At 62.8% G+C, this 56,088-nt stretch carries 51 protein-coding genes and 2 tRNA genes (2 of these 53 only partly in view); 19 read left to right on the top strand and 34 right to left on the bottom strand.

Going from position 1 to position 56,088, the window contains the following annotated elements:
• Positions 1-204, bottom strand: partial view of a GatB/YqeY domain-containing protein gene (locus tag C2R25_RS14290; RefSeq protein WP_103729843.1) — the 5' portion only. The gene continues 249 nt to the left of window position 1, outside the view; the window shows 204 of its 453 coding nt (coding positions 1-204); its start codon is at positions 202-204; its stop codon lies off the left edge, out of view.
• Between the two features lie 161 nt (positions 205-365).
• On the opposite strand from C2R25_RS14290, the gene carA reads away from it, so the two are divergent.
• From carA to greA, 4 genes are all read left to right on the top strand, one after another.
• Positions 366-1,532: a glutamine-hydrolyzing carbamoyl-phosphate synthase small subunit gene (gene carA, locus C2R25_RS14285; RefSeq protein WP_103729842.1), complete on the top strand. Its 1,167-nt coding sequence runs from the start codon at positions 366-368 to the stop codon at positions 1,530-1,532.
• Between the two features lie 148 nt (positions 1,533-1,680).
• Complete coding sequence (locus tag C2R25_RS14280; protein WP_103729841.1) at positions 1,681-2,055, top strand: hypothetical protein; 375 nt, start codon at positions 1,681-1,683, stop codon at positions 2,053-2,055.
• A 45-nt stretch (positions 2,056-2,100) separates the two neighbouring features.
• On the top strand, positions 2,101-5,424 hold the full coding sequence (gene carB / locus C2R25_RS14275; RefSeq protein ID WP_103729840.1) for a carbamoyl-phosphate synthase large subunit: 3,324 nt from the start codon (positions 2,101-2,103) through the stop codon (positions 5,422-5,424).
• A 117-nt stretch (positions 5,425-5,541) separates the two neighbouring features.
• Complete coding sequence (greA, locus tag C2R25_RS14270; RefSeq protein ID WP_103729839.1) at positions 5,542-6,018, top strand: transcription elongation factor GreA; 477 nt, start codon at positions 5,542-5,544, stop codon at positions 6,016-6,018.
• A gap of 66 nt (positions 6,019-6,084) precedes the next feature.
• Here greA and C2R25_RS14265 read toward each other — a convergent pair whose 3' ends face one another.
• The 5 genes from C2R25_RS14265 to C2R25_RS14245 all read right to left on the bottom strand — a co-directional run bounded on the left by C2R25_RS14265 (position 6,085) and on the right by C2R25_RS14245 (position 8,193).
• Complete coding sequence (locus C2R25_RS14265; RefSeq protein WP_103729838.1) at positions 6,085-6,306, bottom strand: DUF4170 domain-containing protein; 222 nt, start codon at positions 6,304-6,306, stop codon at positions 6,085-6,087.
• A 132-nt stretch (positions 6,307-6,438) separates the two neighbouring features.
• A complete protein-coding gene (locus tag C2R25_RS14260) occupies positions 6,439-6,987 on the bottom strand; it encodes a hypothetical protein (RefSeq protein ID WP_103729837.1) in 549 nt (182 codons plus the stop codon).
• An 11-nt stretch (positions 6,988-6,998) separates the two neighbouring features.
• Positions 6,999-7,292 carry a hypothetical protein gene (locus tag C2R25_RS14255; RefSeq protein ID WP_103729836.1) on the bottom strand — a complete coding sequence of 98 codons (294 nt, stop codon included), beginning with the start codon at positions 7,290-7,292 and terminating at the stop codon, positions 6,999-7,001.
• A 16-nt stretch (positions 7,293-7,308) separates the two neighbouring features.
• Positions 7,309-7,686, bottom strand: coding sequence for a phage holin family protein (locus C2R25_RS14250; protein WP_103729888.1), 378 nt, complete (start codon positions 7,684-7,686; stop codon positions 7,309-7,311).
• Between the two features lie 27 nt (positions 7,687-7,713).
• Positions 7,714-8,193 (bottom strand): hypothetical protein, encoded by a 480-nt coding sequence (locus tag C2R25_RS14245; protein ID WP_103729835.1) that lies wholly within the window; start codon positions 8,191-8,193, stop codon positions 7,714-7,716.
• Between the two features lie 189 nt (positions 8,194-8,382).
• Here C2R25_RS14245 and eno point away from each other — a divergent pair, with 189 nt between their 5' ends.
• Complete coding sequence (gene eno / locus C2R25_RS14240) at positions 8,383-9,669, top strand: phosphopyruvate hydratase (RefSeq protein WP_103729834.1); 1,287 nt, start codon at positions 8,383-8,385, stop codon at positions 9,667-9,669.
• 55 nt (positions 9,670-9,724) lie between these two features.
• On the opposite strand, the gene C2R25_RS14235 is transcribed toward eno, so the two are convergent.
• From C2R25_RS14235 to C2R25_RS14210, 7 genes are all read right to left on the bottom strand, one after another.
• The gene (locus C2R25_RS14235; protein ID WP_103729833.1) at positions 9,725-10,291 is read right to left on the bottom strand and encodes a winged helix DNA-binding protein; all 567 of its coding nucleotides are present in this window, start codon (positions 10,289-10,291) and stop codon (positions 9,725-9,727) included.
• 177 nt (positions 10,292-10,468) lie between these two features.
• Positions 10,469-10,633 carry a hypothetical protein gene (locus C2R25_RS20485; protein ID WP_158250674.1) on the bottom strand — a complete coding sequence of 55 codons (165 nt, stop codon included), beginning with the start codon at positions 10,631-10,633 and terminating at the stop codon, positions 10,469-10,471.
• 338 nt (positions 10,634-10,971) lie between these two features.
• Positions 10,972-11,394 carry a 6,7-dimethyl-8-ribityllumazine synthase gene (ribH, locus tag C2R25_RS14230; RefSeq protein ID WP_103729832.1) on the bottom strand — a complete coding sequence of 141 codons (423 nt, stop codon included), beginning with the start codon at positions 11,392-11,394 and terminating at the stop codon, positions 10,972-10,974.
• A complete protein-coding gene (ribB, locus tag C2R25_RS14225) occupies positions 11,395-12,708 on the bottom strand; it encodes a 3,4-dihydroxy-2-butanone-4-phosphate synthase (RefSeq protein WP_103729887.1) in 1,314 nt (437 codons plus the stop codon).
• Positions 12,709-12,765: 57 nt separating this feature from the next.
• Positions 12,766-13,569 carry a crotonase/enoyl-CoA hydratase family protein gene (locus tag C2R25_RS14220; RefSeq protein WP_103729831.1) on the bottom strand — a complete coding sequence of 268 codons (804 nt, stop codon included), beginning with the start codon at positions 13,567-13,569 and terminating at the stop codon, positions 12,766-12,768.
• Between the two features lie 109 nt (positions 13,570-13,678).
• A complete protein-coding gene (locus C2R25_RS14215; protein WP_103729830.1) occupies positions 13,679-14,512 on the bottom strand; it encodes a coniferyl-alcohol dehydrogenase in 834 nt (277 codons plus the stop codon).
• Between the two features lie 157 nt (positions 14,513-14,669).
• A complete protein-coding gene (locus C2R25_RS14210) occupies positions 14,670-15,656 on the bottom strand; it encodes a YihY/virulence factor BrkB family protein (RefSeq protein WP_233203995.1) in 987 nt (328 codons plus the stop codon).
• A gap of 185 nt (positions 15,657-15,841) precedes the next feature.
• On the opposite strand from C2R25_RS14210, the gene C2R25_RS14205 reads away from it, so the two are divergent.
• The 4 genes from C2R25_RS14205 to C2R25_RS14190 are packed head-to-tail and all read left to right on the top strand — an operon-like array spanning position 15,842 to position 22,986.
• Positions 15,842-18,154, top strand: a complete 2,313-nt coding sequence (locus tag C2R25_RS14205; protein ID WP_199183838.1) for an autotransporter assembly complex family protein — start codon at positions 15,842-15,844, stop codon at positions 18,152-18,154.
• Positions 18,154-22,416 (top strand): translocation/assembly module TamB domain-containing protein, encoded by a 4,263-nt coding sequence (locus C2R25_RS14200; RefSeq protein ID WP_233203994.1) that lies wholly within the window; start codon positions 18,154-18,156, stop codon positions 22,414-22,416. The genes C2R25_RS14205 and C2R25_RS14200 overlap by 1 nt, the downstream gene beginning before the upstream one ends.
• Entirely contained in the window at positions 22,416-22,616 is a 201-nt protein-coding gene (locus C2R25_RS14195) for a hypothetical protein (RefSeq protein ID WP_103729827.1), read from the top strand. The genes C2R25_RS14200 and C2R25_RS14195 overlap by 1 nt, the downstream gene beginning before the upstream one ends.
• Positions 22,617-22,671: 55 nt before the next feature.
• Positions 22,672-22,986, top strand: coding sequence for a PilZ domain-containing protein (locus C2R25_RS14190; protein ID WP_103729826.1), 315 nt, complete (start codon positions 22,672-22,674; stop codon positions 22,984-22,986).
• A 29-nt stretch (positions 22,987-23,015) separates the two neighbouring features.
• Here the strand turns inward: C2R25_RS14190 and C2R25_RS14185 are convergent, their stop codons facing one another.
• The 8 genes from C2R25_RS14185 to C2R25_RS14150 form a co-directional block, all read right to left on the bottom strand.
• Complete coding sequence (locus C2R25_RS14185; RefSeq protein ID WP_103729825.1) at positions 23,016-24,023, bottom strand: alcohol dehydrogenase catalytic domain-containing protein; 1,008 nt, start codon at positions 24,021-24,023, stop codon at positions 23,016-23,018.
• A gap of 418 nt (positions 24,024-24,441) precedes the next feature.
• Positions 24,442-24,517, bottom strand: a tRNA-Lys gene (locus C2R25_RS14180).
• A gap of 287 nt (positions 24,518-24,804) precedes the next feature.
• A tRNA-Lys gene (locus C2R25_RS14175) sits at positions 24,805-24,880 on the bottom strand.
• Positions 24,881-24,984: 104 nt separating this feature from the next.
• The gene (gene rodA, locus C2R25_RS14170; RefSeq protein ID WP_103729824.1) at positions 24,985-26,097 is read right to left on the bottom strand and encodes a rod shape-determining protein RodA; all 1,113 of its coding nucleotides are present in this window, start codon (positions 26,095-26,097) and stop codon (positions 24,985-24,987) included.
• Positions 26,094-28,184, bottom strand: a complete 2,091-nt coding sequence (gene mrdA, locus C2R25_RS14165) for a penicillin-binding protein 2 (protein ID WP_103729823.1) — start codon at positions 28,182-28,184, stop codon at positions 26,094-26,096. Before mrdA ends, rodA begins: the two co-directional genes overlap by 4 nt.
• Positions 28,181-28,729 carry a rod shape-determining protein MreD gene (mreD, locus tag C2R25_RS14160; RefSeq protein WP_103729822.1) on the bottom strand — a complete coding sequence of 183 codons (549 nt, stop codon included), beginning with the start codon at positions 28,727-28,729 and terminating at the stop codon, positions 28,181-28,183. The genes mrdA and mreD overlap by 4 nt, the downstream gene beginning before the upstream one ends.
• 2 nt (positions 28,730-28,731) lie before the next feature.
• Positions 28,732-29,616 (bottom strand): rod shape-determining protein MreC, encoded by an 885-nt coding sequence (gene mreC / locus C2R25_RS14155; protein ID WP_103729821.1) that lies wholly within the window; start codon positions 29,614-29,616, stop codon positions 28,732-28,734.
• Between the two features lie 107 nt (positions 29,617-29,723).
• Positions 29,724-30,770, bottom strand: a complete 1,047-nt coding sequence (locus C2R25_RS14150) for a rod shape-determining protein (protein WP_103094580.1) — start codon at positions 30,768-30,770, stop codon at positions 29,724-29,726.
• A gap of 237 nt (positions 30,771-31,007) precedes the next feature.
• On the opposite strand from C2R25_RS14150, the gene mutL reads away from it, so the two are divergent.
• The 3 genes from mutL (at position 31,008) to C2R25_RS21020 (ending at position 34,990) form a co-directional block, all read left to right on the top strand.
• Positions 31,008-32,828 carry a DNA mismatch repair endonuclease MutL gene (mutL, locus tag C2R25_RS14145; protein ID WP_103729820.1) on the top strand — a complete coding sequence of 607 codons (1,821 nt, stop codon included), beginning with the start codon at positions 31,008-31,010 and terminating at the stop codon, positions 32,826-32,828.
• A 146-nt stretch (positions 32,829-32,974) separates the two neighbouring features.
• Complete coding sequence (locus C2R25_RS14140; RefSeq protein WP_158250673.1) at positions 32,975-34,426, top strand: S41 family peptidase; 1,452 nt, start codon at positions 32,975-32,977, stop codon at positions 34,424-34,426.
• 279 nt (positions 34,427-34,705) lie between these two features.
• A complete protein-coding gene (locus C2R25_RS21020) occupies positions 34,706-34,990 on the top strand; it encodes a hypothetical protein (protein WP_233203993.1) in 285 nt (94 codons plus the stop codon).
• Positions 34,991-35,058: 68 nt separating this feature from the next.
• Here C2R25_RS21020 and C2R25_RS20475 read toward each other — a convergent pair whose 3' ends face one another.
• Positions 35,059-35,469, bottom strand: a complete 411-nt coding sequence (locus tag C2R25_RS20475; RefSeq protein ID WP_158250672.1) for a hypothetical protein — start codon at positions 35,467-35,469, stop codon at positions 35,059-35,061.
• Between the two features lie 213 nt (positions 35,470-35,682).
• On the opposite strand from C2R25_RS20475, the gene C2R25_RS14130 reads away from it, so the two are divergent.
• Complete coding sequence (locus C2R25_RS14130; RefSeq protein WP_233203991.1) at positions 35,683-36,177, top strand: hypothetical protein; 495 nt, start codon at positions 35,683-35,685, stop codon at positions 36,175-36,177.
• A gap of 48 nt (positions 36,178-36,225) precedes the next feature.
• Here the strand turns inward: C2R25_RS14130 and C2R25_RS14125 are convergent, their stop codons facing one another.
• Positions 36,226-37,386, bottom strand: a complete 1,161-nt coding sequence (locus tag C2R25_RS14125; protein ID WP_233203989.1) for a hypothetical protein — start codon at positions 37,384-37,386, stop codon at positions 36,226-36,228.
• A gap of 189 nt (positions 37,387-37,575) precedes the next feature.
• Positions 37,576-38,676, bottom strand: coding sequence for a redox-regulated ATPase YchF (gene ychF / locus C2R25_RS14120; protein ID WP_103729815.1), 1,101 nt, complete (start codon positions 38,674-38,676; stop codon positions 37,576-37,578).
• 133 nt (positions 38,677-38,809) lie between these two features.
• Between ychF and C2R25_RS14115 the strand changes: the two genes are divergently transcribed.
• Positions 38,810-40,327 carry a tetratricopeptide repeat protein gene (locus tag C2R25_RS14115; protein ID WP_103729814.1) on the top strand — a complete coding sequence of 506 codons (1,518 nt, stop codon included), beginning with the start codon at positions 38,810-38,812 and terminating at the stop codon, positions 40,325-40,327.
• A 72-nt stretch (positions 40,328-40,399) separates the two neighbouring features.
• On the opposite strand, the gene C2R25_RS14110 is transcribed toward C2R25_RS14115, so the two are convergent.
• The 5 genes from C2R25_RS14110 to C2R25_RS14090 form a co-directional block, all read right to left on the bottom strand.
• Entirely contained in the window at positions 40,400-40,807 is a 408-nt protein-coding gene (locus C2R25_RS14110) for a PEP-CTERM sorting domain-containing protein (RefSeq protein WP_103729813.1), read from the bottom strand.
• 129 nt (positions 40,808-40,936) lie between these two features.
• Positions 40,937-41,512, bottom strand: a complete 576-nt coding sequence (gene pth / locus C2R25_RS14105) for an aminoacyl-tRNA hydrolase (protein WP_103729812.1) — start codon at positions 41,510-41,512, stop codon at positions 40,937-40,939.
• A gap of 145 nt (positions 41,513-41,657) precedes the next feature.
• Positions 41,658-42,269: a 50S ribosomal protein L25/general stress protein Ctc gene (locus tag C2R25_RS14100; RefSeq protein WP_103729811.1), complete on the bottom strand. Its 612-nt coding sequence runs from the start codon at positions 42,267-42,269 to the stop codon at positions 41,658-41,660.
• 168 nt (positions 42,270-42,437) lie between these two features.
• Positions 42,438-43,298 carry a TraB/GumN family protein gene (locus C2R25_RS14095; RefSeq protein WP_103729810.1) on the bottom strand — a complete coding sequence of 287 codons (861 nt, stop codon included), beginning with the start codon at positions 43,296-43,298 and terminating at the stop codon, positions 42,438-42,440.
• A complete protein-coding gene (locus C2R25_RS14090; RefSeq protein ID WP_233203987.1) occupies positions 43,295-44,203 on the bottom strand; it encodes a TraB/GumN family protein in 909 nt (302 codons plus the stop codon). Before C2R25_RS14090 ends, C2R25_RS14095 begins: the two co-directional genes overlap by 4 nt.
• A 139-nt stretch (positions 44,204-44,342) precedes the next feature.
• On the opposite strand from C2R25_RS14090, the gene C2R25_RS14085 reads away from it, so the two are divergent.
• The 3 genes from C2R25_RS14085 to ppdK are packed head-to-tail and all read left to right on the top strand — an operon-like array spanning position 44,343 to position 50,077.
• The gene (locus C2R25_RS14085) at positions 44,343-45,245 is read left to right on the top strand and encodes a glycine--tRNA ligase subunit alpha (RefSeq protein ID WP_199183837.1); all 903 of its coding nucleotides are present in this window, start codon (positions 44,343-44,345) and stop codon (positions 45,243-45,245) included.
• Entirely contained in the window at positions 45,242-47,359 is a 2,118-nt protein-coding gene (gene glyS / locus C2R25_RS14080; protein ID WP_103729809.1) for a glycine--tRNA ligase subunit beta, read from the top strand. Before C2R25_RS14085 ends, glyS begins: the two co-directional genes overlap by 4 nt.
• A gap of 54 nt (positions 47,360-47,413) precedes the next feature.
• Positions 47,414-50,077 carry a pyruvate, phosphate dikinase gene (gene ppdK, locus C2R25_RS14075; protein WP_103729808.1) on the top strand — a complete coding sequence of 888 codons (2,664 nt, stop codon included), beginning with the start codon at positions 47,414-47,416 and terminating at the stop codon, positions 50,075-50,077.
• Positions 50,078-50,143: 66 nt separating this feature from the next.
• Here the strand turns inward: ppdK and C2R25_RS14070 are convergent, their stop codons facing one another.
• Positions 50,144-50,902 carry a methyltransferase gene (locus C2R25_RS14070; RefSeq protein WP_103729807.1) on the bottom strand — a complete coding sequence of 253 codons (759 nt, stop codon included), beginning with the start codon at positions 50,900-50,902 and terminating at the stop codon, positions 50,144-50,146.
• Positions 50,903-50,988: 86 nt separating this feature from the next.
• Between C2R25_RS14070 and C2R25_RS14065 the strand changes: the two genes are divergently transcribed.
• Both C2R25_RS14065 and hisI read left to right on the top strand, forming a co-directional pair.
• Positions 50,989-51,726 (top strand): ComF family protein, encoded by a 738-nt coding sequence (locus tag C2R25_RS14065; RefSeq protein WP_103729806.1) that lies wholly within the window; start codon positions 50,989-50,991, stop codon positions 51,724-51,726.
• 353 nt (positions 51,727-52,079) lie between these two features.
• Entirely contained in the window at positions 52,080-52,457 is a 378-nt protein-coding gene (hisI, locus tag C2R25_RS14060; RefSeq protein WP_103729805.1) for a phosphoribosyl-AMP cyclohydrolase, read from the top strand.
• A gap of 21 nt (positions 52,458-52,478) precedes the next feature.
• Here hisI and C2R25_RS14055 read toward each other — a convergent pair whose 3' ends face one another.
• The 4 genes in view from C2R25_RS14055 to C2R25_RS14040 are tightly spaced (at most 55 nt apart) and all read right to left on the bottom strand, a layout consistent with a single transcriptional unit that may run on beyond the window.
• Positions 52,479-53,201, bottom strand: a complete 723-nt coding sequence (locus C2R25_RS14055; protein ID WP_103729804.1) for a dienelactone hydrolase family protein — start codon at positions 53,199-53,201, stop codon at positions 52,479-52,481.
• A 34-nt stretch (positions 53,202-53,235) separates the two neighbouring features.
• Positions 53,236-54,153 (bottom strand): cysteine synthase A, encoded by a 918-nt coding sequence (gene cysK, locus C2R25_RS14050; protein ID WP_103729803.1) that lies wholly within the window; start codon positions 54,151-54,153, stop codon positions 53,236-53,238.
• Positions 54,150-55,418 (bottom strand): MFS transporter, encoded by a 1,269-nt coding sequence (locus C2R25_RS14045; RefSeq protein ID WP_103729802.1) that lies wholly within the window; start codon positions 55,416-55,418, stop codon positions 54,150-54,152. Before C2R25_RS14045 ends, cysK begins: the two co-directional genes overlap by 4 nt.
• Before the next feature lie 55 nt (positions 55,419-55,473).
• Positions 55,474-56,088, bottom strand: partial view of a TonB-dependent receptor gene (locus C2R25_RS14040; protein ID WP_103729801.1) — the final stretch only. The gene runs 1,572 nt beyond the window's last position; the window shows 615 of its 2,187 coding nt (coding positions 1,573-2,187); the start codon falls outside the window, past its right edge; the stop codon is at positions 55,474-55,476.

The raw sequence follows: 56,088 nt of genomic DNA, 5'->3' as shown, positions 1-56,088 counted from the left end.
CTGGATCGATTCGCGGCGTTGCTTCACCATCTTCTGCAGCACGTCGATGACAAGTTCATCGTCGTCGGGCTGGGTGTCGGCTGTGCGCAGCTCGATGTCGCGGTCCTTGATCTTGGCGAGGATGAGGCGGACGGTGGCGAGGCGCTGCTTTTCGCCGGCCTTCATGGCCGAGATCTGTGCGGCCTTGATCGAATCACGAAGCATTGGTTTCCTGCAGGTCTGGAGTGGATGGAAAGCGTGTTGCATTGAAACTAGCAACCTGCGCTCCATTTTGCACGGGTGTGCCTTGACGCGATGCACAACCGTCTCTAGCGGCAGCGTCTTAGCACACAACGTCAGAAACGCCGTCAACGGAGCGACCCACCATGGCCGACGCCGCATCTTCGCTTGCGCCCAGACCCGAAGGGGCAACGGGCGTTCTCGTTCTCAGTGACGGACACGTAGTCTGGGGTCGCGGCTTTGGCGCCGTGGGCGAAGCCGTGGGTGAAGTCTGCTTCAACACGAGCATGACCGGCTACCAGGAAGTCATGACCGATCCCTCCTATGCGGGCCAGATCGTCACGTTCACCTTCCCGCATATCGGTAATGTCGGGGTGAACGACGAGGATCTGGAATCGATGGTCGATGGTGCCGTCGGCTGCGTCGTCCGTGAGGACGTGACGCTTTCCTCGAACTTCCGCGCCGCCGGCGAATATGGGGAGTGGCTGGCAGGCAAGGGCAAGATCGGCCTTTCGGGCGTCGATACCCGCGCGCTGACCCGTCGCATCCGCATGGCCGGTGCTCCCAACGCCGTGATCGCGCACAACCCGGAAGGCAACTTCGACATCCCCGCGCTCGTAAAGCGTGCGCAGGAATGGCCAGGCCTCGAAGGCATGGACCTTGCCAAGATCGTCAGCCGCGAAATCCAGGAGGGCTGGGAAGGCTCGGTCTGGAAGCTCGGTGCCGGGTTTGGCTCCGGCGACGGCGACGAGCGGCCGCATGTGGTTGCGATCGATTACGGCGCGAAGGACAACATTTTCCGCAACCTCGTGAAGGCAGGCGCTCGCGTAACGGTGGTTCCGGCCGAGACGTCGCTCGAAACGATCCTGTCTCTGGAACCAGCAGGCGTGTTCCTGTCTAACGGCCCCGGCGATCCGGCCGCAACCGGCGTCTATGCTGTTCCTGTCATCAAGGCTCTGCTCGAACGCGACATTCCCGTGTTTGGCATCTGTCTGGGGCATCAGATGCTCGGCCTCGCGGCTGGTGCAAAGACAAGCAAGATGTTCCAGGGGCATCGCGGCGCCAACCATCCGGTGAAGCGCCATGCCGATGGTGTGGTGGAGATCACTTCGATGAACCACGGGTTCGCGGTGGATAATACCTGTCTGCCCGACAACGTGGAAGAAACGCATGTCTCGCTCTTCGACGGAACGAACTGCGGCATTTCGATCCGCGGCAAGCGCGCGTTCGGTGTTCAATACCACCCCGAAGCGAGCCCCGGCCCGCAGGACAGCTTCTACCTGTTCGAGAAGTTCGTGGGCATGCTGCGCTGATGGTCACTGCGGGCCGAACTCCCCGCACGGCCTTCGGGCGGTGCCCCGCATCGGCGATCATTGCCGGTGCGGCCAAGGGAGCTTTCGACCCGGCGGGGCGGATTGCTTATGGAAACAGCCTTCTCATAACCAGGAAGGTACCTGAGCAATGACCGCAATCATCGACCATATGATCGCCTACTATGTCGCTGGTCCCGCCAACGACCTCGACATCGCGACGCGGTGGTATCCTTATGGCGAACTCGGCCTCATCATGGAGGACAAGTTCTCCATCGCGAGCCGCAAGTTCGGCCCGAAGGTCCGTAAGCACGCGAAGGAAGCCGGCAAGACATTCCTCGACACCATGATCGCCAAGGGCGCGTGGGAGACGAAGGAAAACGAGTACGGCGGCCGAATGCACCAGTTCCAGTCCGGCACGTTCAAGGACGCCCTCCGCGAGCAGCAGGAAAAAGACCCCATCATTCAAAAGGCGAAGGCAGATCCCGGCTATTGGGATAAAGCCTTCGCCGATCTGTCAGCCTAGGCTGGTAGATCTATACCAAGACACTCAGGACACCCAGGACAGCCAATGCCAAAGCGCACAGACATTTCCTCGATCCTCGTTATCGGTGCCGGCCCGATCATCATCGGACAGGCCTGCGAGTTTGACTACTCGGGGACTCAGGCGATCAAGGCGCTCAAGGAAGAGGGCTACCGGGTTGTCCTGGTGAACTCCAACCCCGCGACGATCATGACCGATCCGGACATGGCGGACGCGACCTACGTCGAGCCGATCACGCCCGAAGTCGTGGCGCGCATCATCGAGAAGGAGCGCCCGGATGCGGTACTCCCCACGATGGGCGGGCAGACGGCGCTGAACTGCGCGTTGGCGCTCTTCAATGACGGCACGCTCGACAAGTTCGGGGTGAAGATGATCGGCGCCGACGCCGACGCCATCGACAAGGCGGAGGACCGTCAGCGCTTCCGCGATGCGATGGACAAGATCGGCCTGGAAAGCGCGCGTTCCGGTGTGGCCCACAGCCTTGATGAGGCTTTCGAGGTACTGGAGCGTACCGGCCTTCCTTCCATCATCCGTCCGAGCTTCACACTCGGCGGAACCGGTGGCGGCATCGCATACAACAAGGCCGAGTTCGAGGCGATCGTACGCTCGGGCCTCGACGCTTCTCCCACCACAGAGGTTCTCATCGAGGAGTCTCTGCTCGGCTGGAAGGAGTACGAGATGGAGGTGGTGCGCGACAAGCACGACAACTGCATCATCATCTGCTCCATCGAGAACGTCGATCCGATGGGTGTCCACACGGGCGACTCCATCACCGTAGCCCCTGCGCTGACGCTGACGGACAAGGAATACCAGATCATGCGCACGGCCTCGATCGAGGTCCTGCGAGAGATCGGCGTCGAGACGGGTGGTTCGAACGTGCAGTTCGCCGTCAATCCCCAGGACGGCCGCCTGATCGTGATCGAGATGAACCCGCGCGTGTCGCGTTCCTCGGCCCTCGCGTCGAAGGCAACGGGCTTCCCGATCGCCCGCGTGGCGGCCAAGCTGGCAGTGGGTTACACGCTCGACGAGATCATGAACGAGATCACCGGGGCCACTCCGGCAGCGTTCGAGCCGACCATTGACTACGTCGTGACGAAGATCCCGCGCTTCGCCTTCGAGAAGTTCAAGGGCGCCAAGAATGAACTGAGCACGGCGATGAAGTCGGTCGGCGAAGTCATGGCCATCGGGCGCAATATCAAGGAGTCGATGCAGAAGGCTCTGCGCGGGCTTGAGACCGGTCTCGACGGGTTCAACCGCGTAACCGCTCTGGAAGGCGCAGGCCGGGACATGATCACGGCCGCCCTGTCCAAGCGGACGCCCGAGCGGCTGCTCAATGTCGCGCAGGCCATGCGCGAGGGCTTCACCGTGGACGAGGTCCACGCGATCACGCACTATGACAAGTGGTTCCTGCGCCACATCGAAGAGATCATTGCCGAGGAATCGAAGATCCTGGAAGCCGGTCTGCCCAATGACGCGCAGGGGCTCCGCAGGCTCAAGGCCATGGGCTTCTCGGACAAGCGTCTGGCGACGCTGGCGGTCCGCTCGGTGGGTGTGGCCGGAGGTCTAGGCGAAACTCAGGCCAAACGGTCAGGGCTTCTTCATGACGCTCTTCGCGCGATGGCGGGTGCAACCAGCGAGAAGGAAGTCCGCCAACTGCGCCGCAAGCTCGGTGTAACGCCCGTGTTCAAGCGGATCGACTCCTGTGCGGCCGAATTCGAGGCGGTCACCCCGTACATGTACTCGACGTACGAGAGCCCGATCTTCGGCGAGCCGGAAGACGAGGCGATGCCGTCGGACCGGAAGAAGATCGTCATCCTCGGCGGTGGCCCCAACCGCATCGGTCAGGGCATTGAGTTCGACTACTGCTGCGTACACGCCTGCTTCGCTCTTGCCGAAGCCGGCTACGAAACCATCATGGTCAACTGCAACCCGGAGACGGTGTCCACCGACTATGACACGTCCGACCGTCTCTACTTCGAGCCGCTGACGGCCGAAGACGTGCTCGAAATCCTGCGTGTTGAGCAGCAGAAGGGTGAACTCGTCGGCGTCATCGTGCAGTTTGGTGGCCAGACTCCGCTGAAGCTTGCGCAGGCCCTTGAGGATGAGGGCATCCCCATCCTCGGCACCTCTCCGGACGCGATTGACCTTGCAGAGGACCGCGAGCGTTTCTCCGCCCTCGTAGACAAGCTCGGTCTCAAGCAACCGGCCAACGGTATCGCGCGCAGCCGCGACGAGGCCGTCGCTGTCGCCAACCGGATCGGTTATCCCGTGCTTATGCGCCCCAGCTACGTGCTGGGCGGCCGCGCAATGGAAATCGTCGATAGCGAGCAGCAACTCGATGACTACATCACGACGGCGGTGCAGGTCTCGGGCGACAGTCCAGTCCTCATCGACCAGTACCTGCGTGACGCCATCGAGTGCGACGTCGATGCGCTTTGCGACGGTGAGCGCGTGGTCGTGGCCGGCGTCATGCAGCACATCGAAGAGGCGGGGATTCACTCGGGCGACAGCGCCTGTACCCTTCCTCCGTACAGCCTTTCGGCAGAAGTCATAGCCGCGATGGAACGTCAGGCGGAAGCGCTCGCCTTTGGACTGGGCGTCCGTGGTTTGATGAACATCCAGTTCGCGTTGAAAGATGGGGAGGTGTACCTCATCGAAGTCAATCCTCGTGCGTCACGCACGGTGCCCTTTGTCGCCAAGGCGATCGGCCAGCCGGTGGCGAAGATCGCCGCGAGAGTTATGGCGGGCGAGAAGCTGGATGCCTTCCCGCCGTTCAAGCGGGATCTTCCCTACATGGCGGTCAAGGAGGCAGTATTCCCCTTCGCCCGGTTCCCGGGCGTCGATCCGGTCCTCAGCCCGGAAATGAAATCCACGGGCGAAGTCATGGGTATCGATGCCAATTTCCCGTTCGCCTTCGCCAAGGCGCAGCTCGGGGCCAGCATGAAATTGCCGGTGGAAGGGACGGCCTTCGTCTCCGTAAAGGACAGCGACAAGGCAATCATACTCCCTGCCGTTCGCACGCTGGTGGAGCAGGGCTTCCGGATTGTAGCCACGGCAGGCACGCAGAAGTATCTGGCAGAGGCCGGGTTGCCCGTCGATCTGGTCAACAAGGTTGCAGAAGGACGCCCGCACATCGTGGACAAGATCGTGGATGGCGAGATCGCGTTGATCTTCAATACCACCGAAGGCTGGCAGAGCCTGGTGGACTCCCAGTCGATCCGGGCCTCGGCGCTCACCGGCAAAGTGCCGATCTTCACCACGGCGGCGGCAAGCGCGGCGGCGGCGGAAGCAATTGCGGCTATCCGCGGGAGCAAACTTGAAGTGCGCTCGTTGCAGGACTACTATAGCTGAGTTCGATCTTGCCTCCCTACATCGCTGCAGATCGCTCCGGCCGAAAGGTCGGAACAGGAGACTAGTCGCAAGACAGGTCCGGCGGCAGGGGGAGGCAACAGGAGGAAGTAGATAAGAATGGCAAGTGTCGAAAAGCTGCCGATGCTCGCGGAAGGCTACGAGAGGCTGACCGCCGATCTGAAGGCGCTGCGCGAAGAACGTCCCAAGGTCGTGGATGCGATCGAGGAAGCGCGTGCCCACGGTGATCTTTCCGAAAATGCCGAATACCACGCGGCCAAGGAACGTCAGGGCCAGATCGAAGCCACGATAGCCGATCTTGAAGACAAGATCACCCGCGCCCAGATCATCGACCCGACGTCGCTGTCCGGTGATAAGGTGATCTTCGGCGCTACCGTCACTCTGCTGGATGATGACGAGAAGCCGGTGAAGTATCAGATCGTCGGTCCCTACGAGGCTGACGCGAAGGTTGGGCGCATCAGCTATAATTCGCCGCTCGGCAAGGCCCTCATCGGGCGCAAGGTTGATGAGGAAGTCGAAGTTACCGTGCCTTCGGGGGACAAATTTTACCTGGTTCAGAAGATCGAATTTGTCTGATTTTTTACAGGTCAGATTAAGAAAAAGGCCGGCTTTCGCCGGCCTTTTTTGTTTCTGAAAGCTCGATCAAGCGTCCGGCAGATCCGGTTCCAGAAGACGGTGCAGATGCACGATCACGTACTTCATTTCGGCATCGTCAACAGTGCGCTGAGCCGCCGACTTCCACGCGTCCTGGGCCGATGCGTAGTCAGGAAAAACGCCGACGAGGTCGAGCTCCTTGAGGTCCACAAACTCCAGGCTGCGCGGGTCCTTGACCCGGCCGCCCATGACGAGATGAAGCTTCTGCATGTGAAAGAGCCGCTTTCTTTATAGGGAGGATGGCGGCGATATAATTTTAGCAGGAGCAGGGGGCAAGTGCGCAACATGCATCCTGTCCGCAGAATAAGAGAACCTCGGCACCTGCCGCATCCCTTTTCAGGCCTACGTGCGCTTTTTCAAATCCTCGACGAAGTGCAGAACCTTTGCAGATCGATCGGCAGCTACGTCGCCAACGCGATGCGCGGCATCCGCAGCCGCATCACCGAAACGACTGGCACGCTTTGCCGTTGCACGGCCAAGGGTTCCGGCTGTGGCGGCCGCAGCAAGACCATACTTCTCAAGGTTATGAACGGCAACGTCGCCCGCCTTCTCGGCCGCTTCGGCGAATCTTGCCGCCTGCCGGCGGGTATCCACTCCCAGATCGTGCGCGTGCGAGCCCATTTGCCGGCCCAGCGCCACGCTCGCGGTTGCTGCTGTTTCCGCCAACCCCGTAGCCTTGTTCACAATGCGTCGGCGAACCCGACGCGGGAGGAGCGCGCTCACGGCGACACCAAGAGCTATGCCGCCGGCGACCGTCAACGCGGGGTGCTTCCTCACGAAAGCGGCAACCTTCTCGGAAGGGCGCTGCTCGGTCGGCCGTGGAGCAAGGGCTACAACGTTAGAGCCGGGAAGGGCCTCTGCACCTTCACCTGCGGGATCGGTGTTGCTCATGGAACCTCTCCTTACTTTGAGACGCGGTTCACAAGATCATGAACCAGACGCATTACGGGATCACGCACAAACCAGATCACGATAGCGACCAAGGTTCCCCCCACTGCGGCAGGGTGTTCCTCAACGACGGCGACGGCCTCATCGAAGACCGCCTGCGCCTGCTCCATCGCCTCGTCAGCGATACGGCCGCCAACGCCGCGATCGGCCAAATCCGCTTTGAAGGCCTGATAGTGGCCTTCAAACTGTGCCTTTGCCGCGTCGCGCGCGACGCGGTCTGCCATGACTTGCGCTGCCAGATTCGGCATTACCCTCGTCCCTCGTTCAGTTCCTGGTGCCGATGATGGCCATCATCCGCTTCAATCGTGCGCGCGCGTTGAAAGCACTGATGATCGCAATCGCCAGAAGCAGGCCGGTCACTACCGCCATGGCGCCCCAGGGGCCGATCACCGGACCGAGTGCTATCACGGTTCCTACGATAAAGGCCATCATCGCAAAGAACGCCACTACAGCCGCAACCACCAGCAGAAGCGCGATTGTCCGGCTTTCCGTGCCGGCATAGGCGGCACGGGATTTCTGATAGGCAAGTTCAGCCTGAGCCAGTGTTTTCGCTTCGTCTGCCAGTTGACGCAGATCCTGCGCCAACGACAGGTTATGGTGGTCTTCCGCCACGGCGGCGAGCGAGGGTACGGGCTCGTGCACGGGGTGTGTCAGGCCAGCCAATTGACGTTACTTGCCCTTGAACAGGCGAGCCAGCACGAAGCCGGTCGCCACCGCCATGCCCACTGCAAGGCCCGGGCTCTTGCGAACGAACTCGCGCGCTTCCTCACTCAGTTCGTCGAGCGACTTCTCGTCCAGCCGGGTGCCAGCATCAGCGAGTGTTTTCGAGGCGCTGCGGACGTACTCACCGTACTTGGCGCCCACCTTCTCATCGATCAGACCGGCGTTCTCATCGATCAGCCGGGACAGGCCGACGATTGCCTGGCTTGCCTTGGCCTTGCCGTCTTCCGCATAGCCGGTCGCCTTGACCTTCGCGTCGGACGCGAAAGCATTGGCCTTGTCCCGGGCATCACCGCTGCGGGTCTTGCATTCGCTGGTGAGTTCGCCGGCAAGAGCCTGTGCTCCAGCCTTGGCTTCTTCTACGGCCTTGCTGAAGTGATTCTTGGCGTTTTCGGAGCCAGTTCCGGTGGAGGTGGTGGGGTCTACCATGCGGTTATCCTTCCTATTCTGCCTCTTGCACATGCAACCGTAAGCGCAAACTTGTCCTAGGCGATGTGCGGACAGAGTAACACAACTTCTAGTCCCTGCTGCAACGCAACTTGTCACATGAAGTTCCCCTGCTAAGACCGCCTCCGGACGGAAAGCGCGCTATGCGCCCGAACGAGGAGACCTGCTTCAATGACCGCGATCATCGACATCCACGGCCGGGAAATACTGGACAGCCGCGGCAACCCCACCGTTGAAGTGGACGTGCTGCTGGAAGATGGCAGCTTTGGCCGGGCCGCGGTGCCGTCGGGCGCATCCACGGGCGCGCACGAAGCAGTCGAACTGCGGGATGGCGATCAGACCCGGTATCTGGGCAAGGGCGTCCTGAAGGCTGTCGATGCGGTCAACACTGAGATCGCCGAAGCGCTTGTGGGCTACGATGCGGAAGACCAGCGCGACCTTGACCTGGCGATGATTGAACTCGACGGCACCGAGAACAAGGCTCGCCTCGGTGCGAACGCGATCCTCGGCACCAGTCTTGCGGTCGCAAAGGCTGCGGCGAATGCGCGGGGGCTGCCGCTCTATTCTTACATCGGCGGCGTTTCCGCGCACGTGCTGCCGGTGCCGATGATGAACATCATCAACGGCGGCGAACACGCAGACAATCCGATCGATTTCCAGGAATTTATGATCATGCCCGTTGGGGCGGATTCGCTGGCCGAAGCTGTTCGTTGGGGTGCGGAGATCTTCCATACTCTCAAGAAGGGGCTTCATGAAAAGGGCCTCGCCACCGCTGTGGGTGACGAGGGCGGTTTCGCGCCGAACCTCGCCAGCACGCGGGACGCTCTCGATTTCGTCATGGCTTCCATTGAGAAGGCCGGCTTCAAGGCGGGTACGGACATCCATCTGGCGCTCGATTGCGCGTCGACCGAGTTCTTCCGGAACGGCAAGTACGAGATCAGCGGCGAAGGGCTTTCGCTGGAGCCGACGGCTTTCGCCGATTACCTGGCGGATCTTTGCGCAGCTTATCCGATCATCTCGATCGAAGACGGCATGAGCGAGGATGATTTCGAAGGTTGGAAGGCCCTGACCGACAAAGTCGGCGGCAAGGTGCAGCTCGTTGGTGACGATCTCTTTGTGACGAACCCGAAGCGTCTCACCATGGGAATCGAAAAGGGGCTGGCAAACTCGTTGTTGGTGAAGGTGAACCAAATCGGTTCTCTCACCGAAACGCTCGAAGCTGTTTCGATTGCCAACCGCAACGGCTACACGGCGGTCATGTCGCACCGCTCGGGTGAAACCGAGGATGCGACCATCGCTGATCTCGCGGTCGCCACCAACTGCGGGCAGATCAAGACCGGGTCGCTTGCCCGCTCCGACCGGCTTGCCAAGTACAACCAGCTCATTCGCATCGAGGAAGAACTGGGCAAGGCGGCGCGCTACGCAGGCCGTAGCGCTTTCGGCCGCCTGAGCATCTGAACCATCGAAGCGGGTGACCGGCGCCACGGGGTGGCCTGGTCACCTGCCACCCTCATCAGCGGTGCCCGATGCTTGCCTTTGCTGTATCGTCCAGCAGCACGACCGAGCGGGACGCTGAAGAAAAATACTCGAGCATCGCGGCATAGCCGCGTGCGCTCAGCTTGACGTAGACGCGGCGAGCGTCGGCAGGGTCAGCCTCGCGGACGAGAAGCCCCTGTTTTTCGAGTATCGTAATCCAGCGCAGAGCGGTTGTGGATGGAACGGCCGAGCCGATGCACGCGCTGGTGACGGAGACGCGTCGTCGCTCCTTGGCTGCGATGAAGAGGTCCAGCAGAATATCCCAGGCCGGTTCACCAAAAAGCTCTTCGGAGCGGAAGATCTTCGTGCGTCGTCTCCGATCGTCATAGTTTTGCCGCGCAAGTTCAACCCAGATGGGATGATCCTGGCAGGCTCGCGTCCTCGCCTCTTCGGAGGCTTCGCCGTTCGCTGCGGGATGATCCAGCAGGACCGCGCGGCTTTCTCCGATTTCTAGCTCACGCGCCATGGCCAGCAGTTCGTTGGCTACCCCGATCAGGCGAATAGCCTTTGCCCGGTTGCGCATAAGCTGGTCTCTGTTCTCCATCAGCTAGGATCACCAGAAGCGGGCCACGTAAACCTTGATGCCAAGGCACGTGGCAGTTGTCCCCATGTGGCGTGAAAGTCCCCAAACCGCAGCCGTCAGGCTGGCCCCTGTGATTTGTCTACTTCATCCGCCACACAGTAAGCATAGGCAAACATCCGCATGTCCGTCTTGCGCAGGCTAATCCGAACCGGAGGTTTCTGGAGGTAAATTGTACTCGCGACTCAGGGCTTCGATCGCCGCGTCTAGATGTGCGGGCGCAAAGAGGGCGCCGAGTGCCTGCATACGGTCGAGAACCGACTTCATGTCCTCGACGAGCGACTTCGCTAGTGCTTCCTTATTCACTCAAAATTCTCCAGCCGATGACTGTCTTCAGCCACCGCGCCCATTGCCATGAGCCATGATTTGCGACCGGTCAGTGAACCTGACCCTTGATTCCGACGATTTAATGTCCGTTTCAGAGTAAAAACGAAAGTGGGCTGAAGCGTTACCGCCTTCGATCCCATTGCCGAACCGGATCTGCACATCTTTCATGAAGGACACGAAAGGGCATCAATTCGTCTCTACGCCGCTTATACTTACCGGAGCGTGTAGTCATTGTTGAAAAATATTAGGTGTATTTGCGTAGTGCTCCGGTCCGCTCGCCGCTCTGCAATGGCAGTACGGCGAGCGAAGAGGCGGCGTCAGGCGCCGAATCGTTCCTTCAGTGCGTGCAATGCGATTGCGGCCTTGGCGGCTTCGCCGCCCTTGTCCTTCTGCGCGGCGTCGGCTCGTACAAGCGCCTGATCCTCATTTTCCACCGTGAGGATGCCGTTGCCGATGGCGATCCCATCCATCGTCAATGCCATGATGCCGCGAGCGCTTTCACCGGCCACGATCTCGAAATGGTACGTCTCTCCACGGATGACCACGCCGATGGCCACGTAACCGTCATAGTCACCCGTTGTCTCCGCCAGCGAGATGGCGGCCGGTATCTCCAGTGCGCCCGGAACCGTGATGACGTCGGCCGTGTGACCGGCCTGCTTCAGGGCCGCCTTGGCGCCTGCGATCAAGAGGTCGTTGAGGTGGTTGTAGAAGCGGGCTTCAACGATGAGAAAACGCGCCATTCAGTTTGATCCTTCAGAAGCCGGGGCCGTGATAGCGCGCTCGCCGACGATGTTCAGGCCGTAGCCCTCCAGGGCTACCAGGGAGTGATGAGTGTTGGTCAACAGGATCATGTCATGGATGCCGAGCTCCGCAAGGATCTGGGCTCCGACACCATAATCGCGCAGCTCTTCGAGGTCCGGGTTGCCGCCGTCGCGAAATTCACGCTTGATTTCGATCGAGCGCGAGATGAGGTTGTTCATTGGCCGGCTGATTACGACGATGACGCCGGAGCCTTCTTCAGCGATCATGTTCATGGAACGCTGCAGCAATTCGGAACGGTCGCCGATATCCTCGCCAAAGATATCGGCGAAGAAGGACAGGGTGTGCATGCGGACCATCGTCGGCTTGGTCGGATCGATGCGGCCCTTGACGAGGGCGACAGTCTCGTCCCCGGTTGCGCGGTTATAGTAGGACCGTGCGACCCAGTCCCCGCCATAACGGGAGTGAAACGCCAGCTCATTGCGCTTTTCGATCATGCGATCATGGCGGCGGCGGTAGGCGATCAGGTCGCGGATCGTTCCAATCTTGAGATCGTGCAGGCGCGCGAAGCCGATGAGGTCATCCATGCGCGCCATCGTGCCGTCCTCCTTCATGATCTCGCAGATCACGCCAGAGGGGTTGAGCCCAGCCAGGCGCGAAATGTCGACCGCGGCCTCGGTGTGCCCGGCGCGGACCAGAACGCCGCCATCGCGGGCACGCAGCGGGAACACGTGGCCCGGCGTCACGATGTCGTTCCGGGTCTTCGTGCCGTCGATCGCGACCGAAATGGTGCGCGCCCGATCGCCTGCGGAAATACCCGTCGTCACGCCTTCGCGCGCTTCGATGGAAACCGTAAAGGCCGTCTCATGACGCGTGCCGTTGTTCTGGCTCATGAGGTTGAGACCCAGTTCGTCCACGCGCTGGCTGGTGATGGCGAGGCAGATGAGGCCGCGGCCGTGGGTTGCCATGAAATTGATGGCGGAGGGCGTGGCCATCTGCGCCGGGATGATCAGGTCGCCCTCGTTCTCGCGATCCTCGTCATCGACGAGGATGAACATGCGGCCATTCCGCGCTTCGTCGATGATTTCCTCGATCGGAACGAGCACTTCGCGGTCGTCGTTAGCCAGCAGAACGCGCTGGAGCTTGCCGAGAGTCTCGGCAGTCGGGTTCCAGTCGGCTTCAGTGCAGTCCCGCAAGGTGTTGGCGTGAAGCCCTGCCGCGCGTGCTAGGCTGGCCCGGCTCATGCCGCCATCGGTTATCAGCCGTCGCACCTGATCAATCACATCGGAAGCCATTGCAATGTCCAATCACACATTATGATGTGAGGGAGCTAGGCTTTCATCACATTTTGATCAAGAGCCTTTGAACCTGGGTGACCGTTTTTCGAGGAAAGCGGCCACAGCTTCCTCGTGGTCTTCGGTCGCATGTGCAGCGGCCTGCATCGCGGATGCCATTTCCAGGAGGCTGGCGAGATCCACTCGGCGCCCCTCCCAAAGGAGGCGTTTCGTCATCCGGACGGCGTGGGGTGGATTGACGGCGATGCGGCGGGCGAGGCTTCGTGCCTCCTCCAGCAACGTCGCGTCCGGGACGACACGACTGACGAGTCCGCAGGCCAGAGCCTCATTCGCGTCGATCGCGTCTCCTGTAAGAGCCATTTCGGCCGCTTTGGTCCATCCGATCACACGCGGCAGAAGCCACGATCCGCCATCGCCTGCGATCAGGCCCAGCTTTACGAAGCTCTCCGCAAAGCGCGCGCTCTGTCCGGCTATGCGCAGGTCGCACATGCAGGTCAGATCACAGCCTGCTCCAACGGCGGCGCCATTTACAGCTGCGATGACGGGGACTTCGAGGCGGGAAAACGCAAGAGGAAGCCGCTGGATGCCGCGTTTGTAGGCAAGGCGGGTCGCCGCGGCAGTCCCTGCGTTCAGCGCGCCACCCGGCCTCATCTCCTTGATGTTGCCGCCGGAGGAGAAGCTTTTGCCTGCACCGGTGAGGATCGCGACGCGGGCACGCGGGTCGGCCTCAAGCCGTTCCAGGCTGGCGAGCAGGGCATCTATCACTTCCATATCCGAGATCGGATTACGCAGTTCAGGGCGATTCAGCGTGAGCAGGACGATCCCGTCGTCATCGCAATTGTACAATACGGCATCGGTCATTCATCGGCCTCCGGAGCGGGCAGGCTGGTCCTTTAGCATGGTGGCGCCCATGCAAAAGAGCCGGGCGGCACAGGCCACCCGGCTTTTTGGACGTCGGGATGCGAAAGCGTCAGGCGTCCTGCTTCTTCGCGCCCATCATCTTGCTGATATCGACCTGCCCTGTGGCGAGGCCGCCCATGAAGCCACCATCGACCGGTAGAACCACGCCGTTCACGACGCCAGCCAGGTCGGAGTTGATGAGGATCAGCGGTCCTGCCTGCTCTTCGGGAGTCGTGTACCGGCCGAGCGGCTCTGCGGCAGCATCCACTACGTCCTTGCCGGACGTCGCGTGGAAGGTCGCCATCATCGGGGTCTGCGTGGGTGAGGGGAGGGAGCAGTTGATCCGTATGCCCTTCTTGATGAGTTGCGCGCCCATGAACTGAGTCCACACGATGACCGCCTCCTTCGAGAAAGCGTAGCCTTCGCTCACCTGGTCCGCGTTCGCTTCACACCATTCAAGTCCCGCCTGAAATCCCTGGGTCGCAAGAAGCTGCATGTGCACGGGTATGCGGCGGCTCCACCCCAGCCCGCCCGTCGACGCGATAGAGACGATGGCGCCCTTGTTACCCATGAGAGGAATGACTTGTTCGGTGAGATGGCGCGTACCCAGAAAGTTGACCTTCATCGTGTCCATCGAGGGAAACCCGCCCCCGCCGGGAAGGCCCGCGCAGTTGAACAGCGCGTCGATCTTGCTGCCTACGCCTGCGACGGCGGCTTCAAGGCTGCCGGGATCGCGCAGGTCGATCTTCGTGAAGGATGCCATTGGCACCGTGCTTTCCTTGAAATCGAAACCATGGACTTCCGCCCCCAGCTCGACGAGCAGCTTTGCGGCGGCTTCACCCATGCCGGAGAAGCAGCCGCTGACGATCACGCGCTTGCCCTTGTAGCCGAGAACATCACTCATCCTATCGATCCTCTCATTGGGGGCGGGAGTGGGCCCGACCTGCCGTTCGTGCAGGTTAGCTACGGCGGGTCAGGGCAGGGGTTCAACTGCCCGGAACGCTTATCGCGGGCACGATGCGGTGAGCCGCCGTCGCTGCCCACCGCTTCGGCCTCCGGCTTTAGGGACTGCCGTCTGCGCGTGTGCGCTCCGCGTGCGCCCGGTGGCGCTTGCGCTTGTCGAGCTGATGGATGGTGGGGACATTGTCGTCAATGACATCGGCAAGTGCCGCGCCGCGCTCTCCTGCGGGGCGAGGTGGCCCGGCCGTCGTGTCACAGAAGGTCTGTCGTTCGATCTCGGCGTTGAGCAACGCACCCAGGAGGATGCCGTAGGCGGAAAGAAACAGCCACATGAGAAAGACGACGACGGCCGAGAGCGAACCGTAGGTGGCGTTGTAGTCGCTTATGTAGGCAACGTAGAGCGAGAAGCCAAACGAAACGGCCAGCCACAGAAGCGTGGCGAGCAGCGCACCCGGGATGAGCCATCGCCACTTGGCCGGCCTGCGATCCGGGCCGTAGCGCATGATAAGGGCGAAGCCGGCGCTGCCGAGCGCGATCGCGGCAGCCCAGGTGAGCCACTTGAAGAGGAACTGCGTCGATTCTCCGAGGAAGGTCGTGGTCTGCATCTGCAGCCACGCGAACACGACACCGGACAAGCCGCCCGTGATCGCCAGGAGGATCGCCGCCAGCGTGAGCCCGCCTGTACGCATGGTCAGCGCAAAGAGGTTACGGGTTTCGCGCTCCTCGTTGATGATGTTGAGGGCACTCACCATGCCCCCCGCCGCGCGCATGCCGCCATAGATGGCGAATACAAGGGCGATGATGAGAGCAAGACCGGTCACCCCGGAATTAGTGGAGATGATGCGCAGCAACTGTTCTTCAAGGAGCCGTGCAACGTCGGGCGGCACGACATCGACGAGGCTGGCGATCTGCTTACGTACCATTCCAACGTCCGCGACAAGTCCGTAGACCATGACAGTCGCCGCTATCAGGGGGGTCAAGGCAAGGAAGGTGTAGAAGGCGAGGCCTGCCGACAGCAGGCCAAGCTCATGGAAGCCGATCATGACCCAGACTCGCTTCAGCACCCGTGCCCAGGCCGCGCGGGGCATGTTCCAAGGAGCCTGTGCGTCGCTGCCCGGGACCGGCTTTGCCCCTCCCTTTGTGTCTGCGCCTTGTATGTTATTCATGGTTCCCCTGTGTGAACAAGGGAACTTTCGTTGTACTAAGGAGATACGCAAATTCAGGAGGGGCCGTTAAAGTCGGCCTGGAGAAGGGGTAATTCGCTGCAGTGTCCATGTTCAGGCTAATCAACCACCCGCCGTATCGTTCCAATCTTCGCCGGAACGGATGCGCGGCAGGCGCGGTGGCGGTGGTACTCATGCTTGCAGCTCAGTCGGGAGCGGCGCGCGCGCAAGCCGCGCCTGCTTCCCAGCCCGAGCAGATGGCCGGAACGCAGACTGCAAACGGAACAGGTGCGACGCTGGAAGCCGGCAACGTTCCCGTTCCCCCTCCACCCGCCACCTCGGCCCTGCCACAGGTGGAGCCAGTCATAACGGATGAGGAGTTCAATTCCTCGGTTCCCACTCTGGACGGATCCGGAGATCCCGAACTCGACAAACCGCTAGAGACGATTGAAGCGTTCGAACGGCGGCTGGCCGAACAGCAGGCCGACGCGGAGCCCACCGCCGGCCAGGCTCCTCCTGCCGGTGACCCGGCCCTTGCGGATCAGGATGCAGTGGAGGAAATCGGCGATACGCCCATTCGCGACGCCGAGCTTACTGCACCCCTGCCGCCCCTCGACCAATTTGAGATCACGCCGGTCCAGATTGCTGAAGAAGACGGTGAAGACACCGATCTGGAAGTCCGATACCGGGTCGATCTGAAGGGGCTCGAACTCGCGGACAACGAAACCGAGGCGAGCCTGGAGGATGAATTCGAATCCCTTTCCGCTCTGAAGGAAGGTGATGGAAAGGCGACGAATACCGCCATGATCTCCGCCAGACTGACTGAGGACAGCCAGCTCCTCGAAACAGTGCTGGCGGCGGAAGGGTGGTACAGTCCGGTCATCCGCACGCGGCTCGATCCCCCGGCGCAGGAAAGCGACAATGCGCTCAACGCGGTCATCCAGGTCAACCCGGGCAAGCGTTACGTGTTTTCCGACGTCATCGTGAACGCCGATCCTACAGTACCGCCCGATCTGATTGCCTCAAATTTCCCGCTCAAGATCGGAGAGCCGATCGTGGCCGAGCGGGTGCAGGGCGCCGAGGCCCGTGTAGCCGTTGCTCTGCCGGAGAATGGCTATCCCTTCGCCACCGTGGGACAGCGCGATATCCTTCTCGATCAGGATGACGGAACGGGCGTTTACACCCTTCCGGTTACCGTCGGGCCGCGAGGCCGCTTCGGCGGTTTCACCACGGACGGTGATCTGGCGTTCGGCGCGGATCACATCCAGGTTCTTGCACGCTTCAAACGCGGAGAGCTCTACGACAGCCGGAAGGTGGATGATCTTCGCAGGGCGCTGGTGGCGACCAGCTTGTTCTCGACCGTATCCGTGGAGGCGCAGAAGACGGGCGAACCCGTTGGAGACGGCACGGAGTACGTGACGCTTCACGTCAAGCAGGAGGCCGGGCCGCCGCGCACGATCGCGGGTTCCGTCGGCTACGCTGCGGGCGAGGGTATCACCGCTCAGGCCACCTGGACGCATCGCAACATGTTCCCGCCTGAAGGCGCGCTGATCGCCCACGCCATCGCCGGCACGCGGCAGCAGGGCGCGGGCGTGACGTTCCGCCGCTCCAACGCCGGCAAGCGCGACCGCACCTTTGAAGTGGTGGCAGAGGGGTTCCACAACGATTACGATGCGTACAGCGCCTACACCGGCCGCCTGGCGGCGCGCATCGCTCGCGATTCCACGCCTATCTGGCAGAAACGCTACACGTACGCGTTCGGTGTGGAACTCCTCGCCACCGCCGAAACGGATTACGATGCCGCGACTAACAGTCGCAAACGTCGGACCTATTATGTAGCGGGCCTTAATGGCCAGGTCGGCTTCGATACTTCAAATGATTTGTTGAACCCTACCAAGGGCTATCGGTTCACCGCGCTGGTGCAACCCGAAGCGACCGTGCGCGGCGGTTTCGATCCGTACGTGCGTGCGCGGCTGGATGCCTCCACTTACGTTCCGCTGGGCGACAACTTCGTGGTGGCGGGTCGGCTGCGTTTCGGCACGATCCAGGGCGCCGGCCTGTTCGATATCGCCCCATCACGTCGGCTCTATGCGGGCGGCGGCGGTTCGGTTCGCGGGTTCGCCTATCAGGCTCTTGGAGAACAGGCGCCGGACGGGAGCCCTGTCGGCGGCCGCAGTCTCAATGAAGGGTCGATCGAGGCACGCTACCGCTTCGGCAATTACGGAGTCGTCGCCTTCGTGGATGCGGGTCAGGCGTATCGGCAGACGACGCCTCAATTCAATGACCTGCGCTACGGCGTCGGCATCGGTGGGCGTTTCTATACCAACTTCGGGCCTATGCGTCTTGACGTCGCGACACCACTGAACCGCCGCGCGGGCGAATCACGCTTCAACATTTACGTGTCGATCGGGCAGGCGTTCTGATGGCTCACCAAGGGAACAGCGAGGGCATGGGGCCGAATACCGAAGCCGCAGATATCGAAATGGTGGAAGCACGTCCCTCGCGATGGCATCGTGTCAGGGTCCGGGCCGTCAAGACGCTGGCCTTCATCGTTCTTGGCGTCACTGCGTTCCTCGTAGCCCTCGTCCTCGGGATCAACACAGGGCCGGGGCGCCGTTTCGTAGCCGATCAGATCGCCGCGCTCGAATTCGAGAACGGGATGCGCATCTCGGTCGCGCGGATCGATGGGTCGCTGTATGGCAAGATGATTCTGCGGGGCCTTTCCGTCCGCGATCCGCGCGGCGAGTTCCTCTACTCCCCCGAAATCCACGTGGACTGGCGCCCGTTCGCCTATCTCGAAAACCACGTCGACGTACGCAGCGCGACAGCGCAGCGGGTGGTTCTGCGCCGCACGCCGCACTTCCGCGAAACGCCGCCCAGCGACGCTCCCCTGTTACCCGACCTCGACATCGACATCGGCGATCTTCGCATCGATCGCTTCATCGCTGAGGCGCCGGTTTCCGGTGAACGCCGCATCATGACCGTTGCCGGGCGGGCGCACATTGCGGACGGCCGGGCGCAGGTCAACGCGAAGGGCGGAACGATAGCGATCAACGGCAAGGGCGGGGGAGATCGCTTCACGGCGGTTCTCGATGCGGTGCCGGAGCGCAACCGCCTTGACCTCGATGTCGATCTTGATGCTCCTGCAGGCGGTCTCATCGCAGGTCTTGCCGGTTTCACGCAGGCTGTGAAGCTCGACCTGAGCGGCAAGGGCGACTGGGCAGCCTGGAACGGAAGCCTCAACGCCAACCTCGGCACGGGCGAACTCGCCCGGCTGGCCCTCACCGCGCGGAACGGGACTTTCGTGATCAAGGGCCCCACGCGGGTGGCCCGGCTTTTCACCGGGCCGACCGCCAACCTGCTGGGCCCGGTCACCAACATCGATCTTACCGCTGCCTTCGAACAGCGCCGCGCGAAGCTCTCGGGGATGCTTTCGAGTGATGCCTTCAACCTGACGCCAGAAGGGGTCGTAGACCTCGGAGAGAGCCGCTTTGACGACCTGCGGCTCGCTTTCGTCCTGCTGAAGCCTTCCGCGATTGCCGAGAACCTGAGCGGTGCGGGGCTCGCCGCGAACCTGGCGCTCGACGGCGCTTTCACCACGCCTACCGTCAACTACGAACTTGTGGCCCGACGGATCCTAATGAACGACATGGGTCTGGAGAACCTGTCTGCCAAGGGTGCCGCGAAAGTGGATGCGGAGCATATCATGATCCCGGTGGCTGCACGTGTCAGTCGGATCACCGGGCTCGATACCGTCGCCGGCGGCACTCTCGCGAATGTGACGCTGAATGGTGATCTGGCGATCGACGGCCCGCGCATCCTCTCGGACAACATGCACCTGCGTTCCGACCGCATCGATGCTGGGCTGATCCTGCTCGCTGACATGAGCAAGGGGCTCTACACCGGCGCTATCGACGGCAGGATCGACAATTATCGGCTCGACAGTGTCGGCATCTTCAACATCAGCACGAACATGGATCTCAAGACCGAGGGGCAGGGCTTCGCGCTGCAGGGTACCGTCCGTGCCCGCTCCACCCGGCTGCTGAACGAGAGCCTGCAGACCTACCTCGGCGGGAATTTCTCGGCCTCGTCCAACGTAAAGTACGGTTCGGATGGCGTCGTGCATTTCTCCGGTGTGCGCATGACTGCGCCTTTGCTGCGTGTGACGAGCGGACAGGGAAGCTGGTCACCCGACGGACGCATCGCGCTGGCGGCCAAAGGCAATTCCTCGCAGTATGGTGCGCTGGGGGTGCGCGTGACGGGGACCATCACCAACCCGGATGCCTACGTCACCGCTGAGCGGCCGGGCCTCGGCATCGGACTTGCCAATCTCGACGCCCGGATCAAGGGTGCTCCGGGAGGCTATCGCCTGAACGCGAAGGGTGACACCGACTACGGTCCGTTGCGGGCAGATGTGACCCTTGGCCTCGGCAGGACGACATCTGTCCAGATCAATAGCGCGAACCTGTCGGGCGTAGACTTCGCGGGTCGGATCGCACAGACGCCTGGCGGTCCGTTCGCCGGGCAGCTCACGGCCAACGGCAACGGCGTGGGCGGCCTGCTGCGGCTGGATGCCGAGGGCAAGTACCAGGCCGTGAACTTCAATCTGCGTGCGCGGAACGCCGTGTTTGATGGTCCCGCGAAGCTTGCGATAGGCTCGGCGATTATCGATGGACGAGCCATTCTGTACGACCAGCCCTACGTGGTTGCCGACGCGCAGATCGCGGGAACCAGCCTGGGCGCTGTCGATCTGGCAGCAGCCCGCGTCCTCGTGAACTATCGGGATGGGCGGGGTGCGGCAAAGGCACTTGTCGAAGGTGTGAGCGGTGTTCCGTTCCGTCTGGCTCTGAACGCGGACATGCAGCCGGAGCTCTGGCGCGTGGCCCTGCAGGGACGCGTGCGCGGCCTGGACGTACGGACATCGACGCCGGCCCGAATTATCCCCAAGGATGGCACTTACGAGCTTCTGCCGACGACGATCGCCTTCGGCGGCGGCAACGTGAAGCTGGCGGGAGAGTACGGTTCCGGTGTGAAGATCCAGAGCCGCATGGAGGGTGTTGATCTGGCCATCCTGAATGCCTTTGCTCCCGGCTACGGCATCGGTGGCAAGGTAAGCGGCAGCCTCGACTTCGAGCAGCCGACGTCGACCGCCTTCCCGCGCGCCGATGCTCGCCTCACTCTCACCAACTTCACCCGGACGAGTTCGTCGACGGTCAGCCAGGGCGTGGACGTCAACCTCGTCGGCAAACTGCTGGCCGATGGCGGCGAAGCGCGCGCCGTGTTCCGCCGGCGCGGCACGGTGATTGGACGCCTGGTCACGAGTCTTCGCCCGCTGCCTGCGGGGCAGGGCTCCTGGACTACCCGCTTGCTCGAAGCGCCTCTGGCAGGCGGCATTCGGTACAATGGTCCGGCTGAAACGCTCTTCTCCTTCGCGGGGCTTGCGGGGCAGACGCTGAATGGTCCGGTCGGTCTGGCGGCCGACTTCTCGTGCCGTGTGTCGGATCCGTGCATCAACGGCGTCGTTCAGGGCCGTGACGTGGTTTACGAAAACCAGGCTTACGGCACACGCCTTACGCGAATGGCATTCTCCGGCAAGTTCACCGGCAACTCGCTCGAACTGACATCCCTCACCGCGAGGGCGGGCGATGGCAGTGTCAGCGCAAGCGGCCGAGTGAGCCTTGCCGCCGATGCGGGCTACCCGATGGATCTGAGCGTCAAGCTAGACCGCGCCCGCCTCGCCCGCAGTGATGCCCTTTCGGCGACGGCGACAGGCGATCTTCGGCTGACGAAGGCTGCAGGTGCGCCCGCACTTCTGTCAGGCGAGATCCGACTGCCCGAAACCCGCTATCAGATCGTGCGCGAGGGCGCGGCGCAGGTGCCACGCTTAACCGGCGTTCGCTTCAAGCCGCTCAAGGGGCCAAAGCGCATCACGGGTGATGAACCGGCGCCAACTGCGGCCAGCGCCTTCGGTCTCATCCGTCTTGATATTCGCCTTCGCGCCCCGGAAAAGCTGTACGTGTCCGGCATGGGCCTGGAATCGGAGTGGAGCGCGGACTTCGAGGTGACCGGTACCAGCGCAGCGCCATCGGTCGGCGGCGAGGTAGAACTGGTACGGGGCACCCTGGGCTTCGCAGGACGCTCCTTCGAGCTGACGGACGGGCAGATATCGTTCACAGGCGGCCAGACGATCGATCCGACAGTCCAGATCACCGCGACCGAGGACATCGAGGACGTGACGGTCAACGTGAACGTCACTGGGCGCGCGATGAACCCGCAGATCGACTTCTCTTCCAGCCCGAGCTTGCCTGATGACGAAGTCCTGTCCCGAATTCTGTTCGGCAGTTCGATCGCCAATCTTTCGGCCCTGCAGGCAGTCCAGCTAGCGTCATCCCTCAACTCGCTGCGCGGCAGCGGAGGGGGCCTGAACCCGCTGGGTGAGCTGCGCTCTGCCGCCGGGATCGATCGGCTTCGCATCCTCGGCCCGGACGAGGCGAGCGGTCGTGGCACCGCAGTCGCGGCAGGTCAGTACCTGACGGACGATATCTACGTCGAGTTGATCACGGACGCCCGCGGCTTCACCGCCACACAGCTTGAGGTCAGCGTGACGAAGTGGCTCTCCGTGCTCAGCCAAGCCGGCGGCTCGGGCGTCAACAGCCTCAACGTGCGCATCAGGAAGGATTACTGATGCGCCGGGCTTGGCCTCTGGCGCTTGCGCTTGCCCTGCTTGGCGGGTGTAAGCGCGAGCCTACCTTCGACGAGCGCTACGACGCAGCCAGCAAGACAATCGTGTCTCGTGCAAAGCAGATCGACGCCGAAGTCGCCGCCACGGGCGCGCCGACACAGGCAGTCGATCCTGCCGGCGAGGAACCCGTTGACGAACTCTGAAGCAGGCCTAACTTGAGAGGTGCCGCAGGGGGCGTGGCCGGGGCAAAGGGGCTTCATGATACTGGAAGGCAGCGATCACCGGCAGACGGTGCGTGGACCGGTGCTGCTTCAGGCGCGATGCCGCAAGTCCAGCTGGAGCGTCTTCCCAGTGGAGCTGGGCAACATCTCGAATGGTGGCTGCAGCATCTTCGGCAAGACGGACAAGCTGGCAGTGGATGAGATGGTTCAGCTGACGTTCGCCAGTCTCAAAGGTATCGTGGCGGACGTACGTTGGCTGGGCAGCAACCAGGCGGGCATGGAATTTCGTGATCCGCTCGAAGACGACGTCGTTGAGGAGTTGCGGCGGACATACGGCCTCGTCAGCCGCTAAGGCTCAGGCAGGGCCGGCCCGATCCTCAATCACGTCATCGTGACGTGAACCTTGGTCTCCTGGTTGTCGGATCGCAGACGGTCCAATGTTCCCGGTAGATCGGCAAGGGGCACACAGCTCGTTACGATCGTCTTCGGGTCGACGTGACCTTTGTCCATCTGATCGGCTATATAGAGAAACTCCTTCATGGAGTATCCGACCAAGAACTGCAGGTTCACGCACTTGTAAGCGGCCAGCGCCGGTATCATCATGTCGGGCCTGGTGCAGAAGCCCAGCGAAACGACGCGGCCGAACGGCCCCGCGTGCAGGATGGCTTTGGCAAGCATTCCCTCCGCTCCGGCACATTCGAACACTACGTCCGCCGTTCCTCCCAACTTTTCAGCAACTTCGGCGACGTCCTTGTCACCATAGGTGACGAAGTGATCAGCGCCCATCTGCAGCACGAGGGATGCGCGCCTCTCTGATCGTGAGAGCACGACGATCCGGCCGGCGCCAAGACGTCTAGCCCAATAGATCGCATAAAGCGCGACGGTGCCAGCCCCCAGCACAACCACGTTGTCTCCGGGCTGCAGCCGTGCATGCCTGACGCCGTAGAGGCTTATCGCCAGAGGTTCGATCAGCGCCCCGTCCGTAAGTGAGAGCACCGAAGGCAGCTTGACCGCGAGCGATTCGGGAACCCGGGCAAACTCGGCAAAGCCGTGCATCAGGCTGCCTTCGGCGGCTTGGCACAAGACGTTGTTCTGGTGTGCGCAGCCAGGGCAATGACCGCAAGCGACTGACGGGAGAACGGCTATTCGGTCGCCCACGGCAAGTCTTGAAACAGCGCGGCCGAGAGCGACGACTTCGCCCGCGTACTCGTGCCCGAACTGCGATCCGGGGGCGAAGTCCCATGCACCACCCTTCGTCATCGACAGATCGGTGCCGCAAATGCCACAACGCGCCACCCTGATCAGCACTTCGCCCGGGCCGGGAGCAGGGTCGGGCAGACTTTCTATGAGGACGGGCGCTCCGTGTCCCGGATAGATAGCTGCTTTCATGCCTGCTCCCCCGCTTCAATGTCACGACGGCATGGTTCTTGCGTTCGCTGCAGAGGGCCCACTGGCGACAAACCCGCTTCACGTCCGTTCAGCGTTGACGCGTCATGATCGTCTTAGCACTAACCGAGTTCAAGCTGATAGTATATACTATCTTCACGGGGGCGGCAGTGACACGCGGTAAGGTGCCTGCCTTTCAACTTCCCTCGCACGGGTTTCCCTTGGGCTGGGTGGAGGCAATCTTCCCGATTTCGTCCCACTGCCTCACGGTAGAGACTGACCACGAAGCGCAGAAGGTGAGCCAAAGGTCCAGCGCGATCTGCCGAACGGTAGGTCGAGAAGCGCAGGACTATTCCCCAGCGGCAACCTGGGGCAATCCTTCCCGCTCAACCTAGCGACGATTTATCGATCGGGGAAAAGGTGGTGGACGCACTTGGGCTCGAACCAAGGACCCGCTGATTAAGAGTCAGCTGCTCTACCAACTGAGCTATGCGTCCACACCGGCCTGATGCCGTGCCGGGCCTTGGTGTCGCCCGGTGAGGGCCCTCTAGATTCCACTCGCCTTTCACGCAAGGCTGGTTGAACCGCAAAGAGGGATTTATCCACAGCTCGTATGGCGAAAAGGGCAGAAAGGAAGGCGCGGCGGAAATGGAATCGTGACAGAATCTGCGGATCTGAACGAATTGCTGCAGTGAAACAACAACGGGCAGTTATCACACCCGAAGGCCGCCCAGGGCGGAGACGGATCTGATCCTGCTGTAGATTTCGAAGGGGGTAAAGAGGATGGTGGACGCACTTGGGCTCGAACCAAGGACCCGCTGATTAAGAGTCAGCTGCTCTACCAACTGAGCTATGCGTCCACGCTACCTGTCCTCGTAGGGCCTTGCGGCCCCGCCGATTCGGCGGCGGAGACGTCCCTATACAGAGGGTTTTTCAGTTTGGAAGCCCTAAGTGCGAAAAAAGATCACCTGAAGGATCCACGATCGCGATTCCAGCGGTGAACGGCCATGATGGTGCCCAGGCAGATCATGTTGGTGAGCATCGAAGTGCCGCCATGGCTCATGAACGGGAGGGGAATGCCCACAACCGGCGCCAGCCCCATGACCATCATCAGGTTGATCATGACGTAGAAGAACATGGTGGCCGTCATGCCGGCCGCGAGAAGGGAGGAGAAGCGATCGGGCGCCTGGCGAGCGACCCGCATGCCCCAGCCGAGAACCATTGCGAAAACGAACAGCACGAAGAGCCCGCCAGCAAGCCCCCACTCCTCCGACATCGTCGCGAACACAAAGTCGGTGTGCGGCTCAGGCAGGTACTGGAGGTGACTTTGCGTGCCGTTGCCAAAGCCTTTGCCGAAAATGCCACCCGATCCGATCGCTATCTTCGACTGGGTGATGTGGTACCCCGTTCCCAACGGATCGGCTTCCGGATCAAGAAACGTCAGGACGCGATTGCGCTGGTATTCGTGGAGCAGGGTGAAGAAGGCGATGGGAGCGATGATGACAAGTGCCCCTCCCGCGCTGAGGAACCACCATAGCGGCAGCCCGGCTAGGAACATTGTTACCACACCCCCGAAGCAGACGGCCGTTGCAGTCCCGAGATCAGGCTGAATGAGGACGAACAGGGCAGGCAGCCCGATCAGGACAGCGGCCGGCACCAGGCCGCGCCAACTGGCCGTCATCGAGTGGGGGAGAGTCTCATAGAAGCGAGCAAGCACCAGCACGATTGCCGGCTTCATCAGTTCTGATGGCTGGAGCGTCATGAAGCCAAGGTTGAGCCAGCGCTGACTGCCTCCTCCAACAGCGCCGATCAGTTCAACCAGCACCAGCAGGACCAGAATAAGCGCATAGACAGGGTAGGCGGCCAGTCGGAACAGGTTCCGGCTCATGCGCGAGATGACGATAGCCATCACCATGAACACGCAGAAGCGGACCACGTGACTCAGGGCATAAGGCTGCAGCTTTCCGCCGGCTGCGGAGTAAAGGACCGCCGCGCCGAGGCCGACCAACGCAAACAGCGGGATCAGCATGGACCATGGCTGCCGCGAAACGGCCTCGGGAACGATCGAGCGGTTCATGGCGTCTGTCCTGCAGCGGCGGGCGCCGCGGGCGCTGAGGAGGCCGAAGCCGGACTGGAAGCGGCAGCCTCGGGTTCGGGAGCGGGTGACTGCGCCTCGCTGATGGGCTGACGCGGATCGTCGCCCTGCGGCAATCCCTGAAATTTTCGCCGCTCTTCCTCTGGAGATACCTTGGGCGCGCCAACCCCGTATTCGGCCGAATAGGCGCGAAAGCGCGCGTCCAGCCGTTCCTTAGCGGTACCGCCCCACTTCTTCTCAAGCTCGGTCAGCTTTGTCATTCCGAGTTCGCGATCGAAGATGTAGGTCAGGACGTCGCGTGCAATCGGGTAGGCTGCACCGGAGCCACCACCGTGTTCGACCACCACCGAGCAGGCATAGCGGGGATTTTCGGCGGGAGCAAAGCAGATGAAGTGCCCATGGTCGCGGTGCTTCCACAAGCCGCCCTTGCCGTTGCTGATATGCAGCCCGACGACCTGAGCCGTGCCGGTTTTCCCCGCCAGCTTGATGTCAGGAAAAGGCAGCTTGGAGTTCGGAGCCGAACCCGGCCCGTTAGCCACGTCCGACATCGCTCGGCGTACGTACGCCAGATGCTCCTCGGGAACTCCCAGGGAGGGGACCGCATCCTGCTGATGCCCGTGGATGAGGCGGGGCATGATGATACGGCCGCTTGCAATGCGGGACGCCTGGACCGCCTGCTGGAGGGGGTTAACCAGGAAATAGCCCTGGCCGATCGTCGCGTTGACGGTATCGAAGGTTTGCCATTCCTTCTTGTATTTCCGCAGCTTCCAGGCGGGGTCTGGCACCGTGCCGTAAGACTGCCCGGCGACCGGCAACTCGAACTCCGCGCCAAGTCCAAGCCGGTGCGCCATTGCCGCGATGGGATCCATTCCGATCCGTTGTGCGAAGTGGTAGAAGTAGACGTCGCAGCTCTGATAGATGCCTTTGGCCATGTTGACCTGGCCATGGCCCCGCCGGTTCCAGCAGTGGAACACGCGATTGCCGACACGAAGTCCGCCGCCGCAGAAGACGCTTTCATCGGGATCCAGACCGGCTTCCATGAACGCAAGACCGACCATCGGCTTAACGGTGGAACCCGGCGGATACAGTCCGCGCAGAACCTTGTTCCGCAGAGGAACATGATCGTCGTCGGACAGCATCTTCCATTCGAGGCGGCCGATGCCGTCGGAAAAGCTGTTGGGGTCGAAGCTCGGCATCGAGGCCATGGCGAGGAGGTCGCCGGTCCGGCAGTCCATCACGACGACGGCTGCGGACTCCGGACCGATGCGGCGGGCGGCATAGTCCTGAATGTCCGCATCGATGGTAAGCTTGATCGTCTTTCCCGGTACGTCTTCGCGGGTGTCGAGATCGCGGACAATGCGTCCTGACGCTGTGACCTCCACCCGACGGGCCCCCGGCTTGCCGCGCAGATCCTTTTCGAAGAACTTTTCGAGAGAATCCTTGCCCACCTTGTAGCCAGGCGTGATGAGAACGGGATCACGATCCTTCTCGAACTCTTCGGCCGATGCGGCGCCGACATACCCGATCAGATGGCCGACCGAAGGCCCTGTGGGATAATAGCGCGAATACCCACGCTGCGTCACCACGCCGGGAAGGTCAGGCAAGCGCACGCTGACGGCTGCGAAGCGCTCCCAGTCGAGCCGGGAGGCGACTTCGACCGCCGCAAACCCTCGTGCGCGCTCAAGCTTGTCCTCAAGATCCTGCATGGCGATCGGACCGAGCGAAAGCAGCCGGCCAAGCTCCGCGATTGTCCGGGCAGGATCCCTCATCCTTTCAGGAATGATGTCCACGCGAAAATCCGCTCTGTTCGAGGCGAGCGGGCGACCGTTGCGGTCGAGTATCCAGCCACGCCGGGGCGGTATGAGGGAAAGATTGACGCGATTGCTCTCGGCCTGAAGCTTGTACTTCTCGTTTTCGAACACCGAAAGATAAGCCATGCGGGTTGCCAGAAGACAGCCGACGCCACCCTGGATGGCACCCAAGACCACGGAGCGGCGATCGAAACTGTTGCGCAGGGTCCCCGCCGTAACGTGGGGGGGACGCAGCAGGCGCCGGAAATCAAACTTCATCGCATGTCCACAAAGGGCGTCAGCCGAACACGGTCCATCAGGGCCACGAAGCGCCCTACAAGCGGATAGCACATAACGGAGATGACAATCTGTGGCATGGTCGCGCGGACAGGTACGGAGGCGCCGGCAAGGTTGGAGATGCCCAGGCACAGGACGATATAGCCCACGATCAGTCCTATTGCCACCAGCCACTCCGTTAGGAAGTTGCGCCAGGGCAGACGGTTCTCCACGTCGTTGAGAACGATTGCAGCCAGCGACCAGAGGAGGACGGCCGTTCCATAAGGGGAGCCGGAGAAGAGATCCTCGAAGAGTCCGAGCGGGAGGCCGGCCCACATCGGCAGCAAACCGGGACGGACCTGCCGCCACGCAAGAAAGATGAGAAAACCAAGCGGCGGAAGAACTGGCGCCGAGGCGATCAGAAGCCAGTTCGGCACGAGGCTTCCAAGCATGACGATGAACCAGGGCAACCCGCTCGCGATGATGCGGGAAGGCTTGCGGTTGATCCTCTGCCGCACCACCGTATCGTTGCCGGACAGCAGCGTCATGATCAGGATTCCCCGGCTTCGATCGCAGCCGGCGGTGGTGGTGGGGCAGGGGCCCAGGCGCGTTCGACCACAACATAGTCGGTGTTGGACGGATTGCTGAGGACGCGCGCTATGGCGCCGTCCCGCAACAGTTCGGTGACGATGGCAAGCGGGGTGCCCGGACGATAGAGGCCGCCCGATCCTGAGGTCACCATCACATCGCCTTTGCGCAGAGGGTTGATCCCCAGATTGACGAGGCGGATGCGGATCGTGCCGTCACCGTTGCCCTGTGCGAAGGCCGGAACCCCGTCTTGCGAACGACGGACGGGCACCACGCTTTCGGTATCGGTGATGAGAAGCACGCGGGCGCTGGAGAGGCCAACTTCGAGCACTCGTCCTACGAGACCCATTTGCGAACGCACGGGCATGCCCTTGGCAACGCCCCTGTCGCTGCCGGCACCGAGGATCGCGAAGCGCCGGGGACTGGATCCGGTTGAACTTACCAGGCGCGAATAGGCGATTGTCTGCCCTTCGTCCTCCTGGAGATCGAGCAGTTGCTTGAGCCTCTTGTTCTCAGCTTCGGTCGCCTGGGCTTGAACCAGACGCACCTTGGCCTCCACCAGTTCGCGCCGCAGGCGGGCGTTCTCACGGCCCGACTGGAAAAATCCGCCGATTTCCTCGACGAAACTCCGGGCGGTGTGTCGGGTACCTGCTGCTGCCTGCGCCGGTGATTCGGTAAGATCCGCAGCCGCGCTGCGCAGGGTCGCAAAAGCGTCCGGATTGACGATCGAGACCACAAGCAGTCCAAGCCCCACCACCGCGCCCATCACGCCGGCCGTGTACTGGAAGAACGTCGAATACTGCGCCCTGCGCGAAAAGCCGGAGCGCCGATTTGCTGGCGGTGCCATGCGCCATGCACTCCTGTCATACTCACGCGGCGGCTTATTCTAGCGGATCCGCCGCGCTCCTCTGGAAGCAGGATCGGCGCTTGGCTCGAACCTGCTTTCGCGATCAATCAGGCGGACATCAGGACGCCGCGATAGACCGGGTCCTCCATCGCGCGGCCGGTGCCGAGCGCCACGCAAGACAGCGGATCTTCGGCGACACTGACCGGAAGTCCGGTTTCCTCGCGCAGATAATCGTCGAGGCCCTGGATCAGGGCGCCGCCGCCAGTCAGCACAATGCCCTGGTCGACGATATCGGCTGCCAGTTCAGGTGCGGTGTTCTCCAGCGCGATGCGGACGCCTTCGATGATGGCACCGATCGGCTCTGCAAGCGCTTCGGCCACATTGGCCTGGGTAATGGTGATTTCCTTGGGCACGCCGTTGACGAGGTCACGCCCCTTGATGTGGATCGTCTCGCCGATGCCGTCCGCCGGCATCACGGCAATGCCGTAGTCCTTCTTGATCCGTTCCGCCGTCGCATCGCCGATGAGCAGGTTGTGATGGCGGCGCACATAGGAGACGATCGATTCGTCCATCTTATCCCCGCCGACGCGAACCGACGTCGTGTAGGCAAGGCCGCGCAGTGAGAGCACCGCTACTTCGGTCGTTCCGCCGCCGATGTCCACCACCATCGAACCGACCGGCTCCGTGACCGGCATGTCTGCGCCGATAGCCGCCGCCATGGGCTCCAGGATCAGGTAGACCTGGCTTGCACCGGCGTTGCTGGCTGCGTCCCGGATCGCGCGGCGTTCAACGGAAGTCGAGCCCGAAGGCACGCAGATCACAATCTCCGGATAGCGGAAGAGGTTCTTCTTGCCATGCACCTTGCGGATGAAGTGCTTGATCATCTCTTCCGCGATTTCGATGTCAGCGATCACGCCGTCGCGCAGCGGGCGGATGGCTTCGATGTTGTCGGGCGTCTTGCCCATCATCATCTTGGCGTCGTCACCGACAGCCTTGACCTTTTTCACGCCGTTCATCGTTTCGATGGCAACGACCGACGGTTCGTTGAGTACAATTCCGCGATCCTGCACGTAGACCAGCGTATTGGCCGTGCCGAGGTCGATTGCCATGTTCTGGGAGCCGAGTTTGAAGAATCGCGAAAAAGGGCCGGCCATCTAAAATCCGTTTCTTTCCAATCGGTTGTCGAATCACCCTCGACAGCAGCGACCGGGGGTTGCGGGTGAGAGCGCTCCCCTTAGCCGATCGATTCGCGAAACGCCAAAATTTTGTTCCCGATTCCGGGGGGAAACGAGGCGTGCCCGTCTCGAATAAGCGGCACTTCGTCGCTAGTCTCGGAGATCACCGCTCCAGCCGCTTTAACCGCCTGAACAAGCGATATAGCCGAGATCTCCATGCCTACGATCCGACGCCTGCCCGAACATCTGGTCAACCGCATCGCTGCCGGCGAAGTGGTCGAGCGACCGGCGTCCGCTCTCAAGGAGCTGGTGGAAAACGCCATCGATGCGGGTGCCACTGCCATCACGGTCCGCGTCGGGGGCGGAGGGCTGGACATGATTGAGGTGACGGACGACGGTTGCGGCATGCGCCCGGATGAAATCGCACTTGCTCTGGAGCGTCATGCGACGTCGAAGTTACCCGACGAAGCCATTGAACAGGTTGCAACTCTGGGTTTCCGTGGCGAGGCGCTGCCCTCGATCGGCTCGGTTGCGCGGCTCACCATCGAAAGCCGGCCGCATGGTGCAGACGAAGGTTGGAAGCGGGTAATCGATCATGGTTCTGTCGCCGGCGATGCCCCTGCCGCCCTGCCGCCCGGCACCCGCATTCGGGTGGAGGATCTCTTCGGGAAGGTGCCGGCCCGGCGCAAGTTCCTGCGTTCGCCGCGATCGGAGTATGCCGTCTGTCTCGACGTGGTGCGCCGGCTGGCGATGGCGCGACCGGACGTGGGTTTCGTCATGGAGCATGACGGGCGACGGGTGCTTGCTGTCCAGCCGCGCGAGGAATTGGCCGCGCGCGTCGCGCGCCTCGTGGCGCGCGAGTTGGCTGAAGATGGGGTCGTGATCGAGGCTGAGCGTGGGACTGCGCGTCTCACCGGCGTCGCGGGCCTTCCCACATACAACCGCGGGGTTGCCGACCATCAGTACCTCTTCGTGAACGGTAGACCCGTGCGCGACAAGCTGCTGGTTGGCGCCGTGCGCGGGGCCTACTCGGACATGCTCGCGCGCGATCGCCATGCCGTGCTCGCCCTGTTCCTCGAACTCCCTCCCGAGGAGGTCGACGTCAACGTGCATCCGGCCAAGACCGAGGTGCGCTTCCGCGACCCGGCTTTCATACGAGGCTTCCTTGTAGGGGCGCTGCGCCATGCCCTGGAGGGAGCAGGGCAGAAGAGCGCTCAGCGGGCACAGTCGTCGGCCATAAACATGTGGCAGGTCGAGCCGGTGGCGGCGCCGCTCCGGCCCCCGCCCTCGCTAGGTTCACTGTTCACGCGTGAATACGGTGGAAGCGCAGCCGGCACCGCGGCGCCTCGCGTGGCGGAGACCCCGGCGGTCTGGCGTGCCTATGAGGCCGAAGTTATGGCGCAGCCCTCCGGAAGAGCAGAGGCGGCCGTCGAGCAGACGGAGGAGGGCCTACGCTATCCGCTTGGCGTCGCGCGGGGGCAGGTGGCCGGGACATACATCGTCGCCGAGGCCGACGACGGGCTCGTGATCGTCGATCAGCACGCGGCGCACGAGCGCCTGGTGCTGGAAAAGCTGAAGGCGGCCGGGGCAGAGGACGCGATGAACCGGTCGCAGGCGCTGCTTCTGCCCGAAGTAGTCGAACTGGAGGAAGCCGCATGCGACGCTCTGGAAGACAAGGTTGAGGCACTCGCCCGTCATGGCCTCCTGCTGGAGCGCTTTGGCCCTGCTGCCGTGCTCGTGCGGGCTGTGCCTTCCGTGCTTTCCCGGAGCGACGTGACCGCCCTGGTCCGCGATGTCGCCGATGATCTCGCCCGAAACGGGGATGCCTTGCTGCTGGGAGAGAAGCTCGATCTCGTGCTGGCGACGATGGCGTGCCACGGTTCCGTCCGCGCCGGTCGCACCCTCTCAGTTGCGGAGATGAACGCGCTGCTCCGGGAAATGGAACGGACCCCTCGGTCGGGTCAATGCAACCATGGACGGCCCACATGGGTGAAGTTGGCGCACAGCGATATTGAGAAGTTATTCGGTCGAAAGTGAGGCCGTTTGCCGTGGCTGCTGGCGCGCCATGGCAAACGTCTCGTTACGATCTGCGTGCGAGAGCAGCGGGGCGCCTTGCTTGGATAGGCGCTCGCCGCTTAACTGGTCACATGAGAATCATAACGGGGGCGGCAGGGGCCGCAGCAGTGATCCTGACGCTTACCGGCGCGACGGACGGCACTAACTGGGCGGCCGCTCTCCGACAGGACGCCCAAGCTTTCCACGCTGACATAGCGGCAAACCATCCAGGTGTGACAGACGTCGCCAATCCGCAATTCGCCGGCCAGAATGACCGGGAACTCGCGCTTGCGATGCGGCGCGCCGACCAGACACGTGATTTTGCAGGCTATTGGTTTGCAATGCGGGCCTATGCCGCGGCTTTTGATGACGGTCATCTCGACTTTGGCGGTGCTCGGGACAAAAAGTTACCCCAGCTAATCACGCGCTGGCCAGGATTTCTGACGAGTATCGCTTATGACGGCCGCCAGCGTGTGGTCACGCGGGCCACGTGGTCACCTCTTCCACTCGGTGCTGAGCTAATTGACTGTGATGGGAAGACTGCCGACGCGCTCGCAGCGGCTAATGTTGGGGAATTCAGCGGTCGTTGGTTTTTGGCAGCCACTCGCATGCAAGAAGGCGGAAGGTTGTTTGTCGATGAAGGCAATCCGTGGGTAAGTCGTCCCGCTACGTGTACCTTCCAGGTCGGCAGCAGGAGAACGCGGGTAAAGCTTACTTGGACGCCGATTGGGCCCGCTGAGCGCGATCGTCAGTTGGCCAGGACATTCAGTAGAGCCTCCGAACCGATTGGGATGCGGACGCTCCCGGACGGCACAGTCTGGCTGACGCTCAGCGACTTCAAAGCTGACCCGCAAGGCCCCGCTGCCAAGGCACTCGTGCCGCTGATCGCGCATTTGACCGCTGCTCCGGAAATTCTTCGCGACGCGCCCGCGATCGTGCTCGACCTGCGCGGTAATCATGGTGGTTCTTCGGACTGGAGCCGGCAACTGGCTCGTCTCGTCTGGGGCAAGGCTGCCGTGGACGCGGTCAACTTGGGCTCAGACGCGGTGGAATGGCGAGCATCGCGTGCAAACATAGCGACACTCAAGGAGTATGCCGCTGCGCTGGATGCATCCAGCACTAGCTCGCCGGAAATGCGCTCCTGGCTCCGAGAGACGATCACCGGCATGGAGTCTGCGCTGGCGGCGGGTAAGGCCATGTGGTCGAACGTCAGTGCACCCGAGGTAAGTTCCAGTCCGGCTGTCCCTGCCCCGGTTATTCGCCGGCCGGTGCTTATGATAACCGATCCCGGTTGCGGGTCGGCTTGTCTCGACGCTGCGGATCTGTGGCTCGCGCTGGGAGCCGTGCATGTCGGACAGGAGACGTCGGCAGACACGATCTACATGGACGCCCGCAAAGACGCTTTGCCAAGCGGTTTCGGGAGGGCAATAGTCCCGATGAAGGTCTACCGCGGTCGCAAGCGCGGCAGCAATGTGCCTTTGACCCCAACATACGTGTTCCGGGATTCGTTGGCCGATACCCCACGTCTTGAGCGTAGGGTGCAGGCCGTAATTCACGAGATCAGGGACCGGGCTAGCTAGGCTGATCGATGGAGCTGGTCTCCTCTCGCGGATCGGAACCCCGCTCCTAGCAATGAACGGAGACCGGAACGACGCATGGCAGCGAACGCATTCCCTCACCTGAAAGCGCTCAGGAAGAAACCCACCCGTTTTCGCCATCCCGGGCGGCGAGGGCTGCGCTCTATAGCGGCCCGTCCGGTGCTCGCCGCTCGGGAAGAAAACCGGCCTGACCGAACATGCCCCTTTGCGGACATCGCTGCGGCGCACTAAGAGGTGGCTATGCCGCCCGCTAAACCACCAATGCCGTCACAGATGCCTTGTGAACTTGCCCGAGAGCAGGCTTCCTTCATTCGCGAGGCTGCACAGCGCATTTTCGGAGAGGACGCTGTAGTGCGAAATTACGGCACCGATCCTAATTCTCTTGCAATTGACGTCGAAACCAGTGGCGTCCAGCGTGATGTTTCCGACTTCATCGGCATTCTCCTGACGCGCCTCGACCATATACCGGCTGTGTCGGTCACGGAACGCGGGACTAAGGCGCAAGGCAACGCAAAGGTTGCCTACCGGCAGGGCAAAGTCCTGTAGGATTAGGTCGCAATCCACCCCCCTTTCCGCCGAAAGCCGTTCGGCGGCACGCGCCCAATTGCAGGCGTTTATGGCCCGCCGACGATTGGCCAATTTTTTGGATCATGTCCCTCGCTGCACCAACGCCCATCGGCCTTACAGATTTCAGCCTTCTCCAAAATTGTTCTCACCCGTTCGACACTCTCGCATGGCGCATCAGGAGAAGGGTTGAGGATCAACTGTGGCATGGGGAGTAGTTCGCCAGCCCGAATGACGTAGCTTTCAAAGTCTCTGATCGAAACGGAGTTTCCCGCCCATTTTATTGCGCCAGCGTGGTCAATAGTGGCTTCAACAAGGGGCGTGAGATGGCCGATTCCCTCCTTAGCAGTGCCAAATGAGGCAGGTGGCACGGAGCAATCTGCCTCGTACGTCGGTTGGGGCCCGTGACAAGCGGCAGGCCCCAATAACGCCAATACGACAATCATGAGGCGCTGCTTCATGGGCAATGCATGCCTTAGAGAAGGTGATTTTTCAATGTCAGCTTCCCACCCATATCGGGCGTTCACGTCCAAGCTTTTCGATTTGGAGCTTCCTCCTGTCAGCTGCGTTATGATCGTGCATGGGTAAGAAGATCCGGGACTTGGGGCTATGCTTGCGGCTGCGACCTCGTCAGGCTTGCCCATCAGGATGTCGAAAAGCTTTTTTGGGCGAAAATGATGGCGAGAATAGCGGTGGCCTTGGCGATCTGTGCCCTGTTGGCCGGATGTGGTGAGGAAGCGGCTGAGCAGAAGGCGGCGGAGGACGCCCGCGACGTGGCCATCGTGAAGCGCATGAGCCGCGAACCGTTCCAGCCCATCGAACCGACGCCGATCTCACAGGCCGATGTGACGCGCTATGGGCTTGACCGACCCGGGTGCCGCTTCAGCAAGAATGGGCAGGATCCCATATTCATCGCTGCGCAGGATGAAGGCTTCATGCGGGTCGGAACGGACCTGAAGCGCTTTGCGGCGAGAACCGAAAGCGCGACGCTTCCCGGCGGGGCGCGTTCGACCTACGTGGGACTTGCCAGCTGGGTCGATCTCGCCCGACTACCCGATGAAGGCGGAACAGGCGATGCTAACACCTGGCCTGCGCGTCTGATCGTTCATGACGCGCAGGACCGTGTCGCCTATATGGCCGATGGCACCATCCGCTGTCGCGAAGGCTGACTGCCGGAAGGGTTGCGGCGGCCCGGATTCCCTGACCGCCGCTGGCGATCAAAGCGAAAGCCGTGCGAAAAGCGTATAGCCCCAGGGGCTTTCACCGTAAGCCTGATCGAGTGAAGCTGGCTTGATATACGCGCTGATAGAACCGCCAAGCGCCAGCTCGAACGGCTCGATGTTTAGGCGACGGGCATAGCCCGCCTGGATCTTGGAAACGCGATAGGGCTGGTCATGGCGGGGATCGTCATGATCGGGAAACAGTTCGTCGTTCGCCACGCTTTCCGCCCGCATGAATACGGAATTCGCAGCGTCGACATCCCAGTTCGCTTCGGCAAGCCACGCCGTCAGCGTGCGGCCCGGCTCGCGGTCCTTGCTGCTGAAGGCCGCCATGGCGGAGATGCCGTTGGCGTTGGCATAGTGAGCGGACGCGGTGAAGCGGCGTTCGTCCTGACCGGGATGTATCGCTTCAGGCTCGTTGATGTGGCCGTAGCTCGTCTGGAAAACCCAGTTCGGGCTCGGCGTCCAGCTAGCCCGGACTGACCAGGAGTCGAACCTGGGCGTCTCGATGTCCCAGCGTTGCTCGTCGGGTTCGGCGCCCCGGAAGGCGGATGCTTCGAGCTGCCATTCGGCGGCTGCGACACCTGTCGTCACCACGCCATAGGTGATGTGAGTGGAATCGAACCAGTGATGGCTGATGGGCGGCTCCGGATTGTACCGGGCCGAACGCCGCATCATGAAGGCGGTCGGGCCCAGCGCGGGTTCCCCGACCGGACCGCCGTAGATGAAGGCGTTTGCCGCACCGATGTCGAAATCCACGCGGGCGGCCAGTTCCATGAAGAGGTCGTGAGGGTGCTGCCGGTCAACCAGCGGTTCGCCGCCTGCGGTCTCACCGGTTGCGAACAGGTTCGGGTAGCCGCGATTGCTCATCAGCGGGTCCAGACTGAACATGGATCGAAGTTGCAGGCTTCCGAACGCGGTCTTTCGATCCGCCGTGACCATGGCCATCGACGGCGCATAGAGCTTGTCGGCGCCTCGCGGCCCCGAATGGTCGGTGTATTGTGCGGAAACGTAGCCGTGGGCCATGACCATCCACTCTCCCGCGTTCACGTGGAGACCGCCGTGCATGCCGTCCAGCCCAGGCAGCCGCGACGTGCCGGAACCCACGGTATAGGCGGGAGGCGTTTCAGGTGCGGTGTGATGATCTCCATGATTCATGGCCGCGTGATCGTGCCCGGCGGATGTATCGATGACCGGGAAAGAGGGTTCGGGCTCGCTCACATGGTGATGAGCGGAATGATCCTGTGCCAGAGCAGGCACAGGCAGCGCTACCGTGCCAAGCAGCACGTGCTTGCAAACCGTCGCAAATAAGGCCGCCCCGGCCTTGCCAGCCGGGGCGCAGGCCGTTCAGACGTTGAACTTGAAGTGCATCACGTCGCCATCGCTGACGACGTATTCCTTGCCCTCCTGGCGAAGCTTACCGGCTTCCTTGGCGCCGGCTTCGCCGTTGCAGGCGACGAAATCGTCGTAGGCGATCGTCTCAGCCCGGATGAAGCCGCGCTGCATGTCGGAATGAATCTCACCAGCGGCTTCGGGAGCCTTTGCGCCCTTGTGAACCGTCCATGCGCGGGCCTCTTTCGGCCCTACGGTGAAGAAGGTCAGAAGGTCGAGAAGCTGATATCCGGCACGGATTATTCGAGCCAGACCCGCTTCGGCAAGGCCCATCTCCTCCAGGAATACCAGTCGATCCTCCGGCTCCATGCCGGTCAGTTCCGCCTCGATAGCGGCAGAGACGATCACGGCACTGGCGCCTTCGGCGGCGGCCTTTTCAAAGACGCGTGCGGAGAAAGCGTTACCCTCGGCTGCGGCTTCTTCCTCGACATTGCACACGTACAGCACGGGCTTTGCGGTCAGCAGCTGTGCCTGACTGAACACACGGGCTTCTTCGTCGTCCTTCGGTTGGGTAAGTCGAGCGGGCTTGCCGGCGCGCAGCAGTTCCAGCGCCTGACCCAGCACGGAAGCGGTGATCCTGGCTTCCTTGTCCCCACCGGTGGCCTTCTTCTGAGCCGCCGGGACACGCTTTTCGAGGCTTTCGAGGTCGGACAGGAGGAGTTCTGTTTCTACCGTCTCCGCATCGGCGATGGGGTCTACCCGGTTGTCGACGTGCTGGATGTCGTCGTTCTCGAAGCAACGCAGGACATGAATGATCGCATCCACCTCGCGAATGTTGCCGAGAAACTGGTTGCCCAGGCCTTCACCCTTGGAGGCACCACGGACGAGGCCTGCGATGTCCACGAAAGAAAGCTGGGTGGGGATGATCTTGGCTGAACCGGCGATGGCGGCAAGCGTGTCCAGACGCGGATCGGGCACGCCGACCTGACCGACATTGGGCTCGATCGTGCAGAACGGATAGTTCGCGGCCTGCGCTGCCTGCGTCTCGGTCAGCGCGTTGAACAAGGTCGACTTGCCGACATTGGGAAGGCCCACGATCCCGCAACGAAAACCCATTTAAAACTCCGAAACATGTGTGTTGCGGGCCCATAGCCCCCTGCGCGCGACTTTACCAGTTTGCCGATAGCCCATAGGCGGGCGAAAGCCGGTTGACGAAAATTTCAGTTCTTCGGGCTAAGGCGTGGGAGAGATGAAGTCCATCGCCCGCACTCTTCTGCCGTTTACGGCGATTCTGACCCTGGCAGCGTGCGGCGAGAGCCCGGAGGCGGCGTTTGCAGAGGCGCAACGCAATTTCGCGGCCGAAAACTATCAGGAAGCCCGCGTCAGGTTGTCGGTTGCGTTACGCCAGCGGCCGGAGGACGCGAAGGTGCTGGCGCTCCTGGCGGACACGCACTTGCGGCTGGGGGACGCAGTGTCCGCAGAGGCTGCCATAGCGCGCCTTGAGCGGGCGGGGTATGGGAACACGGCACGCATGAAAGCTGAGGCCGCGTTGCTGAGGCAGGAGCCGGCACGCGCCCTGGAGCTTGTCGGCGACGCCGACGATGCCGAAAGCTGGAAAGTGAGGGCAGAGGCGCAGCTTGCGCTTGGCGACAAGGAGGCCGCCCGGCTCGCTTACGACCGGGGTATGGCATCGCATCCCGACATCCGTCTGGCCGCCTCCCATGCGCGCTTTCTTCTGCTGGAGGAGGATCTCGTCGGCGCGGCTCGCGTGCTGCTGCGGATGCGGCAAATGGCGCCGAGATCGTTCGAGACGATGGTGTTGGGAGGTGACCTTGCCGCGGCTCAGGGGCGGGAAAAGGAAGCCGCTGCGGCCTATCGCGCCGCGGTTGACGCTTTCCCCGACAGGCTTGGACCCATGCTGGCCCTCGCTAATCAGTATGATGCCATGGGCCGGCTGGATGAGGCGTTTGACCTCGTGCAACAGGCCGCGCGGTTCGCGCCCGGCGATGCGGAAGTGGAAGCGATGCGCATCCAGTTCCTGTCCCAAAAAGGCGAATGGGAGACGATCCGTCTCGCGCTGCAAGGCCGTGAAGCAGACCTCATACCCGGCTCGACACTGGCGATGACGTACGGCGAGGCCTTGCTGCATCTCGGCCATGCGGAGCAGGCGCGAGCGATCTTCCGGCGCGCGGTCCTTCACTTCCCGCACAACCTCTATGCGCAGCTGATGCTGGGACGGGCGCAGCTTGCGACCGGCGATGCCGCATCCTCTTGGGAGACGCTTGCGCCGCTGGCGCGAAGCACGCTTGCGCGGCCGGACGTTCTGGAACCCGCGGCGCAAGCGGCGCGGGCGGCAGGCGCTCCCGAGGCCGCCGGGCTGCAGATGCGGCTGGCGCCGGCACGCGTGCGCGAAACGATGGCCTTGATCGAGAAGGGAGAGGGCGCCTTGTACACGCGGCGCTGGCGAGAGGCGGTATCCGTCTACCAGCAGCTTCTGAAGCGGGGCCCCGACGCGGAAGTGCTGAAGCGGCTGGCGCTCGCCTACGATGGTCTTGGCGAAGTCGAAGCGGCGATCGCGCATGCCGATCGTGCCGTCGCCCTGAACAGAAACAATCCGGACTACCTGTACGTAGCGGGCGCCTTGCGCCTTTCGAACGATCGTGATCGCGCCGAAGCGCAGCGGCTGCTTGAAGCTGCAGCCATCCTCGACCCCGGCAACGACGCCATCGCCCGCGAACTGCGGAAGGCAAAAGCTCCCGGCCGTTGAAGGACCGGGAGCTTTTCTGGAGCGTATTCAGGAAAAAAGCCCGGCGCCGTAGGAATGCCGGGCCTGATCGCCTTAGCGACGGCTCTTGCGACGACGTGCGTAGGCGAGGCCGATAAGGCCGGCACCCAGCATGCCCAGCATGCCGGGCTCGGGCACCTTCGTGCCGCCCGAAGAGGTGGAGGTCGACCCACCGGACGACGTCGAGGTGGTGCCGCCGGAAGTGGAGGTGCTACCGCCCGAGGTGGACGTGGTGGTGCCACCCGAGGTGGACGTGGTGGTGCCACCCGAGGTGGACGTCGTGGTGGTGCCGCCCGAGGTGGAGCTGCTCGTGGACGAGCTGCCGCACTGCTTCTTGCCGGCCGAGTGACCGCAGTTGCAGTAGTGCTTGTGGTACGAACCCCAGGTCGCATGCGCGGGTGCACTTATTGCGACAGTGGCGCCTGCTGCCACCGACAGCGCAAGCATGGTCTTCCGGATCATCAGTCTACCCCTAGTTACCCGTGTTAGCTTACCAGCATCAAAGCAAGTGTCGTGCCAAGGGCAGATTTCAGACGCTTCTGATGTTCTCGACCTGCACTGGATGATTAACTTGTAAGCGGTTTCGACACTTCAAGCCTGTTGGCGCAAGGCCACGTCGCTCATGAACCGCGTATCTTCGCCCGCACTCAGTCGGTCCGCTTCCCCCGCCACGGCACCAAGCATGTCCGCAAGCGGGTCGAGTTCGGCCTTGGTGTAATTGCCGAGAACATGGCCGGTTACGCGATCCTTGTGGCCGGGGTGCCCTATGCCCAACCGAACCCGCCGGAAATCGGCGCCGAGGTGCTGATCGATCGAACGCAGCCCGTTGTGACCTGCGTGGCCGCCGCCTTGCTTCACCTTGACCTTGAAGGGGGCAAGATCGAGCTCATCGTGAAAGACGGTGAGGGCGTTCAACTCCAGCTTGTAGAAGCGCATGGCTTCGCCGACTGATCGGCCGCTTTCGTTCATGAACGTGGCTGGTTTCAGCAGGAGGATCTTGTTGGTCCCGATCCGGCCTTCCTGCAGCCAACCCTGGAACTTCTTCTGCACCGGACCGAAGCCGTGGATCTCGGCAATGGCATCGACGGCCATGAACCCGACGTTGTGGCGGTTGAAGGCATACTGCGGACCGGGGTTGCCCAGGCCGACCCAGAGCTGCGTCGCCATGTGTGCCCTTTCGATCAGTTAACGCGGATGCGCCACCTCCCGCGTGGCGGGCCTTGAGCGGCACTTCTTCCGCAGGAGTAAATCGGCAAAAAGAAAGGCCCTCCCCGCAAGCGGGAAGGACCTGTCCTGAACCGCGAAGGAAGGCTTACTCGCCTTCGACCTTGGTCGTGTCGCCTTCTTCGCTACGCAGAGCCGAAGGAGCGGCGATCGTCGCGATGGTGAAGTCGCGATCGGTGATCGCGCTTTCCACGCCCGACGGCAGCTTTACGTGGCTGATGTGGATCGATTCGCCCACGTCGAAGCCGGTCACGTCGATGGTGATCTCGTGCGGGATCTTTTCGGCGTCGCAGACCAGTTCAAGGTCGTGGCGCACGATGTTGAGCACGCCGCCGCGCTTGAGACCCGGCGAAAGCTCTTCGTTGGCGAAGACCACGGGCACGTTCACGTGCACGGTCGCGCCCTGGGCCACCCGCAGGAAGTCGGCGTGGAGCGGACGGTCGGTGACGGGGTGGAAGGCTACGTCCTTCGGCTGCGTGCGGAGCTTCTTGCCGCCCACTTCAACTTCGACGATAGAGTTGAAGAAGTGGCCGGTCATGAGCTGACGGACCAGCTCCTTTTCCTCGACGTGGATCGCCAGGGGCTCTTCGTTGCCGCCATAGATGACGGCGGGCACGCGACCGGTACGACGCAGGGCACGGGAGGCTCCCTTGCCAGCCCGTTCGCGCGTCTCGGCCGGCAGGTTAAGCGTATCGCTCATAGGACTTGCCTTTCAAAACTGGATTAGGATGCGGCACCTTCCGCTTATTCGGAACGCACCGTCTCGCCACGCCTCCAGGGATGACCATGACGAGAAGGCGCGGCCCATACCCGCAGATTGGTGAAATGGCAAGCCGCCGCTGGCTATGCTGGCGTGCATCGGGCAGCTCTACTGCATACGCGTTACAGTAAGCCCCTGAGCCTTCAGCATGGCAGGTAACCCGTCGCTTCCGGCCATGTGAGCCGCTCCGACGGCCACGAAAGGTCGCTGTCCCGCCCGGATCACTGTAGCAATCCTGGCAGTCCAGGCCCGGTTGCGGTCCGTGAACAGCACGGCCCGCAGTTCCGGGTCAGCAAGAAGGCCGGATCGCGTTTCCTTCTCGATGGCCGCCATGTCGCCGTCGCGCCAACTGGCTGCCAGGTCGCGGTCCGGCGTTGCCGCCTCAGTGACGACTGCACCGAGCAGGTCGCGCTGCTCCTTCTCGGGGAGCGCGTCAAACAGGGCGAGTTGCGCGGCGGCGCCCTCCAGTTCGATGACCGGTCGCTTGCCGGCGGCCGCAACCACCGCGCGATCCACGCCGTTGCGCGCATCTGCCTCGTCGCTGCCGCCACGGGCAAGCGTCAGCGCGGCGGCCCAGGTGTCCATGGCCGCGAAGTCGCCGTCGCCATAGCCGGCAGCGTCAAGCAGGGACGCAAGGGCAGGTCGCTCGGCCGGCGCTATCCTTTGCGAAAGAGGAGGCTCTCCTTCGCTCCGCGCCAGCTGCGTGAACGTCGCCGCGACCTTGGCCTCGTCGGCGAGATTTCCCACCTCCACCATGATCGTCTCCGCGTCTTCAAGAGCTGCAGCCACGGTCGCGGAGCGCCAACGAAGGGGGCGGTCAGACGTGTGGATGGTGCCGAACAGCCACCCTTCGTGGCCATTCTCGTCGGTGACATGCCACAGCGCGGGGTTGGCCTCCTGTGGTGCCTGTGAACAGGCCGACAGCGCAAGGATGCAGAGCAGAGTGACGGCGCGGCGACGATGGTTCACTGGACCCGCGTCGAGACTATCCCGGCGGCGGCAAGCTGATCCTGCACGCTGCCAGGTCCGGCGAGATGACCGGCGCCTACCGCAACAAAGACGTTGCCCGGTCTCGCGAGCCGCGCCTTCAGCCACCCGGCCCAATTCGCGTTGCGATCGGTGATCAGGACCTTGCGCACGATCAGATCGCTCTCGTCCTCGTTGATCAGCCGGGCAAGATGCTCGGCGTCACCGGCCTTCCAGGCGGCGACCATGTCGTCCACATCCGCTATCACGGTGGGGAGCGAACGGGCCACTTCGATAAGATAGCTCTGCTGTGTTTTTTCCGGCAGGGTATCGAACAGGTCGATCTGAAACTCCGCGGTCTCAAGCGCCACGTTCGGCAGTCGCCGCGCCTTCGCCTGCGCGGCGACCTCCTGGTCGATGCCGGAGTCGGTGCTGTAACCTGACGCCTTGAGCGGGATGAGCGTCAGCATGAGCGCCGCGAACCAGGCGTCGTTATCGTCGAACGTCGCGAGCGGCAGACCAAGCTTGGCCAGGGCTGCCTCATAGGCCTGGCGCTGCTCTTGCGACAAAGTGTCCCGGAGAGTGCGGCCGTCCGCGCGCCGGCTCTTGCCCAGAATCGCGTCCTGCGGCTGCGCAGCCGCGTCCATGGCGATTTCCGTGACGAGTTCCTCCGCCGTCGCCAGGGCTCTCGCCACGACACCCTGGTTCCACGCCACCGGTTCGGGAAGGACATGGATCGTGCCGAACAGCCAGATCGTGGTGTCGTCGTCGGCGACTTTCCAGAGGGCAGGGCGGACCGTCTCGGGCGGCGTACTCTCCCTTGCCAGTACGCTCGACGCGCCAAGAGCGGTGATTGCCAGCAGGGCGGAGCCGAGGAGGGTGCGGACGCGGGTCATCGAGCGGATCATGGAATCGCCTTTGAGGGTTTCCTCCGTCTGCGTCATCGAAAATCTCTGGGCTGGGAAGATTGGGCATCTCGTGATGCGAGTTGATTTGACGGGCCTGATCCGCCAAAGGCCGGCCATTCGCATAAACGACGGAACCCTGATGACCGCCGCCAAACAGCCGCTCAGCTTCCAGGACATGATCCTGACGCTCCACAACTTCTGGAGCGCGCAGGGCTGCCTCATCCTGCAGCCTTACGACATGCGCATGGGGGCGGGCACTTTCCACCCCGCCACTACACTGCGGGCGCTTGGTCCCGAACCGTGGAAGGCGGCCTACGTGCAGCCCTCCCGCCGCCCCACGGACGGGCGCTACGGCGAGAATCCCAACCGGCTGCAGCATTACTACCAGTACCAGGTTATCCTGAAGCCGAACCCGGAGAACCTCCAGGAGCTCTACCTACAGTCGCTTGCCGAGATCGGCGTCGATCCTCTGGCGCACGACATCCGCTTCGTCGAGGACGACTGGGAGAGCCCCACGCTGGGCGCCTGGGGGCTGGGCTGGGAAGTCTGGTGCGACGGCATGGAAGTGACGCAGTTCACTTACTTCCAACAGGTCGGCGGTTTCGACTGCAAGCCCGTGGCGGGCGAACTGACGTACGGCCTTGAGCGTCTTGCGATGTACATCCAGGGCGTGGACTGGGTCTACGATCTCAGGTTCAACAACGAGGGCGTCACCTACGGCGACGTCTTCCTTGCCAACGAACAGCAGCAGTCGAAATACAACTTCGAGATTGCCGACACGGATTCGCTGTTCGCCGGCTTCAAGGCCGCCGAGGCCGAATGCATGCGCTGCATCGAGGCGCAGATTCCCCTGGCGGCTTACGACCAGGCGATCGAGGCTTCGCATCTGTTCAACCTGCTCCAGGCGCGGGGCGTCATCTCCGTCCAGGAGCGTGCCAGCTACATGGCCCGCGTGCGCGACCTCGCCAAGGGATCGTGCCAGGCGTGGATCGACGTGAACAAGGAACAATGGGAAGCCAAGTTCCCGGGGGGGACCGTATGACCGACTTCCTTCTTGAACTGCGCAGCGAGGAAATACCGGCCCGCATGCAGGCCGGCGCCCGTGCTGACCTGGAGAAGCTTTTCCGCAAGGAAATGGAAGCGGCGGGTATCGCACTTGGTCAGATCACCGTGTGGTCGACCCCGCGCCGCCTTGCGTTGATCGCCAACGATCTGCCGGAGACCACCGAGGCCGTTCGAGAGGAGACGAAGGGACCGGCCACAAGCGCCCCCGAGCAGGCGCTGGAAGGCTTCCTGCGCAAAACCGGGCTGGCGAAGGAGCAGCTTGAGGTCCGCGACCTCAAAGGCAAGGCCACATACTTCGCTGTCATCGAGAAGCCCGGCCGCGCCGTCAAGGATGTCCTCGCGGAAGCGATCCCGGCCATCGTGCGCGCTTTCCCTTGGCCTAAGTCGCAGCGCTGGGGTGCTGCATCCATCACGACGGAATCACTGCGCTGGGTCCGGCCGCTTTCCGGGATTGTCGCCATTTTCGGTGAGGATCTTGTCGAGTGCGAAGTCGGCGGAATCAGTTCGGCCTACGCGACCAGGGGGCACCGCTTCCACGCTCCGGGCGAAATCACGATCGGCGGCGCACACGACTACGCGCGCAAGCTATCGGCCTGCCATGTCATCGTCGATCACGTCGAGCGCCAGGATCTGATCCGCGACGAGGCGCGTAACGTCGCCGCCGCCGCCGGCCTCACACTGGTGGAAGACGAGGGGCTCGTCGTGGAGAACGCCGGCCTTACCGAATGGCCGGTACCGCTGCTCGGCCGCTTCGACGAAGCGTTCCTCGAGGTTCCGCCGGAAGTGATCCAGCTCACCGCGCGCGTGAACCAGAAGTACTTCGTGTGCGAGACGACCACGGGCAGCCTTGCCAACGCTTTCGTCTGCACCGCGAACATCGATGCTATCGACGGGGGCGAAGGCATCGTTGCCGGCAACCGCAAGGTTCTGGCTGCCCGCCTGTCCGACGCCCGCTTCTTCTGGGAACAGGACAAGAAGATCGCGCTTGCCAATCAGGCCCCGAAGCTGGAGCGGATCACCTTCCACGAGAAGCTCGGCACGGTGGCAGACAAGGTCGAGCGTGTCGCAAAGCTCGCCGAATGGTTGGCAAGTGCAGGCATCGTTCCCAACTGTGACCCGGTGCTCGCACGGCAGGCGGCGGAGCTGTGCAAGGCCGACCTCGTTACCGAAATGGTGGGTGAGTTCCCGGAATTGCAAGGCCTGATGGGCGGATACTACGCCCGGGCTGAAGGCCTGCCGGCCGCCGTGGCCGACGCCATTCGCGATCATTACAAGCCGGTTGGACAGGGCGACGAGGTGCCGACGGCGCCGGTGACCGTTGCGGTCTCGCTGGCGGACAAGCTGGATACCCTGCGCAGCTTCTTCGCAATCGACGAGAAGCCGACCGGTTCGAAGGACCCCTTTGCCCTGCGCCGTGCGGCTCTGGCCATCATTCGCCTGATCACCGAGAACAACCTGCGCTTCGGCGTTGCCGAGGGCGAACTCCTCGACTTCTTTGCCGACCGCCTGAAGGTGCAGCAGAAGGAAGCGGGCATCCGGCACGATCTCATCGACGCCGTGTTTGCGCTGGGCAGTGAAGATGATCTTGTTCGCCTGCTTGCGCGTGTGCAGGCGCTTCAGGCCTTCGTGGCGACGGAGGATGGTCGCAATCTGCTTGCAGGCTACAAGCGGGCGGCCAACATCCTGAAAAAGGAAGATTGGCAGGGGCTGGAATCCGAAATCGCGCAGACCGGAGAGGAAGACCCTCTTGTCCTTGTCGAGGATCCCGACCTGGCCGCTGCGATCGCCGAAAAGATGGCGGACCGTCACGCTGCCGCGCGCGGCGAGGGCTACGAGCTAGAACCTGCAGAGAAAAATCTTCTGGAGGCGCTCGACCGTGCGGAACCTCAAGCGTCTGCTGCGGTTGCAGCAGAGGATTTCGCAGGCGCAATGACGGCGCTTGCTTCCTTGCGGGCACCGATCGACGGGTTCTTCGATCATGTGACGGTCAATGACACGAACCGCACCAAACGGACGTCACGTCTTGCACTGCTTGATCGCTTTCGTGCTGCAGTGCACAATGTGGCGGATTTCTCGCGGATCGAGGGGTAGGAGGGTTTCCCCACGATCTGCGTCCTTGCGCAAAATCCGGAGAGTTAGCGAAGAATGACTAGGCAGGTCTATACGTTCGGCGGTGGCGTGAAGCACGATGATCCGCGTGCGAAGGACAAGGTGATCACTGGCGGCAAGGGCGCTAACCTTGCCGAAATGGCCGACATAGGCTTGCCTGTTCCGCCCGGCTTTACGATCACGACCGAGCAGTGCGTTAAGTACCTCGCCGAGGGGGGAGACTTTTCGGAGGAACTGCGCCGGGAAGTGGCAGAGGCCCTGACTCACATCGAACGGACCGTCGGCAAGACGTTCGGCGACGAGGCCGATCCGCTGCTGGTATCGGTACGTTCGGGCGCCCGGGTCTCGATGCCGGGAATGATGGACACCGTCCTCAACCTGGGTCTGAACGACACCACCGTCGAAGGCCTCGCCAAGACCTCCGGGGACGATCGCTTCGCCTGGGACAGCTATCGTCGGTTCATCCAGATGTACTCCGACGTGGTTCTGGGGGTCGAGCATCACCTGTTCGAGGAAGCGCTGGAGATCGCCAAGGAGGACAGCGGCTACCTCAACGATGTCGAGATGACCGCCGGCGACTGGCGCAAGATCGTTTCCGAATACAAGAGCATCGTCGAGAAGGAGCTTGGTCGCGCTTTCCCGCAGGATCCGCAGGAGCAGCTCTGGGGCGCCATCCAGGCGGTCTTCGATTCCTGGGATTCCGATCGTGCCAAGGTCTACCGCCGCCTGAACGGCATCCCGGGGGATTGGGGGACGGCCGTGAACGTGCAGGCCATGGTCTTCGGCAACATGGGCGACACGTCGGCAACCGGCGTGGCGTTCACTCGCGACCCGGCGACGGGTGAAAAGGCGTACTACGGCGAATGGCTTGTGAACGCGCAGGGCGAGGACGTCGTCGCCGGCATCCGCACGCCGCAGTACCTCACCAAGGCCGCCCGTGAGCGCGCGGGCGCCAAGCCGCTGTCGATGGAAGAGGCGATGCCTCAGGCCTACGCAGAGCTGGCGGCCGTGTTCGAGCTGCTCGAGAAGCACTACCGCGACATGCAGGACATCGAGTTCACGGTGCAGCAGAACAAGCTGTGGATGCTGCAGACCCGTTCCGGCAAGCGCACCGCGAAGGCGGCGCTCAAGATGGCCGTCGACATGGTCGAAGAAGGACTGATCGACGAGGCCACTGCGATCAAGCGCGTCGATCCGATGGCCCTCGACCAGCTCCTGCACCCCACGCTCGACCCGAAGGCAGCCCGCGACGTTCTGGGCAAGGGCCTTCCGGCCTCGCCGGGTGCGGCCTCTGGTGCGATCGTCCTGGACGCCGACACGGCCGAGAAGCGTGCCGAGAGAGGTGAAGCCGTCGTTCTGGTCCGCGTCGAAACGTCGCCCGAGGACATCCACGGCATGCACGCGGCCAAGGGCATCCTGACCGCGCGCGGCGGCATGACCAGTCACGCGGCCGTGGTAGCGCGCGGCATGGGCAGGCCCTGCGTCTCTGGCGCATCGGGCTTGTCCATCGATATGAAGACCCGCACGCTGCGCATGGGCAACCGTGATCTGAAGGAGGGCGATCTCATCACCCTCGATGGCGCGACCGGCGACATCATGGCAGGGGAAGTTCCCACGATCGAGCCGGAACTCGCCGGCGATTTCGCGACCCTCATGGAGTGGGCGGACAAGCACCGGCGTATGAAGGTGCGCACCAACGCCGAGACACCTGCCGATTGCAGGATGGCGCGGCAGTTCGGCGCGGAAGGCATCGGCCTTTGCCGCACCGAGCACATGTTCTTTGACGCAAGCCGCATCTCGGCCGTGCGCCAGATGATCCTTGCCGAGGACGAGCGTGGGCGCCGCGCGGCTTTGGCGAAGCTCCTTCCCGAACAGCGTGCCGACTTCCAGGCCATCTTCGAAGTCATGGCGGGTCTGCCCGTTACCATCCGCCTTCTTGATCCGCCGCTCCATGAATTCCTGCCGCACAGCGATTCCGAATTCGCCGAACTGTCGGAAGCCATCGGCATCGGGGTGGAAACCCTCAAGCGCCGAGCGGACGAGTTGCACGAATTCAATCCCATGCTGGGTCATCGCGGTTGCCGCCTAGGCATCACGTTCCCTGAAATCTACGAAATTCAGGCGCGTGCCATCTTCGAGGCGGCCTGTGATGTGGCGGCGGCTTCAGGCGAAGCCATCGTGCCGGAAGTGATGATTCCGCTCGTCGCTACGAAGCGGGAGCTGCAGATCCTCAGAAAGCTCGTCGACGAGACGGCTGCCAAGGTCTTCGCCGAAAAAGGCCGTACTCTCGAGTATCTGGTCGGCACGATGATCGAGCTGCCCCGCGCTGCGCTGATGGCCGGCGAGATCGCGGAGGAGGCGAAGTTCTTCTCCTTCGGTACGAATGACCTCACTCAGACGACGCTCGGCGTGTCGCGCGATGATGCTGCGCGCTTCCTGAGCCCCTATGTTGAAAAGGGCATCTATCCGCGCGATCCGTTCGTCAGCCTTGACGTCGAAGGTGTCGGCCAACTCGTGCAGCTCGGTGCCGAGCGTGGCCGCGCCACTTACGCGGACCTCAAGCTGGGCATCTGCGGCGAACATGGCGGCGATCCGGCGTCAATCGCCTTCTGCGAGAAGGTCGGCCTGGACTATGTGTCGGCCTCGCCATACCGCGTGCCGATCGCTCGACTGGCGGCAGCGCAGGCCGCGCTGGCCTGACGAGGTCAAGGGGACGGGAAGGTCGCCGGCTTTCCCGTCCTTGAGCGTTGACGCACGGGATACGATTCAGCGCTTCCAGCCTGACAGTGTCAGTATTTCGAAACGCTCTGCTGTGCGGCCGTCCTCTCCGGCTTCGGCGAAAGCGCGCTTTGCCCTTTCCAGTGCCGACTTTCCGAGGAGCGGTCCAGGATCGGCCAGCACGTTCGAGATGCCCTGGGCACGGAGATCCGCAACGAGCCGCGCGAAGCTGCGAAACGCCACGTTGACGGGCCGCTGGTCGACCACCGGGTCGGCGTAGAGCGTTCTTTGCAGAAGCTGCGCCCCGGAGCGCACGTCCACCATTGGATGGAGGCGGGGGGCGGGGCGCTCACCGTCGGCCGCCAGCATGACCTCCCGGGTGGTCGGAAGCGTGCCCGATGACAGGAAGCTCGCGATCAACATGCCCCCGGGCGCCAGCGCCTTGCGGGCGTGGACCAGCGCTCCTGGAAGGTCGTTAAGCGTGTCCAGCGTGCCCAGACTGGCGATAAGATCCACCTGCTCGAACGGCCAGGGCTTCTCTTCCTCGAAACCGAAAGCGGGTTCCGCTTCGGCGACGCTGACGCCAAGAGCTCCCAATGAAGGGGCCAGAGTGCCGGAATAGTCTCCGATGACGAGGGCTGTCCGGGGTTCGAAACGGAGGAAGGAAAGCCTGTCCAGCACATCCTCGACCATGTCGTCGATCAGGTATCGCGGTGCGTCGGGCTGCTGCTGCAGCGCCAACATGCGGCGGCGGAGCGCGCTGCGGCGGGACGGGGAGAAGATGCGGGGGGGAACCTTGTTTTCCATGCGATCATCCCTGCCGTTTCAGTGAAATCCTTGCAATGGTGCTGACAATCGCTTGCCTGGGAAAGGGTCGCGGTTAGCGTCACGCAATGGCGTTGCGACACGTGCTTGCCCCTTTGATAGACTTCGTCTTTCCGCCGCGCTGCCCGCTTTGCGGGGCGGCGATCGGTTCGGCTTCCGGGCTGTGCATGGAGTGCTGGAGCACGCTCGTCATTCCCGGCGAGCCATCCTGCGACCGATGCCAGCGGCCTTTCGGAGACGCCCTGCCTGCAGGAGGAACCTGCGCGCCCTGCCTCGCTGTTCCTCCCCGCCACAGCGGCATCGCGGCTGCCACGTTGTACAATGAGCCTTCGCGCAAGCTCGTGCTTGCCTTCAAGCATGGCAATCGCATCGCGCTTGCTCCTCTAATGGCGGGGCTGATGCTTCCGAAACTGCCGCACATCGGAGAGGGGTGGCTGCTGGTGCCCGTGCCTTTGCACCGCTGGCGGTTATGGAAGCGCGGCTACAACCAGGCCGCGGAGCTGGCCCGTCAGATCGCGCGGGGAACGGGGGCGAGGCTCTGCGTCGATGGGCTCGAACGGCACAAGCGGACCCCCTCGCTGGGGAGCCTCGGCAAACTGGCGCGCAAGCGGGTGCTTTCGGGCGCCATAAGGGCAAATCCGCGACGGAAGGTTTGCCTGAAGGGCGCCAGCGTCGTGCTGGTGGACGACGTGCTGACGAGCGGCGCCACCAGCGATGCGTGCGTCTCCGCGTTGAAGCGCGCCGGTGTGGAGCAAGTGGTTATCGCCTGCTTTTCCCGCGTGCTGGATGAAGCGCTCACCGTCTGACAGCTTGCCACGCGAAAACGCCCGGAATCTTGCGAGCCCGGGCGTCCTCGTGACGAAACTTTTGAACCCTGCTTGCGCAGTTCAGCGGTGCCCCTTTACCGCCTGGCCCGGTCCCTCATCATGCATTTCCCTGAACCGTGGCCTGCTTTCGATATCAGGCCCGTGGTTCCTTTTGAACACTTGCCTGCGAGCGACCTGTGGGTCAGAAGCAGCCCCCCAGCTGCACATGTAGAATTCCCCGAATGGTGCTTTTTGGGAAGAGGCTTCGCCGATGATGAGGGATTTTGATCCACTGCTGTGGCTAGGTTGCAACATTCCTTCGCTGGGTTGCGGCAAGAAAGAAACCGGTAAAGATGACTGAGATAACAGCTACCGAACGGGAAATGGGAACAGCGTTCCTTCCGCGCTTCGATGCGCAGGGATTGCTCATCGCGATCGCTGTCGATTCCCGCACGCGGGAGATACTGATGGTCGCCTATATGGATGAGGCGGCATTGGCCAAGACGCGCGAGACCGGCTTGGCGCACTTCCATTCGCGTTCGCGCGGGAAGCTGTGGCTGAAGGGGGAGACGTCCGGTCACTTCCTGCGGGTTGAGGAGATCCGGGTTGATTGCGACCAGGATGCGCTGGAGTTGCGGGTCAGGCCGGAAGGCCCGGCCTGCCATACGGGTGCGACCAGCTGCTTTTATCGTCGCCTGGAGGGCGATGGACTGGAGCGGGTGGAGGCCTGAGAAGGCCCTCCACCCTGAGCTTCAGGCATTCTGACTAAGGATCTCGTCGAAAAACGACAGCATGGAGTTCCACGACTGGCGATCGGCGCTGGCGTTGTAGTCGAGGAAATCCTTCCCCTTCGTGTTGCTGTCGGGATCGGTGAAGCCATGCTTGACCCTTGCGTAGGAATGGAAGTGCCAGTTGGCCTCAGCGGCATCCAGCTCTTCCCACAAGGCCAGCACATGTTCGCGCGGGGCGAGCGGGTCGGCGTCGCCGTGGCAGATCAGGATACGCGGCCTGATGCCGCCGGGCCGGGCGGGTGCGGTCGTGGGGAAGAGGCCATGGAAGCTGACGATTCCGGCGAGGTCCTCACCGGCACGCGCAGCTTCGAGGACGGCCTGCCCGCCCATGCAGTGGCCAATTGCGAAGAGGGTGAGACCATTGGCGATTTCCCGAAGAGCATCGAGGCCGGCAATGATCCGGGCGCGGTAGTATGCGTTGTCAGCGCGCAGCTTCTCGGCGAAGGGGAACGATGCTTCGAAGCTTTCGATCGGTTCGCCGTAGAAGTCGGTGATCATCACCAGGTAGCCTTCGCCGGCCAGCCTGCGCGCCCGATCTTCCATCAGAGGAATGACATTGGCGATGGTGGGGAACAAAGCCACGGCGGCGCGCGGGGTGCCGGCCGGGCGCGCGAGCCATCCGGTGAGAGCGACCCCGGCGTGGGAATAGGGGATCGGCTCGAGCGTCGGTTGATAGGCCGTCATGCTGTCTCGCTTGTTGTGCACCGGAAGAACGGGGTCATTCGGGAAGGAAGTCAGGCACTGAAAGGTAGCGCTCGCCGGTATCATAGTTGAAGCCCAGGATCCTGCTTCCGGCAGGCAGCTCCTTCAGCTTCTGCGCGATAGCGGCGAGAGTGGCGCCCGAACTGATGCCGACCAGCATGCCCTCCGCCGTCGCGGAGCGGCGTGCCCACTCCTTCGCGTCTGCGGGATCGACCTGAATGGCACCGTCGATGGACTGGGTATGGAGATTGCCCGGAATGAAGCCCGCGCCGATACCCTGGATCGGATGAGGGCCCGGTTGGCCACCGGAGATGACCGGGGACAGTGTCGGTTCGACGGCATAGGCCTTCATCTGCGGCCACTGCGCCTTCAGCGTTTCGGCGCAGCCGGTGAGATGGCCGCCGGTGCCCACCCCCGTGATAAGCACATCGAACGGTCCGTCGGCGAAATCCTTCAGGATTTCCTGCGCCGTGGTGTTCACATGGACATCGACATTAGCCGGATTGTCGAACTGCTGCGGCATCCACGATCCGGGTGTGGCGTCGATCAGTTCCTTGGCACGTTCGATGGCGCCTTTCATGCCCTTTTCGCGAGGCGTGAGGTCGAACTTCGCGCCGTAGGCCAGCATGAGGCGGCGGCGTTCCACGGACATCGACTCCGGCATCACGAGAATCAGGGTGTACCCCTTGACGGCGGCGGCCATGGCAAGACCGATGCCGGTGTTGCCGGAGGTCGGCTCGATGATGGTGCCACCGGGCTTGAGGCTGCCGTCGGCCTCGGCCGCCTCGATCATGGCAAGACCGATGCGGTCCTTGATGGAGCCGCCGGGATTGGCCCGTTCCGCCTTGATCCACACCTCATGGTCAGGAAACAGGCGCGAGAGACGGATGTGCGGCGTATCGCCGATGGTGGCGAGTATACTGTCGGCCTTCATACATTTTGCTCCCAACGGGGTTCGAATGTGCGGGCGCGGCGAAGTTCGGGGAACAGCCAGGCCCAGGCAAGTGTGATGACTATGGCAGCGCTGCCGCCGAAGACAACTGCTCCGGTCGCGCCGAGCAACGCCGCGGCAAAACCGGACTGCAGCTCGCCGAGTTCGTTGGAGGCGGAGATGGCGAGACCTGAGATGGCGGATACCCGGCCACGGACCTCGTCCGGCGTGCGAAGCTGAACGAGCGAGCTGCGGATGAAGACGGAGATCATGTCCGCCGCGCCCAGAAGCGCCAGGAAGAGTAGCGAAAGGAGGAAGTGCCGCGACAGCCCGAAGCCGATAGTCATGGCGCCGTAGCCTACAACTGCGGTGAGCATCTTCACGCCCACGTTGAACCGCAAGGGGCGGAAGGAGAGCCAGAAGGCGACGACCGCTGCGCCCGCGGCCGTCGCCGCCCGCATCTGCCCGAGGCCTTCAGGGCCGACGTGAAGAATGTCGCGGGCAAACACCGGCATAAGCGCGGTGGCGCCGCCGAGAAGAACCGCAAAGAGGTCAAGGGTTATGCAGCCGAACAGAAAACGCTCGCGCCAGACGAAGTGAAAACCTTCGACGATCTGCCGGAGCGGATGGGGCCTGGAAGCGTCGTGAGCAGGGGGCGGCAGGTTGCGAATAGACTGGATCGCAATCGACGCGCCCAGTGTGAAGACGGTGGAACACCAGTATGGCAGGGCGTGATCCGCGGCGAAAAGGAAACCGTAGGCTGCCGGGCCGATGATGGTGCCTGCCTGCATGGCGATCGAGTTGAAGCCGATCGCGCGCGGAATGAGCTGCGGCGGCACGATATTGGGCGCAATCGCCGCCATGGAGGGGCTTATGAACACGCGGACCATGCCATGCAATACGGCGAAGGCGTAAAGAACCGGCAGGTTCCGGATCTCCAGCGCGGTTGTTATGCCAAGGCCCAGTGCGACGCAGGCATCGAGCATCGCGGCGACCCCGGCGACACGCCGGCGGTCGAACCTGTCGGCTATGACGCCGGCTACCGGCGTCAGCAGGAACACGGGCAGGAATTGCGCAAAACCGAGCAGGCCCAGCTGCAGGGAAGCCTGGGTTATCGACATGCCATAGTCCGTCCGTGCAACATCGTACAACTGGTAGCCGATGATGACGACGGTTCCGGTCGTAGCCAGAACGGCGAGGAAGCGGGCCAGCCAGAACTTTCGATAGTCGGCGATCTGCAGCGGAGAGGTGGGGACGGGGAGACTCACCTGCGCTGCATGGCAGCGCGCTCTCCCCTTGCCAAGATGCCCCTGACTTGATGAACTAATAGGTGAACTTGGCGGTCAGCCGGACGTCGCGGCCGGCAATGGGTACGAAGTCGCTCGTGAACGATGCGGCGCGTCGTCCGATCACGTCGAACAGATTGTCGGCCGAAAGCATCAGCGTGACCGGACCGTCCTCTCCCATGGGATGCCAGTCCGCGCTGACATTAACCACGGTGAAGGCCGCCGTCGCATTTTCGAAGGGGCCGACGCGATTCTGCCGAGCGTTCCACTCCAGTTCGCCGCGGAGCCGAACGGTGTCGAAGGTGGCTGTCGCTCCACCGCGAAGCCGCAGGGGCGGGATGCGGGGCACGGGACCATGTCCCTTTATCTGCGCGTGAGTGTAGTCAGCCAATGCGTCCAGCCGCAACTCGCCACCATCCCAACGGGTCGCCCGGACACTGCCCGAGGCTTCGAAGCCCCTGAATCGAGCACCCACGCCCGTGTACCGGTAGACGGGCTGGCCTTGCTCTTCCTCACCTGTGGCGAGGGGGGTGATGTAGTTGTCGAAGTCGCTCAGGTAACCGGTCAGCGAGACTTCAATCGACGGCTGCCTGTAGCGCACATAGGCTTCGAACGCATTGCTGCGTTCTTTGTCGAGGGCACGGTCGCCAAC

It is taken from the genome of Novosphingobium sp. HII-3 (assembly GCF_002916655.1).
GTDB lineage: Bacteria > Pseudomonadota > Alphaproteobacteria > Sphingomonadales > Sphingomonadaceae > Novosphingobium > Novosphingobium panipatense.
The sequence above is the reverse complement of the archived record's forward strand: the minus strand, read 5'-3'. Positions and strand labels throughout refer to the sequence as shown.

What these genes read in the sequence shown, in the direction of transcription:
- carA (WP_103729842.1), top strand. Translation starts at nt 366, where the DNA reads ATGGCCGACGCCGCATCTTCGCTTGCGCCCAGACCCGAAGGGGCAACG.
- C2R25_RS14280 (WP_103729841.1), top strand. Translation starts at nt 1,681, where the DNA reads ATGACCGCAATCATCGACCATATGATCGCCTACTATGTCGCTGGTCCC.
- carB (WP_103729840.1), top strand. Translation starts at nt 2,101, where the DNA reads ATGCCAAAGCGCACAGACATTTCCTCGATCCTCGTTATCGGTGCCGGC.
- greA (WP_103729839.1), top strand. Translation starts at nt 5,542, where the DNA reads ATGGCAAGTGTCGAAAAGCTGCCGATGCTCGCGGAAGGCTACGAGAGG.
- C2R25_RS14265 (WP_103729838.1), bottom strand. Translation starts at nt 6,306, where the DNA reads ATGCAGAAGCTTCATCTCGTCATGGGCGGCCGGGTCAAGGACCCGCGC.
- C2R25_RS14260 (WP_103729837.1), bottom strand. Translation starts at nt 6,987, where the DNA reads ATGAGCAACACCGATCCCGCAGGTGAAGGTGCAGAGGCCCTTCCCGGC.
- C2R25_RS14255 (WP_103729836.1), bottom strand. Translation starts at nt 7,292, where the DNA reads ATGCCGAATCTGGCAGCGCAAGTCATGGCAGACCGCGTCGCGCGCGAC.
- C2R25_RS14245 (WP_103729835.1), bottom strand. Translation starts at nt 8,193, where the DNA reads ATGGTAGACCCCACCACCTCCACCGGAACTGGCTCCGAAAACGCCAAG.
- eno (WP_103729834.1), top strand. Translation starts at nt 8,383, where the DNA reads ATGACCGCGATCATCGACATCCACGGCCGGGAAATACTGGACAGCCGC.
- C2R25_RS14235 (WP_103729833.1), bottom strand. Translation starts at nt 10,291, where the DNA reads ATGGAGAACAGAGACCAGCTTATGCGCAACCGGGCAAAGGCTATTCGC.
- ribH (WP_103729832.1), bottom strand. Translation starts at nt 11,394, where the DNA reads ATGGCGCGTTTTCTCATCGTTGAAGCCCGCTTCTACAACCACCTCAAC.
- ribB (WP_103729887.1), bottom strand. Translation starts at nt 12,708, where the DNA reads ATGGCTTCCGATGTGATTGATCAGGTGCGACGGCTGATAACCGATGGC.
- C2R25_RS14220 (WP_103729831.1), bottom strand. Translation starts at nt 13,569, where the DNA reads ATGACCGATGCCGTATTGTACAATTGCGATGACGACGGGATCGTCCTG.
- C2R25_RS14215 (WP_103729830.1), bottom strand. Translation starts at nt 14,512, where the DNA reads ATGAGTGATGTTCTCGGCTACAAGGGCAAGCGCGTGATCGTCAGCGGC.
- C2R25_RS14210 (WP_233203995.1), bottom strand. Translation starts at nt 15,656, where the DNA reads ATGCCCCGCGCGGCCTGGGCACGGGTGCTGAAGCGAGTCTGGGTCATG.
- C2R25_RS14205 (WP_199183838.1), top strand. Translation starts at nt 15,842, where the DNA reads ATGTTCAGGCTAATCAACCACCCGCCGTATCGTTCCAATCTTCGCCGG.
- C2R25_RS14200 (WP_233203994.1), top strand. Translation starts at nt 18,154, where the DNA reads ATGGCTCACCAAGGGAACAGCGAGGGCATGGGGCCGAATACCGAAGCC.
- C2R25_RS14195 (WP_103729827.1), top strand. Translation starts at nt 22,416, where the DNA reads ATGCGCCGGGCTTGGCCTCTGGCGCTTGCGCTTGCCCTGCTTGGCGGG.
- C2R25_RS14190 (WP_103729826.1), top strand. Translation starts at nt 22,672, where the DNA reads ATGATACTGGAAGGCAGCGATCACCGGCAGACGGTGCGTGGACCGGTG.
- C2R25_RS14185 (WP_103729825.1), bottom strand. Translation starts at nt 24,023, where the DNA reads ATGAAAGCAGCTATCTATCCGGGACACGGAGCGCCCGTCCTCATAGAA.
- rodA (WP_103729824.1), bottom strand. Translation starts at nt 26,097, where the DNA reads ATGAACCGCTCGATCGTTCCCGAGGCCGTTTCGCGGCAGCCATGGTCC.
- mrdA (WP_103729823.1), bottom strand. Translation starts at nt 28,184, where the DNA reads ATGAAGTTTGATTTCCGGCGCCTGCTGCGTCCCCCCCACGTTACGGCG.
- mreD (WP_103729822.1), bottom strand. Translation starts at nt 28,729, where the DNA reads ATGACGCTGCTGTCCGGCAACGATACGGTGGTGCGGCAGAGGATCAAC.
- mreC (WP_103729821.1), bottom strand. Translation starts at nt 29,616, where the DNA reads ATGGCACCGCCAGCAAATCGGCGCTCCGGCTTTTCGCGCAGGGCGCAG.
- C2R25_RS14150 (WP_103094580.1), bottom strand. Translation starts at nt 30,770, where the DNA reads ATGGCCGGCCCTTTTTCGCGATTCTTCAAACTCGGCTCCCAGAACATG.
- mutL (WP_103729820.1), top strand. Translation starts at nt 31,008, where the DNA reads ATGCCTACGATCCGACGCCTGCCCGAACATCTGGTCAACCGCATCGCT.
- C2R25_RS21020 (WP_233203993.1), top strand. Translation starts at nt 34,706, where the DNA reads ATGCCGTCACAGATGCCTTGTGAACTTGCCCGAGAGCAGGCTTCCTTC.
- C2R25_RS20475 (WP_158250672.1), bottom strand. Translation starts at nt 35,469, where the DNA reads ATGAAGCAGCGCCTCATGATTGTCGTATTGGCGTTATTGGGGCCTGCC.
- C2R25_RS14130 (WP_233203991.1), top strand. Translation starts at nt 35,683, where the DNA reads ATGATGGCGAGAATAGCGGTGGCCTTGGCGATCTGTGCCCTGTTGGCC.
- C2R25_RS14125 (WP_233203989.1), bottom strand. Translation starts at nt 37,386, where the DNA reads ATGAATCATGGAGATCATCACACCGCACCTGAAACGCCTCCCGCCTAT.
- ychF (WP_103729815.1), bottom strand. Translation starts at nt 38,676, where the DNA reads ATGGGTTTTCGTTGCGGGATCGTGGGCCTTCCCAATGTCGGCAAGTCG.
- C2R25_RS14115 (WP_103729814.1), top strand. Translation starts at nt 38,810, where the DNA reads ATGAAGTCCATCGCCCGCACTCTTCTGCCGTTTACGGCGATTCTGACC.
- C2R25_RS14110 (WP_103729813.1), bottom strand. Translation starts at nt 40,807, where the DNA reads ATGATCCGGAAGACCATGCTTGCGCTGTCGGTGGCAGCAGGCGCCACT.
- pth (WP_103729812.1), bottom strand. Translation starts at nt 41,512, where the DNA reads ATGGCGACGCAGCTCTGGGTCGGCCTGGGCAACCCCGGTCCGCAGTAT.
- C2R25_RS14100 (WP_103729811.1), bottom strand. Translation starts at nt 42,269, where the DNA reads ATGAGCGATACGCTTAACCTGCCGGCCGAGACGCGCGAACGGGCTGGC.
- C2R25_RS14090 (WP_233203987.1), bottom strand. Translation starts at nt 44,203, where the DNA reads ATGATCCGCTCGATGACCCGCGTCCGCACCCTCCTCGGCTCCGCCCTG.
- C2R25_RS14085 (WP_199183837.1), top strand. Translation starts at nt 44,343, where the DNA reads ATGACCGCCGCCAAACAGCCGCTCAGCTTCCAGGACATGATCCTGACG.
- glyS (WP_103729809.1), top strand. Translation starts at nt 45,242, where the DNA reads ATGACCGACTTCCTTCTTGAACTGCGCAGCGAGGAAATACCGGCCCGC.
- ppdK (WP_103729808.1), top strand. Translation starts at nt 47,414, where the DNA reads ATGACTAGGCAGGTCTATACGTTCGGCGGTGGCGTGAAGCACGATGAT.
- C2R25_RS14070 (WP_103729807.1), bottom strand. Translation starts at nt 50,902, where the DNA reads ATGGAAAACAAGGTTCCCCCCCGCATCTTCTCCCCGTCCCGCCGCAGC.
- C2R25_RS14065 (WP_103729806.1), top strand. Translation starts at nt 50,989, where the DNA reads ATGGCGTTGCGACACGTGCTTGCCCCTTTGATAGACTTCGTCTTTCCG.
- hisI (WP_103729805.1), top strand. Translation starts at nt 52,080, where the DNA reads ATGACTGAGATAACAGCTACCGAACGGGAAATGGGAACAGCGTTCCTT.
- C2R25_RS14055 (WP_103729804.1), bottom strand. Translation starts at nt 53,201, where the DNA reads ATGACGGCCTATCAACCGACGCTCGAGCCGATCCCCTATTCCCACGCC.
- cysK (WP_103729803.1), bottom strand. Translation starts at nt 54,153, where the DNA reads ATGAAGGCCGACAGTATACTCGCCACCATCGGCGATACGCCGCACATC.